This is a genomic window from Pseudidiomarina halophila (assembly GCF_003987215.1).
In the GTDB taxonomy this organism is placed as follows: domain Bacteria; phylum Pseudomonadota; class Gammaproteobacteria; order Enterobacterales; family Alteromonadaceae; genus Pseudidiomarina; species Pseudidiomarina halophila.
The window spans coordinates 114,756-172,126 of sequence record NZ_PIPW01000003.1; the positions used below are offsets into that span (position 1 = coordinate 114,756).

53 protein-coding genes (2 of these 53 cut by a window edge) are annotated in these 57,371 nt (G+C 52.5%); 32 read left to right on the forward strand and 21 right to left on the reverse strand.

Annotation, left to right across the window (positions count from 1 at the left end; genetic code table 11):
* Positions 1 to 1,174: the 3' portion of a histidine ammonia-lyase gene (gene hutH, locus CWI69_RS09660; RefSeq protein ID WP_126764007.1), read on the forward strand. It extends 362 nt beyond the left edge of the window; 1,174 of the gene's 1,536 nt are visible here — the last part of the coding sequence; the start codon falls outside the window, past its left edge; it ends in the stop codon at positions 1,172 to 1,174.
* Here hutH and CWI69_RS09665 read toward each other — a convergent pair.
* Genes CWI69_RS09665 through CWI69_RS09680 form a run of 4 tightly spaced genes read right to left on the reverse strand, consistent with a single transcriptional unit; the run spans position 1,171 to position 3,640 of the window.
* Entirely contained in the window at positions 1,171 to 1,422 is a 252-nt protein-coding gene (locus CWI69_RS09665) for a TraR/DksA family transcriptional regulator (protein ID WP_126764008.1), read from the reverse strand. The genes hutH and CWI69_RS09665 overlap by 4 nt on opposite strands.
* A gap of 12 nt (positions 1,423 to 1,434) precedes the next feature.
* Positions 1,435 to 2,337, reverse strand: a complete 903-nt coding sequence (locus tag CWI69_RS09670; RefSeq protein WP_126764009.1) for a bifunctional GNAT family N-acetyltransferase/hotdog fold thioesterase — start codon at positions 2,335 to 2,337, stop codon at positions 1,435 to 1,437.
* A gap of 3 nt (positions 2,338 to 2,340) precedes the next feature.
* Positions 2,341 to 2,787 carry a D-aminoacyl-tRNA deacylase gene (gene dtd / locus CWI69_RS09675; protein ID WP_126764010.1) on the reverse strand — a complete coding sequence of 149 codons (447 nt, stop codon included), beginning with the start codon at positions 2,785 to 2,787 and terminating at the stop codon, positions 2,341 to 2,343.
* A complete protein-coding gene (locus CWI69_RS09680; RefSeq protein WP_126764011.1) occupies positions 2,747 to 3,640 on the reverse strand; it encodes a virulence factor BrkB family protein in 894 nt (297 codons plus the stop codon). Before CWI69_RS09680 ends, dtd begins: the two co-directional genes overlap by 41 nt.
* A gap of 121 nt (positions 3,641 to 3,761) precedes the next feature.
* On the opposite strand from CWI69_RS09680, the gene CWI69_RS09685 reads away from it, so the two are divergent.
* The 4 genes from CWI69_RS09685 to CWI69_RS09700 are packed head-to-tail and all read left to right on the forward strand — an operon-like array spanning position 3,762 to position 6,149.
* Complete coding sequence (locus tag CWI69_RS09685; RefSeq protein WP_126764012.1) at positions 3,762 to 4,478, forward strand: SDR family NAD(P)-dependent oxidoreductase; 717 nt, start codon at positions 3,762 to 3,764, stop codon at positions 4,476 to 4,478.
* A gap of 11 nt (positions 4,479 to 4,489) precedes the next feature.
* On the forward strand, positions 4,490 to 5,134 hold the full coding sequence (locus CWI69_RS09690; protein ID WP_126764013.1) for a DUF2959 domain-containing protein: 645 nt from the start codon (positions 4,490 to 4,492) through the stop codon (positions 5,132 to 5,134).
* On the forward strand, positions 5,131 to 5,643 hold the full coding sequence (locus CWI69_RS09695; protein WP_126764014.1) for an NADPH-dependent FMN reductase: 513 nt from the start codon (positions 5,131 to 5,133) through the stop codon (positions 5,641 to 5,643). The genes CWI69_RS09690 and CWI69_RS09695 overlap by 4 nt, the downstream gene beginning before the upstream one ends.
* Positions 5,644 to 5,651: 8 nt before the next feature.
* On the forward strand, positions 5,652 to 6,149 hold the full coding sequence (locus CWI69_RS09700; protein WP_126764246.1) for an MgtC/SapB family protein: 498 nt from the start codon (positions 5,652 to 5,654) through the stop codon (positions 6,147 to 6,149).
* Here the strand turns inward: CWI69_RS09700 and CWI69_RS09705 are convergent.
* On the reverse strand, positions 6,146 to 6,769 hold the full coding sequence (locus tag CWI69_RS09705; RefSeq protein WP_126764015.1) for a TetR family transcriptional regulator: 624 nt from the start codon (positions 6,767 to 6,769) through the stop codon (positions 6,146 to 6,148). The two genes, CWI69_RS09700 and CWI69_RS09705, sit on opposite strands and share 4 nt — an antisense overlap.
* Before the next feature lie 194 nt (positions 6,770 to 6,963).
* Here CWI69_RS09705 and CWI69_RS09710 point away from each other — a divergent pair, with 194 nt between their 5' ends.
* Genes CWI69_RS09710 through CWI69_RS09720 form a run of 3 tightly spaced genes read left to right on the forward strand, consistent with a single transcriptional unit; the run spans position 6,964 to position 9,496 of the window.
* On the forward strand, positions 6,964 to 7,260 hold the full coding sequence (locus tag CWI69_RS09710) for a DUF3081 family protein (RefSeq protein WP_126764016.1): 297 nt from the start codon (positions 6,964 to 6,966) through the stop codon (positions 7,258 to 7,260).
* Positions 7,257 to 7,928 (forward strand): PAQR family membrane homeostasis protein TrhA, encoded by a 672-nt coding sequence (trhA, locus tag CWI69_RS09715; RefSeq protein ID WP_126764017.1) that lies wholly within the window; start codon positions 7,257 to 7,259, stop codon positions 7,926 to 7,928. Before CWI69_RS09710 ends, trhA begins: the two co-directional genes overlap by 4 nt.
* A 2-nt stretch (positions 7,929 to 7,930) precedes the next feature.
* Positions 7,931 to 9,496 (forward strand): sensor domain-containing diguanylate cyclase, encoded by a 1,566-nt coding sequence (locus CWI69_RS09720; protein WP_126764018.1) that lies wholly within the window; start codon positions 7,931 to 7,933, stop codon positions 9,494 to 9,496.
* Here CWI69_RS09720 and typA read toward each other — a convergent pair.
* On the reverse strand, positions 9,493 to 11,337 hold the full coding sequence (typA, locus tag CWI69_RS09725; protein WP_126764019.1) for a translational GTPase TypA: 1,845 nt from the start codon (positions 11,335 to 11,337) through the stop codon (positions 9,493 to 9,495). The genes CWI69_RS09720 and typA overlap by 4 nt on opposite strands.
* A gap of 104 nt (positions 11,338 to 11,441) precedes the next feature.
* Complete coding sequence (locus CWI69_RS09730) at positions 11,442 to 14,147, reverse strand: bifunctional diguanylate cyclase/phosphodiesterase (RefSeq protein ID WP_126764020.1); 2,706 nt, start codon at positions 14,145 to 14,147, stop codon at positions 11,442 to 11,444.
* 151 nt (positions 14,148 to 14,298) lie between these two features.
* Between CWI69_RS09730 and CWI69_RS09735 the strand changes: the two genes are divergently transcribed.
* From CWI69_RS09735 to CWI69_RS09775, 9 genes are all read left to right on the forward strand, one after another.
* Entirely contained in the window at positions 14,299 to 15,270 is a 972-nt protein-coding gene (locus CWI69_RS09735; protein ID WP_126764021.1) for an efflux RND transporter periplasmic adaptor subunit, read from the forward strand.
* Positions 15,260 to 18,385 (forward strand): efflux RND transporter permease subunit, encoded by a 3,126-nt coding sequence (locus CWI69_RS09740; protein WP_126764022.1) that lies wholly within the window; start codon positions 15,260 to 15,262, stop codon positions 18,383 to 18,385. The genes CWI69_RS09735 and CWI69_RS09740 overlap by 11 nt, the downstream gene beginning before the upstream one ends.
* 339 nt (positions 18,386 to 18,724) lie before the next feature.
* Positions 18,725 to 20,137, forward strand: a complete 1,413-nt coding sequence (gene glnA / locus CWI69_RS09745) for a glutamate--ammonia ligase (RefSeq protein WP_198678938.1) — start codon at positions 18,725 to 18,727, stop codon at positions 20,135 to 20,137.
* A gap of 44 nt (positions 20,138 to 20,181) precedes the next feature.
* A complete protein-coding gene (locus tag CWI69_RS09750; protein WP_126764023.1) occupies positions 20,182 to 20,763 on the forward strand; it encodes a DUF4124 domain-containing protein in 582 nt (193 codons plus the stop codon).
* Entirely contained in the window at positions 20,750 to 21,862 is a 1,113-nt protein-coding gene (gene glnL, locus CWI69_RS09755; RefSeq protein ID WP_241971086.1) for a nitrogen regulation protein NR(II), read from the forward strand. The genes CWI69_RS09750 and glnL overlap by 14 nt, the downstream gene beginning before the upstream one ends.
* Positions 21,852 to 23,258 (forward strand): nitrogen regulation protein NR(I), encoded by a 1,407-nt coding sequence (gene ntrC, locus CWI69_RS09760; protein WP_126764024.1) that lies wholly within the window; start codon positions 21,852 to 21,854, stop codon positions 23,256 to 23,258. The genes glnL and ntrC overlap by 11 nt, the downstream gene beginning before the upstream one ends.
* Before the next feature lie 75 nt (positions 23,259 to 23,333).
* A complete protein-coding gene (locus tag CWI69_RS09765; protein WP_126764025.1) occupies positions 23,334 to 24,011 on the forward strand; it encodes a response regulator transcription factor in 678 nt (225 codons plus the stop codon).
* 18 nt (positions 24,012 to 24,029) lie between these two features.
* Positions 24,030 to 25,379 (forward strand): sensor histidine kinase, encoded by a 1,350-nt coding sequence (locus CWI69_RS09770; RefSeq protein ID WP_126764026.1) that lies wholly within the window; start codon positions 24,030 to 24,032, stop codon positions 25,377 to 25,379.
* Between the two features lie 2 nt (positions 25,380 to 25,381).
* Entirely contained in the window at positions 25,382 to 26,401 is a 1,020-nt protein-coding gene (locus CWI69_RS09775) for an alpha/beta fold hydrolase (protein WP_126764027.1), read from the forward strand.
* Here CWI69_RS09775 and fieF read toward each other — a convergent pair.
* Positions 26,337 to 27,248, reverse strand: a complete 912-nt coding sequence (gene fieF, locus CWI69_RS09780; protein WP_126764028.1) for a cation efflux pump FieF — start codon at positions 27,246 to 27,248, stop codon at positions 26,337 to 26,339. The genes CWI69_RS09775 and fieF overlap by 65 nt on opposite strands.
* Positions 27,249 to 27,409: 161 nt before the next feature.
* Here fieF and CWI69_RS09785 point away from each other — a divergent pair, with 161 nt between their 5' ends.
* Positions 27,410 to 27,874, forward strand: coding sequence for a tRNA (cytidine(34)-2'-O)-methyltransferase (locus CWI69_RS09785; protein ID WP_126764029.1), 465 nt, complete (start codon positions 27,410 to 27,412; stop codon positions 27,872 to 27,874).
* 71 nt (positions 27,875 to 27,945) lie between these two features.
* On the opposite strand, the gene CWI69_RS09790 is transcribed toward CWI69_RS09785, so the two are convergent.
* Entirely contained in the window at positions 27,946 to 29,358 is a 1,413-nt protein-coding gene (locus CWI69_RS09790; RefSeq protein ID WP_126764030.1) for a type 2 periplasmic-binding domain-containing protein, read from the reverse strand.
* A 152-nt stretch (positions 29,359 to 29,510) separates the two neighbouring features.
* Here CWI69_RS09790 and CWI69_RS09795 point away from each other — a divergent pair, with 152 nt between their 5' ends.
* Positions 29,511 to 31,208 carry a type 1 glutamine amidotransferase family protein gene (locus CWI69_RS09795; RefSeq protein ID WP_126764031.1) on the forward strand — a complete coding sequence of 566 codons (1,698 nt, stop codon included), beginning with the start codon at positions 29,511 to 29,513 and terminating at the stop codon, positions 31,206 to 31,208.
* Positions 31,209 to 31,241: 33 nt separating this feature from the next.
* Here the strand turns inward: CWI69_RS09795 and pyrE are convergent, their stop codons facing one another.
* Positions 31,242 to 31,886, reverse strand: a complete 645-nt coding sequence (gene pyrE, locus CWI69_RS09800) for an orotate phosphoribosyltransferase (RefSeq protein ID WP_126764032.1) — start codon at positions 31,884 to 31,886, stop codon at positions 31,242 to 31,244.
* Positions 31,887 to 31,947: 61 nt separating this feature from the next.
* A complete protein-coding gene (rph, locus tag CWI69_RS09805) occupies positions 31,948 to 32,661 on the reverse strand; it encodes a ribonuclease PH (protein WP_126764033.1) in 714 nt (237 codons plus the stop codon).
* Between the two features lie 130 nt (positions 32,662 to 32,791).
* Between rph and CWI69_RS09810 the strand changes: the two genes are divergently transcribed.
* The 4 genes from CWI69_RS09810 (at position 32,792) to CWI69_RS09825 (ending at position 35,571) form a co-directional block, all read left to right on the forward strand.
* Positions 32,792 to 33,655, forward strand: coding sequence for a YicC/YloC family endoribonuclease (locus CWI69_RS09810; protein WP_126764034.1), 864 nt, complete (start codon positions 32,792 to 32,794; stop codon positions 33,653 to 33,655).
* A 120-nt stretch (positions 33,656 to 33,775) separates the two neighbouring features.
* Complete coding sequence (locus CWI69_RS09815; protein ID WP_126764035.1) at positions 33,776 to 34,072, forward strand: hypothetical protein; 297 nt, start codon at positions 33,776 to 33,778, stop codon at positions 34,070 to 34,072.
* Positions 34,073 to 34,100: 28 nt separating this feature from the next.
* Positions 34,101 to 34,679, forward strand: coding sequence for an SOS response-associated peptidase (locus CWI69_RS09820; RefSeq protein ID WP_126764036.1), 579 nt, complete (start codon positions 34,101 to 34,103; stop codon positions 34,677 to 34,679).
* 133 nt (positions 34,680 to 34,812) lie between these two features.
* Positions 34,813 to 35,571 carry a nuclease-related domain-containing protein gene (locus tag CWI69_RS09825; RefSeq protein ID WP_126764037.1) on the forward strand — a complete coding sequence of 253 codons (759 nt, stop codon included), beginning with the start codon at positions 34,813 to 34,815 and terminating at the stop codon, positions 35,569 to 35,571.
* 25 nt (positions 35,572 to 35,596) lie between these two features.
* On the opposite strand, the gene CWI69_RS09830 is transcribed toward CWI69_RS09825, so the two are convergent.
* From CWI69_RS09830 to CWI69_RS12340, 3 genes are all read right to left on the reverse strand, one after another.
* Positions 35,597 to 36,436: a putative RNA methyltransferase gene (locus tag CWI69_RS09830; RefSeq protein WP_126764038.1), complete on the reverse strand. Its 840-nt coding sequence runs from the start codon at positions 36,434 to 36,436 to the stop codon at positions 35,597 to 35,599.
* A gap of 61 nt (positions 36,437 to 36,497) precedes the next feature.
* Positions 36,498 to 37,331: a sodium:calcium antiporter gene (locus CWI69_RS09835; protein ID WP_241971087.1), complete on the reverse strand. Its 834-nt coding sequence runs from the start codon at positions 37,329 to 37,331 to the stop codon at positions 36,498 to 36,500.
* The gene (locus CWI69_RS12340; protein ID WP_241971088.1) at positions 37,303 to 37,527 is read right to left on the reverse strand and encodes a hypothetical protein; all 225 of its coding nucleotides are present in this window, start codon (positions 37,525 to 37,527) and stop codon (positions 37,303 to 37,305) included. Before CWI69_RS12340 ends, CWI69_RS09835 begins: the two co-directional genes overlap by 29 nt.
* 210 nt (positions 37,528 to 37,737) lie before the next feature.
* Here CWI69_RS12340 and CWI69_RS09840 point away from each other — a divergent pair, with 210 nt between their 5' ends.
* From CWI69_RS09840 to CWI69_RS09855, 4 genes are all read left to right on the forward strand, one after another.
* Positions 37,738 to 39,606 (forward strand): DUF885 domain-containing protein, encoded by a 1,869-nt coding sequence (locus tag CWI69_RS09840; protein WP_126764039.1) that lies wholly within the window; start codon positions 37,738 to 37,740, stop codon positions 39,604 to 39,606.
* Positions 39,607 to 39,761: 155 nt separating this feature from the next.
* Entirely contained in the window at positions 39,762 to 41,903 is a 2,142-nt protein-coding gene (locus CWI69_RS09845; protein ID WP_241971099.1) for a TonB-dependent siderophore receptor, read from the forward strand.
* A 17-nt stretch (positions 41,904 to 41,920) separates the two neighbouring features.
* Positions 41,921 to 43,048, forward strand: coding sequence for a PepSY-associated TM helix domain-containing protein (locus CWI69_RS09850; protein WP_241971089.1), 1,128 nt, complete (start codon positions 41,921 to 41,923; stop codon positions 43,046 to 43,048).
* A gap of 91 nt (positions 43,049 to 43,139) precedes the next feature.
* Positions 43,140 to 43,511, forward strand: a complete 372-nt coding sequence (locus CWI69_RS09855; protein ID WP_126764252.1) for a VOC family protein — start codon at positions 43,140 to 43,142, stop codon at positions 43,509 to 43,511.
* A gap of 59 nt (positions 43,512 to 43,570) precedes the next feature.
* On the opposite strand, the gene ppiC is transcribed toward CWI69_RS09855, so the two are convergent.
* On the reverse strand, positions 43,571 to 43,849 hold the full coding sequence (gene ppiC, locus CWI69_RS09860) for a peptidylprolyl isomerase PpiC (RefSeq protein ID WP_126764041.1): 279 nt from the start codon (positions 43,847 to 43,849) through the stop codon (positions 43,571 to 43,573).
* 56 nt (positions 43,850 to 43,905) lie between these two features.
* The gene (locus tag CWI69_RS09865; RefSeq protein WP_126764042.1) at positions 43,906 to 45,558 is read right to left on the reverse strand and encodes a class I SAM-dependent methyltransferase; all 1,653 of its coding nucleotides are present in this window, start codon (positions 45,556 to 45,558) and stop codon (positions 43,906 to 43,908) included.
* A 115-nt stretch (positions 45,559 to 45,673) separates the two neighbouring features.
* Between CWI69_RS09865 and CWI69_RS09870 the strand changes: the two genes are divergently transcribed.
* Positions 45,674 to 46,129, forward strand: coding sequence for a cupin domain-containing protein (locus tag CWI69_RS09870; RefSeq protein WP_126764043.1), 456 nt, complete (start codon positions 45,674 to 45,676; stop codon positions 46,127 to 46,129).
* 16 nt (positions 46,130 to 46,145) lie between these two features.
* Here the strand turns inward: CWI69_RS09870 and CWI69_RS12260 are convergent, their stop codons facing one another.
* Positions 46,146 to 46,322, reverse strand: a complete 177-nt coding sequence (locus CWI69_RS12260; RefSeq protein ID WP_157984267.1) for a hypothetical protein — start codon at positions 46,320 to 46,322, stop codon at positions 46,146 to 46,148.
* 87 nt (positions 46,323 to 46,409) lie between these two features.
* Here CWI69_RS12260 and CWI69_RS09875 point away from each other — a divergent pair, with 87 nt between their 5' ends.
* Together CWI69_RS09875 and CWI69_RS09880 are read left to right on the forward strand one after the other, a co-directional pair.
* Positions 46,410 to 46,628: a DUF1653 domain-containing protein gene (locus CWI69_RS09875; protein WP_377094668.1), complete on the forward strand. Its 219-nt coding sequence runs from the start codon at positions 46,410 to 46,412 to the stop codon at positions 46,626 to 46,628.
* The gene (locus CWI69_RS09880) at positions 46,628 to 47,047 is read left to right on the forward strand and encodes a nuclear transport factor 2 family protein (RefSeq protein ID WP_126764044.1); all 420 of its coding nucleotides are present in this window, start codon (positions 46,628 to 46,630) and stop codon (positions 47,045 to 47,047) included. Before CWI69_RS09875 ends, CWI69_RS09880 begins: the two co-directional genes overlap by 1 nt.
* A gap of 27 nt (positions 47,048 to 47,074) precedes the next feature.
* Here the strand turns inward: CWI69_RS09880 and CWI69_RS09885 are convergent, their stop codons facing one another.
* The gene (locus CWI69_RS09885) at positions 47,075 to 47,947 is read right to left on the reverse strand and encodes a LysR family transcriptional regulator (protein ID WP_126764045.1); all 873 of its coding nucleotides are present in this window, start codon (positions 47,945 to 47,947) and stop codon (positions 47,075 to 47,077) included.
* Positions 47,948 to 48,059: 112 nt separating this feature from the next.
* On the opposite strand from CWI69_RS09885, the gene CWI69_RS09890 reads away from it, so the two are divergent.
* Positions 48,060 to 48,521, forward strand: coding sequence for a DoxX family protein (locus CWI69_RS09890; RefSeq protein ID WP_126764046.1), 462 nt, complete (start codon positions 48,060 to 48,062; stop codon positions 48,519 to 48,521).
* 10 nt (positions 48,522 to 48,531) lie between these two features.
* Positions 48,532 to 49,335 (forward strand): DODA-type extradiol aromatic ring-opening family dioxygenase, encoded by an 804-nt coding sequence (locus tag CWI69_RS09895; RefSeq protein ID WP_126764047.1) that lies wholly within the window; start codon positions 48,532 to 48,534, stop codon positions 49,333 to 49,335.
* Here CWI69_RS09895 and CWI69_RS09900 read toward each other — a convergent pair.
* The 3 genes from CWI69_RS09900 to CWI69_RS09910 all read right to left on the reverse strand — a co-directional run.
* On the reverse strand, positions 49,332 to 49,562 hold the full coding sequence (locus CWI69_RS09900) for a helix-turn-helix domain-containing protein (RefSeq protein WP_126764048.1): 231 nt from the start codon (positions 49,560 to 49,562) through the stop codon (positions 49,332 to 49,334). The two genes, CWI69_RS09895 and CWI69_RS09900, sit on opposite strands and share 4 nt — an antisense overlap.
* 128 nt (positions 49,563 to 49,690) lie before the next feature.
* Complete coding sequence (locus tag CWI69_RS09905; RefSeq protein WP_126764049.1) at positions 49,691 to 53,875, reverse strand: hypothetical protein; 4,185 nt, start codon at positions 53,873 to 53,875, stop codon at positions 49,691 to 49,693.
* On the reverse strand, positions 53,865 to 57,371 hold the 3' portion of the coding sequence (locus tag CWI69_RS09910) for a DUF4381 domain-containing protein (protein ID WP_126764050.1). Its footprint extends 957 nt past the window's final position; only the last 3,507 of its 4,464 coding nucleotides appear in the window; the start codon falls outside the window, past its right edge; it ends in the stop codon at positions 53,865 to 53,867. The genes CWI69_RS09905 and CWI69_RS09910 overlap by 11 nt, the downstream gene beginning before the upstream one ends.

Here is a 57,371-nt window from a genome sequence, read left to right on the forward strand (position 1 = left end):
CGCCTTAACTACCTTGTTAAACGAGCAAATGTACCCTTGCGTACCGAGCAAAGGTTCCGTGGGTGCCTCCGGTGACCTGGCACCGTTGGCACACATGGTACTGCCGCTGATCGGTGAAGGACACGTGCGTTATAAGGGCGAGATCTATCCAGCCGCTGAAGGTTTGGCGAAAATTGGCATGCAGCCATTGGCGCTGGCGCCTAAAGAAGGTCTGGCACTGCTGAACGGAACGCAAGCCTCGACTGCGCTGGCCTTACATGGCTTGTTCCAGGTCGAGCGGGTGTTCCACAGCGCTATCGTTGCAGGGGCCATGGCGGTTGAAGCGGCCATGGGCTCGCGCGCTCCGTTTGATGCGCGTATTCATGAAGCCCGTGGTCAGCCGGGCCAAATCGCGGTAGCAGCAAGCTTCCGGCAGTTGCTGACGGACAGCTCGGAAATTGGCGAACACCACGAGAATTGCGAAAAGGTGCAAGACCCCTATTCATTGCGTTGCCAACCTCAGGTGATGGGTGCTATCTACGACCAGCTGCAGCACGTCGGCAGCATTCTAACCCGCGAGGCGAATGGAGTGACCGATAATCCACTGGTGTTCCCTGACAATGGAGACATCATTTCGGGCGGTAACTTCCATGCTGAACCGGTGGCGATTGCAGCAGATATCCTGGCCATCGCGGCAAGTGAAATCGGTGCGCTGTCGGAACGTCGCAGTGCGTTGCTGATTGATCACCATTTGAGTAATTTACCACCGTTCCTGGTCAACGACGGCGGCGTCAATTCAGGCTTTATGCTGGCGCAGGTCACCGCTGCAGCCTTAGCATCAGAGAACAAAACCCTGGCGCATCCGGCTTCAGTCGATAGTTTGCCAACCTCAGCCAACCAGGAAGATCATGTGTCCATGGCAACTTTTGCGGCTCGCCGCTTAACAGATATCGCGCAGAACGTGCGTGACATCGTCGCCATTGAGTTACTCGAAGCGGCGCAGGGCATCGACTTCCGTCGCCCCTTGCACGGCTCTGCGGCGATTGAGCAAGCCCATGGACTGGTACGTGAAAAAGTCGCTTATTACGATCAGGACCGGTTTTTTGCTCCGGACATCGAAGCTGCGGCGCGATTGGTTTACAGCGGTAAGCTAGGTGAGTTGATTACTGCGGGCGCAGTGCTCGAGGACGTTTAAGCGTCCTCGTCGTCTTCATCTTGCAAGGCCTGACAATCGACACATAGCGCGACGTCAGGTTTTGCCGCAAGGCGGGCGGCGGAGATTTCGTCGCCGCACTCAATGCAATAGCCATATTCACCACTGCGCATGCGTTGCAAAGCGGCGTTAGCGGCATCGGCAGCGCGAGTATCCGGCTGCTCAGCTGCAATAGTCTCAAGCTTACTGCGGATGCGTAACAACTGCTGGGCGGATAATGATTCACTCATGTTTACGTCCTTCTAATCTTTTTTTGCCAATACCACAAACTGCCCGATAAATTCCGCTACTGGTTTATTGCCGTCAAACACCTGGGATTTCAGGTTCACCCGCGCGTTCACACCACGTTGCAAACTCGAAAGATCGCCGTTCATATCCAGCACCTTTGCAATAGCCCGCGGTTCGCGCGTGATCGGTTTGTGGTAATGAATATTGCCGTCAGCGAGAACCACAGCACCTTCCAGCTTGCGTTCGCGCAATTGTAAATGCAGCAACCCCCAGCACGTCAAGGTGGCAAGCGAATAAATACTGCCGGCGAACATGGTCCCGTGAACGTTGATGTTGCGCGATAGCAGCGCGTGCGTTTCAAATTCGCGACCGGTGTACTGGCTGATACGGATCCCCATGGTTTCAGAGATCGGAATATCTTCATGCCAAGTGGCCTGTAATTCCTGACACCAGTCGGGGCGGTAGATAATCCGGTTGTGCTCGGTCAGTAGCTTGCGCAACTGATGTTCGGCGGTTGGATTTGCCACTGTATCGGCTTCTTCCACCAGTTGGTAACCACACTTTTGGTAAAAGCCCAGGGTGTTGTCGCGCGAATTAATCACAATATGCTTGGCACCTTCATGGCGGGCCAGTTGCTCCAGCGCGTGGACGATAGCGACACCATGACCTTCACCGCGATGCTCTGGCGCTGACGCCATAAAACGGATCTGGCCTTCGTCAGGGCTGTTAAAATGCAAGCGGCCGATGGCTACCGCGGTACCGGCGTCGTTCACCACCATGCGGTGCAAACCCACCTGATCGTATTCATCCTGTTCAGAGCCACGCGGACGCTGGAACGGCTCGCGCAACACCCGGTAGCGCAAGTCAAAGTAAGTTTGCCAGTCGCGCTCGCTGGTGGGCGTGATCACCTGATACATAGGCTAGTTCTTCTCCGTATCCAGTAACAAGGTGACCGGACCATCATTGGTTAAGGAAACCTGCATGTCCGCGCCAAATTCACCGGTCGCGACCGAAATACCTAAATAATTAAGATGTTCGACAAACACCCGGTAAAGGGGCTCCGCGTGGGCCGGCTGAGCGGCGGTGGAAAAGCTTGGCCGCCGGCCACTGTTAGTGTCCGCAGCTAAGGTAAACTGCGAGACGATTAAGGCCGCGCCGTTGATGTCGCTGAGACTCAGATTCATTTTATCGTCAGCATCGCTGAAAATCCGGTAGCCGGCGACCCGCGCCGCGAGCTTTTCGGCGTCTGCGGCAGTATCGGTGGGGGTGATGCCAAGCAAAATCAGTAAGCCCTGATCAATGCTGCCGACGGTTTTACCTTCAATATCAACTTGTGCTTTCGTCACCCGTTGTAGTAGCGCTTTCATCGGTATCCTCAAAAAATTCTTCAATGCTGGCGGTTAATTCGGCGCCAATCAAAACAATGGTCCAGGACAGGAAAATCCACAGTAACAGAATTGGGATGGCAGCCAAAGCGCCGTAGATGGCCTGGTAAGAAGGGAAAGCTGCGATATAGGCGGCAAATCCGGCTTTGCTTATTTCGAACAATACTGCGGCCAGCAAAGCTCCCCAAAAGGCATGGCGCACTTTTACAACCCGGTTCGGCAGCATTACATACATCAACATAAAGGCGATGGTTGAGGTAACAACCGGCACCAGACTCAGCAGTATCGTGCGAAAACCGGAGATATAGCCTTCAGCAAAAGTAGCTAAGGACACCACATAAGAGCTCACTGCGATACCCGAACCCATTAGCAGTGGACCTAAGGTCAGAATCATCCAGTACACAGCTAAAGCCACTGCCCAGCGGCGCCGTCGGGTATTGCGCCAAATCCGGTTCATGGTGGCATCAATCGTAGAGATAAGATTGATCGCGACCACAATCACAAAAACCACACCGATCGCGGTCATTTCGGAGACGTTACCCACAAAATCGTTCAAATAACGGGTGATCTCCTCGCCGGAGGTTGGCAGTAAATTAGCAAAGAGTACGTCTTCCAGTTCGCCACGCATGGTCTGAAACATGGGAAACGCGGAGAAGATAGAGAACATCACCACTAACAAAGGCACCAATGCCAGCATGCTGACAAAGGTCAGGTGCCCGGCGATGATGGTGACTTTGTCATCGATGCAACGTTTAACGAAGTATTTTACGAACGCCACCGCGCAGCCCGCGCGAACGCGCCAGACCGAAGGTGTTGAATCTGATTCCTGACTCATCAAAGTCCTCAATTTGCTTTAAGTTGCTACTACTATAATCCCAAACCGCGTGTCTTGCGTAAAGTTAGGCAAGCTATTTATGTTTTTGCGTTCATTCAGAACGACGGTGTAAGGGGTGAAAATGAGCAGTGAAAAACAGCCACATATACTGATCATCGGTGCTTCAGGTGGTCTGGGTAAAGCGTTAGTCGAGCATTATCTAAGCGCCGGGTGGCAGGTGACCGCCTGGAGCCGTAACCAGCTGTCACTGAAGCACGATGCGCTTAGTTGCCTGCAAGTGCAAGGTTATGCTCCGGAGCAGGTGGCGGACGCAGTGAAACAACTGGACCAACTAAGCGGCGTAGTGAGCACTCTGGGAATGCTGCACAACGATAGCTTTATGCCGGAAAAACAGCTGGACGCGGTAAATGCGGCGCAGCTGGAAGCTTCGTTTCAGGTCAATGCCATTTTGCCAATACTGTTGTTGCAGCAGCTGTTACCGCGTTTACCCCGCAAAGAATCCGCATTCTTTGTACAACTGAGTGCCAAAGTGGGCAGTATCACAGATAATTATCTGGGCGGATGGTACAGCTACCGGGCCAGCAAAGCGGCACTTAATATGTTGCTGAAGACGGCGGCAATTGAACTTCGCCGCAGCCATAAACAGTTGGTGATTGCGGCGATTCATCCGGGGACAACCGATACTGAATTATCCAGGCCATTCCAGGAGCGCTTGCCAGCGGATAAGCTTTACAGCCCGGGCCAGTCGGCTTCGCGCATCGCTGCGGTGATTGAAGAATTAGCTACGGAGGATAGCGGCAAGCTGCTACACTGGGATGGAACCGAACTACCCTATTAGGAGGATCCGCGATGCGATGGTTAGCAACGGCGGCTATGGTGTTAGCTGTGGCTGGATGTCAGAGCGCCTATTACGGTGCGATGGAAAAGGTCGGCGTACATAAACGCGATATTCTGGTTGACCGGGTGGATGATGCCCGCGATGCGCAGGCCGACGCTCAGCAAGAATTCAAATCTGCACTGCAGCGCCTCGACGAAATGTTACAGCTCGACGGCGGTGAGCTTGAAGCCCAATACAACAAACTCAATGACGATTACCAGGCCAGCAAAGAAGCTGCTGAACGGGTTTATGATCGCATTGATGCCATCGATTCTGTTGCTCAGGACCTCTTTGATGAATGGGAAGATGAGCTAGACGAATACAGCAACGACAGCTTGCGCCGGCAAAGTGAACGCTCACTACGCGACACCGAGCGACGTTATGCAAATTTATTGCAGAGTATGCAACGCGCAGCTGCAACCATGGATCCGGTATTGGACAAGCTGCAGGATAATGTGTTGTATTTAAAACACAATTTAAATGCCGCAGCGGTCGATGCGATTCGTGGCGAGTACCGCAGCTTACAAGCTGATGTCGCTGAGTTAGTGGCCGAAATGGAAACCGCTATCGCAGAATCCGATGCCTTTATTGAAGCTATGCAGGAGGGACGAGAATGAGTTTATTGATTATTGCTGGAAGTAGCCGCAAGGCCTCGATTAACCGAGCCTTGCAACAACGTTTAGCAGAAGTTGCTGAAGCCAATGGCGAGCAATATTATTGCTACCCACCAGAGGAACTCGATGCACCAATTTATAACGGTGATTACGAGGAAGAAAACGGTGTGCCCAGCAATATTCAAAAACTGGCGACGGCAGTCAAAGAAGCCACTAAAATAATCGTGGTGACACCCGAGTACAATTCGTCGATTCCGCCATTGCTGAAAAACGCCATCGATTGGAGCTCGCGTCTCGAGACAAATCCATGGGCGGGTAAGACCGTGTTGCTTGCCGGCGCCTCACCAGGCCAATTTGGTGCGGTTCGCTCAATGACTGATTTACGTGGGGTGTTCTGTAACCTGGATGCCTGGGTCGCACCGGCAATTGCCAGTATCGCGAAAACCGACGCGGATAAAATCGCGGAACTTGATGCCGATTTCCTCAGTACCTTTATGAGTCAGGGAGACTAACCTTGCAACTGGACTGGACAGCGTTATTAGACATTGCGCCATACGATTGGGAAGCCATAGGTACGGCGCTTTTCTGCGGAACTCTGGTCGGGCTTGAGCGGCAAATGCGCGGCAAGCCGGTCGGCATTCGCACCTCATCGCTGATCACGCTGGGCACCTATTTATTTCTGGTCGGGGCGAGCTCTATCACTACTGAAGCAACGGATCCGTCGCGTATTATCGGACAAGTCATTACCGGCATCGGCTTTTTAGGTGCTGGGGTCATGTTGGCGCGCGATGGCATTGTGGTAGGCGTCACTTCGGCGGCGACCATTTGGGTATTGGCCTCGGTCGGAGTCGCCATAGGTTTGGGTCATCTGGACGTGGCGATGAAGTTATCGGTGGTTGTGGTGGGCGTACTCTTTGGCGTCGATATAGTGGAAGACTATTTTCAATCACTGACCCGCGGCGTGCATCGCAAATACAAAGGCTGGAAGCGAAGCATGCGCAACGAGAAGCAGGGTTAAGCACCCTGCTTAGTAATGCCACGCAAGTAATTGTCCAGGCCACTGCGGGCCGCTGTCATCAGGTCGAAGTAGTCGGTATCCAGTAACCAGTTGTAAAACAACCCGTCAATCAAACCAAACATACTGATGATGGTGAGCCGCGGATCGACATCTTTCGCCACCGACCCTTGCTCTTGCGCCAGTTCGATCAACTTCACGCACTCGTCGATACACTCATTGCGACCACTCAGATGGCGCATATGAATAGGTAGCGTATCTTCAATGTATTCGCATTTATGACAGAGAATATTCACCAAAGCCTGCATGTGCGGATCGTTCTGCACCTGGTACACGATATGTAGACAACGTTCCCGCAATTGATGCAAAGGTTCATTTTCATGGGCTTTGCGTAGCTCGTCACGCATCTCGTCGACCGGCAAACTCACCCGCTCCATCAGCGCATAAATGAGATCCAGTTTGTTCTCAAAATGATGATAGATAGCGCCACGCGTTACGCCGGCCGCCTCCGCGACCTGCATCATCGAAGTATTAGATACTCCGCGTATGCTGAACAAACGCTCCGCCGCATCAAGCAACTCATTCCGAGTCGTTAACGCATCCGCTTTTGTACGTCGAACCACAATCCACCTCAACCTAGACAACTTGCCGACATTATACCCGAACTTAATCAAACATTCATGTATGTATGTAAAAGAAGGGGCTGCCCTTACAATGTAAGGGCAGCCCCTGCTGTTGTTTGGGATTGGCGGTTGTAATTCGGGGGCAAAGGACGCACATTATGGTTATACTGTTAAAAAACACTAGGAGTACGCTTATGAAAAACGAGGTAGATCAAAGACTCGTACTTGATGCTTATGAGAAAATTCACGAGCACGGAAAAGCCGAGCAGGGCAAACATACTCTCGAAGGTATTACGGCCTATACAGATCATGACGGTTATACGGTGTTTCTTGAGGGACATAACGTACAAATGCGGTTAGAGTTCCATAACAAATATCACTTTGACTATAACAACAGCCGGGACTTCGATATGTTCATGCGCAAGCTGGAACAAATCAGTCGCGATTATCATAAGCCGGGTCGCGAGGATCCAGAGGAAGATCACCATTGAGCAGTAAGCCGTTAAGTAAAGAAAAAGCTTACAGTATTGCCGAAGAAGTCGCTCATGCGATTACTCATGGTATAGGCGCAGTAGCGAGCATCATTGGCTTAGTGGTTATGGTGCTCTGGTCTGCGAGTTACGGTGACACCTGGCATGTAGTCAGTGCCAGTATTTATGGCGCCAGCCTGATCATACTGTATACGGCATCAACGCTCTATCACGCCTTCCCATGGCCGCGGGTAAAGTCGTTTTTCCAGCATATGGACCACGCGGCCATCTATTTCCTTATCGCCGGAACCTACACACCTTTTGCGTTGGTGAATCTGCGCGGACCCTGGGGTTGGACCCTGCTGGGTGTCGCATGGGGTATTGCTTTGATAGGTGTGGTACTCGAACTTACCCAGAAAAAACGCCGCAAATGGCTGTCGTTAAGTCTTTATTTAGGTTTAGGCTGGATGGCGGTTTTGGCTATAAAACCCATGATAGATAATGTCGATGTGGGCGGACTAATGCTCCTTGTTGGTGGAGGCCTGGCCTACAGTTTCGGAGTCATCTTCTACGTCTGGAAATCGTTAAAATACCACCACGCCATCTGGCATTTATTCGTACTTGCCGGCAGTGTTTTACATTTCTTCTCGATCTTCTATTACGTGTTGCCGCAGCCGGACATCTTCTAATTATGCTGGTGCCAGTAAACCTTAAGCTACGCTGGTTTGGAATTTATGCAGGTTTTGGCCTGCTGCTTTCCGTCATCATCACTACCATATTAACGCAGGCAGCCACCCGGCAAATTGAGCAACAAGTTGGCAGCAGCCTCGCTCACGTCGCCGAGCAAATGACCCATCAACTTGAGCAAGGCATGTTCGAGCGTTTGCGCGACATGCAGACTGCCGCAGAACTGATCGAAGTACCGGAAAATGCGCGCCAGGAACAACGTCTGGAGCGTCTGATTCAAGCACTTTATTCGAGCTACGAGAATTACGCCTGGCTGGGGATCACCTCAGCCGAGGGTGAAGTTCTGATGAGTTCGAACAACGTCCTCGAAGGCGCTGACGTCAGCGCCCGCCCATGGTTCCAAGGTGCCATGCAACAGCCTTATTATATCGGTGATGTGCATGGCGCATTGCTGCTGGAAAGTATTCTCAACCCGGACGGTGATGAGCCGTTGCGCTTTGTCGACGTTGCGGTGCCGCTTAAGCGACCCGACGGCAGCATTTGGGGCGTGTTTGGCAGCCATCTGGACTGGGAATGGGTGCGCGAGCTTGAGCGGGTGGCAAGGCGGGGGCTGCTGGACCTGCCAAACGCTGAAATCATCATCGTCAATTCCGAGAAGCAAGTTTTGCTTGGCCCAACCCCGCCCAATAACGGCCAGTTACAGTTGCAACTCAGCGACCAGGTAATAGAACGCGGTTACGGCGTACAGCCCTGGCCTGACGGTGACGATTACATGGTGGGTTTTTCCCGCACCCGCGAGCGACAAAACTACCATGGCCCGGAGTGGCAGGTGTGGGTGCGCGAGCCGGTTGCCGAGGCCTTTCGGCCGGTTCGTGAGCTGCGCTGGCAAGCGGCGTGGATTGGTCTGCTCGTCGCGCTGTGCTTTGCTGGCATTGGCTGGGTGAGCGCAGGACGTATTGCCCGACCATTTGCCGACTTAAGCGCGCAACTGGAAGAGGAAGTCGCTGAACGTACCGAAGAGTTGCGCCAGACCAACGAGAAGCTGCAGCGTCTGGCAACCACGGATCCACTGACCGGGCTGCTAAACCGCAGGGCGTTAATCAAACAGGCCAGACAACTGCGCAAACGAGCAGATCGTCACGGACAGGACATTACTGTGGTGATGATCGATCTCGATAACTTCAAAAAGGTCAACGATAGTTACGGGCACGGCGTCGGTGATAAGGTTCTGAAGAAACTGGGTGCTCTTGCGAAACGGCTGGTTCGTGATGTCGATATTGCCGCCCGAACTGGTGGTGAAGAGTTCACTCTGGTGTTAGATGGCAGTAATGAGAAAAATGCTAAGGCAGTGACCGAGCGTTTAGCTGAACAGTTACGCGAGACCACTTTCAGTGCTGATGATGAGAACTTCAATGTCACCCTCAGTGCGGGTGTAGCAAGTTGGCCGGCCAACGAGGAATTTGAAAAGGTAATGGATCAGGCGGACGAGTTACTCTATCGGGCGAAAGAAAAAGGCCGCGACTGTGTGGTCGCGGCCTTTGAAACTCCATCGAGCAACAAAGAAGATTAAGCTTCTTTGCTACGTCCGGCACGCTTACGGTCGTTTTCAGTCAGCAAACGCTTACGGATACGAATCGATTTTGGCGTGATCTCGACCAACTCATCGTCATCGATAAACTCAAGCGCTTGCTCAAGGGTCAGACGAATCGGTGGTGACAAGGTTAACGCATCATCAGTACCTGAGGCACGGACGTTGGTCAATTGCTTACCTTTCAGACAGTTAACCGTCAGATCGTTGCCACGGTTGTGAACACCGATAATTTGACCTTCGTACACTTCATCACCGTGTGATGCCATCAACTTGCCGCGCTCTTGTAAGTTAAACAAGGCGTAGGTCAATGCTTTACCGGTCGCATTAGAAATCAACACACCGTTCATGCGCTGGCCAATCTTGCCACCTTTGTGCGGACCATAGTGGTCAAAGGTTTTGTACATCAGGCCTGAGCCTGAAGTCAGCGTCATAAACTCAGTCTGGAAGCCAATCAAACCACGGCTTGGCACCATAAAGTCGATGCGCACGCGGCCCTTGCCGTCTGGAGTCATGTTGGACATCTCAGCTTTACGGATGCCAAGTTTCTCCATCACTGAACCCTGATGAATTTCTTCAATATCAACGGTCAGGTTTTCGAACGGTTCAAGGGTGACACCGTCTTCAACTTTGATGATAACTTCCGGACGTGATACCGCCAGCTCGAAGCCTTCACGACGCATGTTTTCGATCAAAATACCTAAGTGCAATTCGCCCCGGCCCGAGACGCGGAAACGGTCCGGGTTATCGGTTTCTTCGACACGTAAGGCAACGTTATGCATCAACTCTTGTTGCAAGCGCTCAAGAATCTGACGTGAGGTTACGAATTTACCTTCTTTACCAGCAAAAGGTGAAGTGTTGACCTGGAAGGTCATGGTGACCGTAGGCTCGTCAACGGTCAGCGGAGGCAGTGCCTCGGCGTGGCCAGCTGCACAGATAGTGTCAGAGATTTTCAACTCGCCCAGACCAGTAAAGGCAACGATGTCACCGGCGCTGGCGCCTTCAGTTTCGATACGATCCAAACCAAGGTAGCCGAACACTTTACCTACTTTACCGTTACGCTTTGAGCCGTCGGCGCCAACGATGGTGACTTGCTGGTTCACCTTCAGGGTGCCGCGTTTAATCCGGCCGATACCGATAATGCCCAGGTAGCTGGAATAGTCGAGCTGCGAAACCTGCATCTGCAACGGACCGTCACGGTCAGCGTCAGGCGCGGCAACGCGGTCGATAATGGTTTGAAACAATGGCGTCATGTCTTCGCTTGGATCAGCTGGATCCAGCGTGGCAAAACCGTTCAACGCAGACGCGTAAACAATTGGGAAGTCCAACTGCTCGTCGGTCGCGCCAAGGTTATCGAACAAGTCGAAAACCTGATCAACGGCCCAGTCAGGGCGTGCGCCAGGACGGTCGATTTTGTTGATAACAACAATTGGCTTCAGGCCGTGTGAGAACGCTTTCTGGGTTACAAAACGCGTTTGCGGCATCGGGCCGTCGACAGCGTCGACCAACAATAAGACCGAGTCGGCCATCGACAGTACACGCTCAACCTCACCACCAAAGTCGGCGTGTCCCGGGGTATCAAGAATATTGATGCGGTATTCTTTGTAATCGATTGCGGTGTTTTTCGCCAAAATGGTGATGCCACGTTCTTTTTCAAGATCGTTGCTATCCATGATGCGCTCTTGAACGTCGCCACGGCTCTCGAAAGTGCCGGATTGGTGCAACAATTTATCGACCAAAGTTGTTTTACCATGGTCAACGTGAGCGATGATCGCGATGTTGCGTAACTTACTGATTTCTGTGCTATTTAAAAACTTACTCATGAAGTAGATCTCAATGACAGGCCCAAGCCTGTTGATTGGGGGGTGAAAAATGGCGTGGATTATACAGCTTTTTTGTACAAATAGCAGGCGAAATATTGGTCAGCTTAACTATTTAGCAGTTTAAGTACGTCTGCGAGGGGCATCGGCCGGGCAAAATAGAAGCCTTGTAAGCGCTGCACGCCAAGCTGGCTAAAGATTTCGCACTGTTCTGCGGTTTCGACACCTTCGACCACAACTGTTTTACCTAGATAGTCACAAAGTTCGATAATACCTCGCACTACCGCTTGTAATTCGGGGTCTTCGTTGAGCCCGGCAGTGAATGCCCGGTCAATTTTAATGACATCGGCAGGCAAGCGATTCAGGTAAGATAAACTCGAAAAACCGGTACCAAAATCATCTATCGCCACGCTACACCCTAAATCCTGCAATGCTTGTAATGAGGCGACGGTGGCTTTGCCCTCACCGACGAAAACGCCCTCGGTGAGTTCCAGAGTCAGGTTGCTGGCATTGATTTGATGGTGTGCTAAACGTGCCTGAATGAGCGAGGCAAAGTCATACCGCTGGAGCTGCTGTGCTGACACGTTTACGCCAATTTGCAGTTGTTGCAGCACTGGGTGTTGGTAAATATCGCGTAAGACCAGCTCCAATACCTGCTCACCCAGCGGAATAATTTGTCCGGTGTTCTCAGCAATTGGAATAAACTCTGCTGGTGAGATGAACTCACCATCCTCACGCCATCTGACCAGACTTTCCAATGCCACGATCTCGCGTGTTTTGGTGTCATAAATAGGTTGGTAAAAAACCTCCAGCTCCCCTTTGTCGAGGGCAAGTTGTAGCGCATTTCGCAGCTGTACCTGACGCTGGTAATCGAGCGCCATTTGCTCAACGAAATGACGCACTAAGTTGCCGCCCAATTGCTTGGCCTGATTCATAGCAATTTCGGCGTGCTGTAGCATATCGGTGGCAAAGCGGTCGCTGCCATTACTGCTGACTGAGCCGACACTTGCGGTCAGGTGTACTTCCAGATTATTGATAAGGAAGGGCTTGCGAATGACCTGCAACAGTTCCTCAGCTAGTGGCGCTAATTCAATTGCTTTGGAGCTTTCAAAATAGATGACAAATTCATCGCCGCTGAAGCGTGCCAGTTGTGCGTTGTTCGGTGCTATTGCGCGAATGCGCGCCGCAGTTTCAGCCAATACGTCGTCGCCCAGGCGCTGACCGAGACTGTCGTTGATAGGCTTAAAGCCATCGAGGTTGAGAAATAAAATCGCGCGGAAACGGTCATCCGCGCGTCGGTCACAAGCTTGCAGAAAGCTGTTGAACACATCGCGACGCAACAGACCGGTAATGTCATCATGCCGCGCCAGAAAACGCAGTTCATCCTGTTTCTCACTCAGTTTCTGCGCGTTATCTTCAGCCAGGACGTAAATAAAAATGAAGGCAAACGTCAGCCATAATATAAGTTGGTTGACCACAGCATCAACGCGCAACTCTGAATAGTCGCGCAGAACACTGAAAAACGTGGCCTCTCCCGGCCCATTCAGAGTCGCCTGCGCCGAGACGTAGTGTGGGTGGCGATTTTTCAGCTCACTTTCAGTGAGCATCTCATTGCTGTCGCCTCCTACCGGCAATAACATCTTAGATGACAGTTGCAAATAAGCCTGAATGTTGTTGTACGGAATCAGATATTTAGTATCAACGACCTTAGTCATATCCAGCAACATGACCAACAGGACGAATTCGCCCTGAGGGTTCCTGGTGGGGATAGAGAACATAAATGTTGGATGGTCAGTGTCGAGTGAGGCGCGGCTGATAACCATGCCAATACCCACATCTGAAGCTTTCAGCCAGTCATATAAACCTTGTGATGAGAGAAAGCCCTGCTCTAAAAATGCCGTGCCAAAACCGGTAGTTGCAATCGGATTCAGCTGTTCGTCATAAATCACAAAACCGCGGACGATATCGTAATCTCGCTCGTAGGTTGCCAGATCGAACTGCAGTAAACTTTGAAAATTCTGGCTATCGTCGATATTGGTCAAACGCTCCTGAATACTCTGCGCAAGCTTGCGGTGTTGCACCAGAGTGTCATCGATCATACTGGCAATCATGGTGATTTTGGTGCGGGCATCGTTGCTGGCGGTGGTAAGGTTGTTTAAGGTCATTGAATACCAGACACCGAATCCGATGGCAGCAATGGCCATCAGGGTAACCAGAGTTCGCTTGGGAATAGTCTTCAATGTTGGTGCCTGGTTTACCAGCTTAAATAAGATTGCATAGGCGACGGTGCCAAACAAAAGCAGTATTGAAACCAGTGTTAGCGCGGGGAAGTTTGCCCGCGTTGGATCGAAGTTGGGTAATATTGGCAGACCCCAGACACTGACTTGCAGGAAAACAAAAATGACCAGATTACAAGCGATGCCGATCGGCCAAAGCACGTGACCCACTGCAGTCGTGGGCGGAAATAAAAACAGCAATGCTGTTCCCATTAAGATAGGAAATACAATTTCCAGTGGTAAGGCAACGAGATGGCCAATACTGGAGTAGGCGTGCAACCAAAGGATAAACAGCAGTTCGACCAGCAACACAGCGCCGATAACCCGGGCCAGCCGTTCTTTTTGGCAGCATAGCGCGAGCCATCCTGAGCCAATCAGGAAGGTGGTGGCGAACAACGTGGCAGGCATCAAGGCCATCAACAGGTGGTCTTGATAAAAGCTGAACTCGATAGCGCCGACGAGGCTGGTGAGGATAAAAAAGCTCGCGATGGCGATAACGAATTTAGTGGCTGCTGACGAACTAAACCGAGTAAACATAAGCTTTTAAAATAGATGTTGAACAGCAAAATTAGCATAGGAAATAGTAGTTGGGAATGACTATTGTTCAACAATCAGGAAACCAACTGGATTTGTAGTTTAGAATAATCTAAAATACGTTCAGCAAACGAATCAGGTTGAGGACGTTACTATGAATACATTACTACGCGCTTGGCTGCTCCCCGTGCTTGTTATGGCATCCCTCGCTACAGGTATCGCGCCGGCGTATGCGACGCAAACCGCCACAGCACAGCAACAGCAGCTGGCAGACTATTTGCAGTTACAGGGCGTGGTGGAAGCAACCAACGCGGCGACGGTTTCCGCTCAGATTTCTGGTCGCATCGAACGGGTGCTGGTGGAAGTTGGAGATAGGGTGCCGGCAGGCGCCACCATAGTGACTATCACTTCGGTTGATCAGTACCAGGCGCTGAGTCAGGCGGAGTCGCAGCTGGCAGCTGCTAACGCAAGCTTGCTGGCGGCACAACAAGAATACCAGCGGGTAGCGCAACTGGTTGCGCAGGGACTCTTGCCAATTGCTGAACAAGACCGTGTCAAAGCCAATCTGGATAATGCCCAGGCGCAGCAAAATAATGCCGAAGCGGCAGTGGCGCGGGCACAGGAGCAACTTTCCTATACCGAAGTAAAAGCACCCTATGGTGGAATCGTCAGCGAACGTCTGGTTGAGCCGGGCGAACTGGTGCAGCCTGGTACGCCGCTGATGAGCGGCTTCGATCCGGCTCAGCTGCGCATTCACATTGATATTCCGGCGACTTATGCAAGTGCCGCGGGAGAATTCAAATGGGCGCGGGTTGCGGGTGTTGAGCCAACACAGATGCTGGTATTCCCCACGGCGCATCAGCAGTCAGGTACGCAGCGCATCCGCTTGAGTTTGCCAGAAGCAACCGGCTTTTTACCGGGGCAGTGGCAAAGGGTACAAATCAAAGTGGCTGAGCATCAAGGCATAGTGGTGCCAGCTGCGGCGCTTTACCGGCAGGGCGAAATGAATCTGGTGAAACTGGCCGACGGCAGCTGGCGCGCCGTGCGTGTCGGCGGTCAATATGGTGAGCTGGTGGAAATTGTCGCGGGCTTAACGGCCGGCGAGGCGGTGCAGTATGGCAACTAAAATGGGCATCGCGGGGCGCCTCGCGGCATGGGGTGAGCGTTCGCAGATCACGCCCCTGCTCGCGCTATTTGGCCTGTTATTAGGTTTAATGGCGGCATTTATCACGCCGCGCGAAGAAGAGCCGCAAATCGATGTAACTATGGCAGATGTCATGGTGGCCTTCCCCGGTGCCCGGGCCGAGCAGGTTGAACAGCAACTGGCGACGCCTCTGGAACAGCACTTTGCGCGCATGCAGGGCATTGAACATATCTACTCGGTCTCCCAGGCGGGACAAGCTTTGGTGACGGTGCAATTTGAAGTCGGCGTGCCGCGTGATAAAGCGCTGGTGGAGTTATTTGACACCTTAGCGTCCTGGCAACAGCAACATCCGCAAACCAGTCAGCCGCTGGTGCGCGCCCGCGGTATTGACGATGTTCCTATTCTGGGCCTGACCTTAACTTCGGCGGAACTGGATTTGAAGTCTGTCGCTGATACGCTGCAGGCGCCGCTACAGAATGTCAGTGGTGTGCGTGATGTTGAGGTAATTGGTGCCGAACCAGAACAGTTAAGCGTTACGCTCGACAGCACCGCGCTGGCGAAGGTTGGGCTGGATATTAGTCGGGTGGCACAGGCGCTGATGCGACAAAACGTGAGTGCGCAGGCCGGTTACCGGTTGGCTCAGGGCGAGCAGATCCCGGTGCAGGCTGGCGGCTTTATTGCCAGTGCCCAGGAATTACGCGAGCTGATTGTCGCTGTCGTTGACGGGCGACCGGTGCGTTTGACGCAGGTCGCGGAAGTAAGCGAGGGCGCCAACCGGCCCTCCCGTTATGTCTGGTCGCGCGCAAAAAACGGCGAAGCTGAAGCTGCGGTAACCCTCACGGTAACCAAGAAAGCCGGCGAAAATGCCGTGGACGTGGCCGCGCGTGTACTGGCGCGCCTGGATACCTTGCAGGAACAATGGCTGCCACCTGCGCTCAACGTTGAGGTGACGCGTAACTACGGCGAAACTGCTGACAACAAAGCTTCGAAACTGATCCAGAAACTTATTTTTGCGACCATTTCGGTGGTGGCGCTGGTGCTGTTTGCGTTAGGTAAACGCGAGGCAGTAGTGGTGGGTAGCGCGGTGGTGTTGACCCTGGCCACCACATTGTTTGCCTCCTGGGCCTGGGGCTTTACCCTGAACCGGGTGTCGCTGTTTGCGCTGATCTTTTCGATCGGGATTTTAGTCGATGATGCCATCGTTGTGGTGGAAAATATTCACCGTCATCTGGCGCTGGGCAAGTCACTGAAAGAGGCGATACCACCGGCTGTGGACGAAGTCGGTGGACCAACAATCCTGGCAACCTTTACGGTGATCGCCGCGTTGCTGCCGATGGCTTTTGTCAGCGGCTTGATGGGGCCTTACATGAGCCCCATCCCGATAAATGCATCGATGGGAATGGTGCTGTCACTGGTCATTGCGCTGACCGTGACACCATGGCTGGCGCGTCATGTCATGCGCGATAGCAGTAACGACGCACACGGTCATGGCGAGGGCAAGAAAGAGGCCCGGCTGCTGGGATTCTTCACCAAAATCATGCAGCCCTTACTGGAAAGCCGTAAAAAACGCTACTTTATGGGCTTTGGCCTGATTGCCCTGATTGTTGCGGTGATGGGCCTTACAGTGGTGCAGGCGGTGGTGATGAAGATGCTGCCGTTTGACGACAAAAGTGAAATCAAGCTGGTGCTGGATATGCCGGAAGGCTCGAGTCTGGAACAAACCAACGCGGTTTTGCTGCAGCTGGCGCAAAAACTCGATGAAGTTCCGGAAGTCACTAGTACGCAGATTTATGCGGGTACGGCCTCGCCGATTGGTTTTAATGGTCTGGTGCGGCAGTACTATCTACGTAACGCTGCGCATCAGGGTGATATTCAGGTCACGCTGGCAGCAAAAGAAGATCGTGATCGTGCCAGTCACGAGATCGCGCTGGCGATCCGACCCTTGTTGACGCCCATTGCGGACGCCGCGGGTGCGCGTTTGAAGTTGGTAGAAGTGCCGCCCGGGCCACCGGTGCTGGCACCTATTGTCGCCGAGGTGTACGGGCCATCCGCGGCTGACCGTGAAGCCGCAGCAGTGCGGGTGCAGAATGCACTTACGACAACGGCTGGGGTAGTCGATGTGGATACCACGCTGGTCGCTACCGGTACCGAGGAGATCTGGCAGGTGAATTATGCCCGCGCAACGCAGCTGGGAGTTAATCCGGAGCAGGCGTTGCAGGTACTGCAAACTGCGCTGCATGGGTTGCCGGTGACTTACGTGGCTCTGCCTGATCAATTACAGCCGGTGCCGGTTCAGTTATATTTACCTGCCGCCTGGCAGGGACAGCTGGCGCAACTAAGCGGCCTCACAGTCACCAGCGAGCAGGGTGCCAACGTGCCGTTAAGTGCCTTTATGGAGCGGGTCGAAGTGCCGCTGCAACAACCTCGCTTTCATAAAGATTTGCGGCCGGTCGTATATGTGACCGCCGATATGGCCGGCGAGCTGGATTCGCCCCTGTATGGGCTGTTCGCTGCCGCTGGCAAGCTCGATTTACCGCAAAGCTATATCACCCAGCCCACCGAATGGGATGAGGCCGCCGTGAAATGGGACGGCGAATGGCAAATCACTTACGAGACGTTCCGTGATATGGGCTTAGCCTATGCGGTTGGCTTATTGCTGATTTACTTGCTGGTGGTCGGGCACTTCGGTAGTTACGGCACGCCGCTGGTTATTATGGCGCCGATTCCGCTTACCCTGATTGGCATTATGCCGGGACACGCGCTGCTTGGTGCGCAGTTCACCGCAACCTCGATGATCGGCATGATTGCACTGGCGGGCATCATTGTGCGCAACTCGATACTGCTGGTCGACTTTGTGCGCGAAGCTGTGGCAGCCGGCAAACCGCTTAATGATGCGGTGATTCAGGCCGCTGCGGTGCGCAGCCAGCCGATTGTGTTAACTGCACTTGCGGCGATGATGGGGGCCTTCTTTATTCTGGATGACCCTATTTTCAATGGCCTGGCCGTGAGCTTAATCTTCGGTATTGCGGTATCGACCCTGCTTACCCTTATCGTGATCCCACTGCTGTACGCGTCATTAGTGAAGCGCCGCAGCTAAACTCGTTCTTGCCCCGCTGCCCCGTGCTAAGTCGCCAACTTATCCACAAGGGGCAGCCCCTGCTTTATCCACACTATCCACAGGGGGCTGCCCCTTCTAAGTGCACTATCATGGTGCGGGAATATGCACTATAATGGTGCAAAAGTTGGTCAAAGCGGCGGTTTTGATGGAGCAGGCAAGCGCATTGCGGTGCAACGAAAGCGCAAGTGACTGAAAAATAAGATTAATTGTGATCTTGGCACGCTGCTTGCAATCCTTAAGCCAACAGCAATTAGCGAATAGCCAACAACGCTCTTCGTAAATAAATACCAACAGACATTCGCGATTCCGGAGGAACACATGTCGACACCACAAGACGTAATGAAGTTTATTGAAGAAAACGAAGTAAAATTCGTAGATATGCGCTTTACCGATACCAAAGGTAAAGAGCAGCACGTCACCATCCCGGTGTCGCAGATCGACGAGGACTTTTTCCAGGACGGTAAAATGTTCGATGGTTCTTCGATTGGTGGTTGGAAAGGTATTAACGAATCCGACATGGTGCTGATGCCAGACTGCGACTCTATCGTGCTCGACCCGTTCACTGACGAAATGACCATGAACGTCGTGTGTGACATTCTTGAGCCAGACACCATGCAAGGCTATGACCGTGACCCGCGTTCAATCGCGCGTCGTGCAGAAGCTTACCTGCAAAGCGCGGGTGTGGCAGACACTGCATTCTTTGGTCCAGAGCCAGAGTTTTTCCTGTTCAACGATGTGCGTTTCCATACGGATATGAGCGGCTCGTTCTACAAAATCGAAGCCGAAGAAGCCAAGTGGAACTCAGGTAAAGAATACCCTGATGGTAACTTAGCGCACCGTCCAAGTGTTAAAGGCGGTTACTTCCCGGTGCCACCAGTGGATTCCTCGCACGATGTGCGTAACACCATGAGCATGGTGATGGAAGACATGGGCCTGGTCGTTGAAGCGCACCACCACGAAGTGGCAACAGCCGGTCAGAACGAGGTTGCTACCCGTTTCAATACCCTGACTAAAAAAGCTGACGAAATTCAAATTTACAAGTACGTGGTGCACAACGTTGCGCATTCGTACGGTATGACAGCGACCTTCATGCCAAAACCTATTGTCGGTGACAACGGTTCAGGTATGCACGTACATATGTCACTGGCGAAAGATGGCAAAAACCTGTTCGCGGGCGACAAATACGGTGGCCTGAGTGAAACTGCGTTGTATTACATCGGCGGTATCATCAAGCATGCCCGCGCAATTAACGCCTTCGCCAACCCGGCAACCAACTCGTACAAACGTTTGGTGCCAGGCTTTGAAGCACCGGTTATGCTGGCTTACTCTGCGCGTAACCGGTCAGCGTCGATTCGTATTCCATTGGTGTCAAACGCCAAAGGCCGTCGTATCGAAGTACGCTTCCCGGATCCAGCCGCAAACCCTTACCTGTGCTTCAGTGCCTTGTTAATGGCCGGCCTGGACGGTATCAAAAACAAGATCCATCCTGGCGACGCTATGGATAAAGACTTGTATGACTTACCAGCGGAAGAAGCGAAAGAAATTCCAACCGTATGTCACTCGCTTGAGATGGCACTGGAAGCGCTGGATAAAGACCGCGACTTCCTGAAACAAGGTGGTGTGATGACCGACAGCATGATTGATGCGTACATTGCGCTCAAACAGCAGGAAGTCATGAAGCTGAAAATGACCACCCACCCAATTGAATTTGATTTGTACTACAGTGTCTAAACACCTGGTTGTTTAGTGCACGACAAAATATAGGAGGCAATGCGATGCAACCGTTACTACGCAATGTATTTTTCGTACTGGCCATCGTGAGCCTCCTTTTTGTTGGGGCCAACAGCGAAGCTCAGGTTTATCGGAAAGTTTTAGAAGACGGCACGGTGGTCTATACCGATCAAAAGCAGGAAGGTGCCGAACGTATTAACATCAATACCGTGACCAGCGATTTTGCGCCGGTCACCCGGACGGAGCCTGAGCTGACGCCACAAGAAGCGGCCGAGGCGAATGAAGAAGTCTCTGCCGACGTCGAAATTGTGCGTCCTACCCACGAAGAAACGATACGTGACAATCTGGGCCGTCTGAACGTGGTCTGGGCTGAAAGCGTCCGCAATGTGCGGGGGCGGGTAAGCTTTGAATTGTACGTCGATGGGCAGATGTCCTATCAGGGAACGGCGAGAAGCGTTTCACTGGAAGGTCTTAATCGTGGCGAACACCGTTTACACGTGCGCATGTACAGTGAACAAGGGGCAGAGTTAGCCCGCTCGGACACCACCGTGATCTACATGCATCAGGCATCTATTCTGAATCCAGCACTCAATAACACGCAAGGTGGGACGAGTGGCCAAAACTGATTGCACCAATTTGGTGCAACCGGATTGGGATCAGCTGCTCACCGGCATTGTGCAGCTCGATGAACACCTGCATATTTGCTACATGAATGCCGCCGCAGAAACTGTGCTCGATGGCAGTCGCAAACGGCTTCTTGGTACCCCGTTGTTCAGCTTATTCAGTTACAGCTCGTTAGAACCTGAAGTCCTAAGACAAGCCTTACGTGATCAGCAAAGTGTTTCTGACAGTGATGTCACCTGGATCTTCCACGACGGACAGCGCGTTACTATTGAGTTCGTGGCCCAGCCATTAGCGGCTAAATCCGGCGCAGCACAGATGTTGCTCGAGTTACGTCAGGTGGATCAGATCCGGCGCATCAATCAGGAAAATTCGCAGCAACAGCAACTGCAGGCAGCGCATAGCATCGTCCGCGGGCTGGCCCATGAAATTAAAAATCCATTGGGTGGCTTACGTGGAGCAGCGCAACTGCTGGCCGGCGAACTTGCCGATAAGCAGCTGCACGACTACACCGATTTGATTATCAGTCAGGCTGATCGCTTGCGTAACCTGGTTGACCGCATGCTCGGCTCACACGAGTTGCCTGATCGCGCAGCTACCAACGTGCATGAAGTGATCGAGCGGGTGATTGCGGTCGCACAGTTAAGCGCAGCACCGAAGATTAAGTTTGAGCGCGACTACGATCCCAGCCTGCCTGAGTTGACCATGGCCGCAGATGGCATCGAGCAGGCGCTGTTGAACGTCGTGATGAATGCCAGCGAAGCCATTGTGGATGCAGGGCTGGCGGACCAAGGTGAGATTATCGTGCGCACCCGCGTGTTGCACCAGCAAACCTTGTACGGACAACGCTACCGCCGCTGCGCGGTCATTGAAGTACAGGACAATGGCCCGGGCGTACCGGAACAGCTGAAAGAAACGCTGTTCTACCCGATGGTCAGTGGTCGCGCCGGCGGCACTGGGTTGGGCCTGGCGATTACCCAAAACGTGGTGCACCAGCATGCGGGAAAAATCGAAGTGCTCTCAGAGGCAGGCTGCACCCGCTTTTTGATTTATTTACCTTACATTGAGACGCGGCACACGAATGGAGCGGACCATGCAAAGTAAAGAACCGGTATGGCTACTGGATGATGACAGCTCAATTCGCTGGGTCCTCGAGCGGGCGTTGCAACGCGCCGAAATCGCCAGTCGTAGCTTCGCCGATGCCGCCAGTTTGTATAAAGCCTTAGAGCAGAACCAGCCGCAGGTCTTGCTAACGGATATCCGCATGCCGGGCGATGACGGCCTGGCGGTGCTGGATTATGTCCAGAACCATTATCCGGATTTACGGGTGGTGGTAATGACCGCCCATTCTGATCTTGATTCGGCAGTCAGTGCGTTTCAGGGCGGCGCATTTGAATACCTCGCCAAGCCCTTCGATCTCGATGAAGTGCTGCGCACCCTGCAGCGCGCCATGCAAACCCCGCAGCAAAAGTTATCCACAGAAGGGGCAGCCCCTGCTGGATTAGTAGGGGCTGCCCCTGCTATGCAGGACGTGTTCCGGGCGATTGGGCGGTTGTCGCAATCGAGCGCCACGGTGCTGCTGACCGGCGCTTCAGGTACCGGTAAAGAACTTGTCGCACGGGCACTGCACGAGCACAGCCCACGCAAAGGTAAGCCTTTTATTGCACTAAATATGGCAGCGATCCCGGGCGACTTAATTGAATCCGAGCTTTTTGGCCACGAAAAAGGTGCTTTTACCGGTGCTAGCCAACGGCGACGCGGACGTTTTGAGCAGGCGGACGGCGGCACCTTGTTCCTGGATGAAATTGGCGATATGCCACTGGCGGTGCAAACCCGCTTGTTACGCGTGTTGGCCGAAGGCCAGTTCTATCCGGTCGGCAGTTACGAACCGGTACGGGTGAATGTGCGGATCATTGCCGCTACGCACCAGCAGCTCGAGCAGCGTGTGAAAGAACGAACCTTCCGGGAAGATTTGTACCACCGGCTGAACGTGATCCGCTTGCAGTTGCCGACCCTGGCCGAGCGGCGCAGCGATATTCCGCAGCTGGCCCAGCACTTTTTACAAAAAGCCGCGAAAGAGCTTAATGCTGAACCTAAACAGCTGACCACTGCCGCAGAAGCACGATTGCAAGACGCGGACTGGCCGGGCAATGTGCGGCAGTTGGAAAATACCTGTCGCTGGCTGACGGTCATGGCGCCCGGGCGCTGGGTTGACGTGGCGGATCTGCCCGAAGGAATTAGCAGCGCACCGGCAATTAACGCCGGCGTATCTGAGACCAAAGAAAATGACTGGCAGGCAGGTATTCGTGCCTACTTAAAACAACGTCTGAGTGAGAATCAAAACGACCTGTTGCCGGAGCTGATGACGGCAATCGAACGCATCGCAATTGAACTGGCTCTGGAGAGCACCGATGGCCATAAACAGCAGGCTGCAGAAAAGTTAGGCTGGGGCCGGAACACCCTTACCCGCAAGTTGAAAGAGTTGGTAAAAGAAACGTAAATACACTATCTATTTAGGTACGTCTTTACATAATGCTTAGTCTGTAAAGCTAACTATAACAACACAGGGAAACTTATGAGCAAATTACTACTTGTTGATGACGATGCTGAACTAAGCAGTATGTTGGAGCAGATCCTCACCAAGGAAGGTTTTCAGTTAACGCTTGCGGCAGACGGGGAAACCGGTTTGGAGCGCGCGTTGAGTGGATCTTATGACCTCATCTTGCTCGATGTTATGTTACCTGGAATCGACGGTTTTCAATTGCTGCAACGACTGCGCCAACAAGCTCGGAATACACCTGTACTGATGTTAACCGCACGCGGCGACGATGACGATCGGGTGGCGGGTCTTGAACTAGGCGCCGATGATTATTTGCCTAAGCCCTTTTACCCCAAAGAACTGATTGCGCGCGTTAAGGCCTTGCTGCGCCGCACGCCAGCCACCAGTGTCCGTCAGGAAGCCACTGAGTTTGCCGGATTTGTAGTAGATCCTGCGAATAACAAAGCGACCTGCGAAGGCGTTGAGCTTGAGTTAACTCCGACGGAATTCGATATTTTGCGCACCCTGGTACGTGGTGCCGGTGAAGTGATAAGTAAAGACCAACTGTCGATTGCTGCACTTGGCCGCTCGTTAGCGCCATTCGATCGTAGCCTCGATGTTCACATCAGTAACATCCGCAAGAAATTACCAACCGATCCTGAGCGTATTCAAACTGTGCGCGGCCGTGGTTATCGCATCCTCCAGTTCGCTTAACCAAAAGGCTGCCCCTGCATGCGCTGGTACCACTCGCTTTCACTGCGACTGCTGTTACTGTTCTGGGTGTTGCTATTTACAGTAGCAAGCAGCGGTTATGTGCTGGCGCTATGGTTCAGCAAACCGATTGAGCCTGAGCCAGTGCCTGCTGCCGTGCAGGCTTCACTGGCACCTCTGCTCTCTGACGTTGAAACATTCCGCTCATTGACCCCTGGCCGCTTGTTGGCCGGGGATTATCGTGTGGCCGCGAGTCTGGCCCCAAGCGGGCAGGAACGACTGCAGCTGGATCGCGGCTTAGCAATGAATCATCGCACTATTCTGATGCGGCAGCTCGAAGCCGAGCGTCCCGAGCAGTTTCCCCTGGGGAATCGGATGCTGCTGGGACCTTTCGAGCAGCAAGACTACCGTATTCTGTTGACGCGACCGATAACTCCCGGCGAACGCGAAGAACAAGTACTGACCGAGAAACAAACCCAGCGCGTGCAAACCTTAGCTTTGATGGTCGGTAGTTTAGGTATTGCGATATTGCTGGGTGCCTGGCTGGTGATGCCATTACGGCGGTTAACTCTGGCCATGCGGGAAATCGCCAAAGGCAGTGAAAAACTCGATCTAAAACGCCTTCCTAAACGCAATGACGAGCTCGGTGAACTGGCACGGGCGCTGGAAACCACAGCCCATGATCTTGCTGTGTCCCGTGACGCCCAGCGGCGCTTACTCTCAGATGTTTCCCATGAACTGCGCTCACCGCTGGCGCGGATGCAGGTAGCGCTAATGCTCAGTCACGATAACGACAACCATGAAGAGCAGGAAAACCACATGGCGCAGTTGGGGCGAGATCTGGAGCGGTTAAGCACTATCATTGAACGGATTTTGTCGTTGTCGCGGCTGGAAAACGGTTTAGTAAAATTACAGAGAGAAAAGGTAGATACCCGCGCCCTGGTCGAGGTATTGAGTAAAGATCTGCGCTATGTTGATGCGACTGAGGGCAGTCGCCTGCATATCGATACCGACAGCGACTGGCCAGTCACCGAAAGCGACCCGGAGCTGTTGCGCCTGGTGATTGAGAATCTGGTACGTAATGCCTTGCAGTATACTGATGACAGAATTGAAATCAGTTGTCAGACAAGCGCGAATGATTACACTATGGTGATTCGTGATCACGGTTCCGGCGTACCAGAAGATCAGTTAAGCCAATTGTTTACGCCATTTTATCGCGCCGATCCATCGCGTAATCATAAGGCCGGAGTGGGCCTGGGTATGGCGTTAAGTTTGCGCGCCGCCGCAGTATTAGGTGGTACGGTAACCGCCCGCAATCATCCCGATGGTGGATTGGAGGTGTCAGTCAATCTGCCGTTAACAGGAGCATAGTAGTGTACGACGATAACTCCCCAGACTGGCAAGCGTTCTACAACGATACGGTTATGCCCTACTGGCATGCCCACGCCGAACGTTTGTACATGCAGCGGCCGCACAACGTCAAGCTCTGCTATTACCTCATACGCCCACCGGGAGCCAGAGCACTGGTACTCGTCAGCCCCGGACGGATTGAAGGTGCTATCAAATACCCCGAACTGGTGTGGGAACTTGGCCAGCAAGGCTATGCTGTGGCCATTCTTGACCATCGCGGCCAGGGCTTCTCTGACCGGTTAACATCGAATCCGCATAATGGCCACGTCCATCACTTCGACGATTTCGTCGACGACTTCGCCGGTTTTGCCCGCAGCGCTGAACAACACATGAGCGAACATTACCGCACCGAGCTGCCGATCTATCTGGTAGCCCATTCGATGGGCGGCGCCATAGCGGCACTTTATCTGTCGCGTTACCCACATAAAGTAAAATCCGCAGTGCTCTCATCGCCGATGTTTGGCATTCAGACCGGTTGGATTCCGCATTGGCTGGCGGTGGTGGTCACCCGCACCGGGGCTGCACTGAATCAGCTGCTTAATCCGGGAAAAGCCTGGTACTTTCCGGGCACTGGCGATTATGCCGAAACGCCATTTAAGGACAATGAGTTGTCCCATAGCCTGGCGCGTTATCAGACCTTCCGTCGGCATTACCGGCAACATCCTGAAGTGCAACTGGGCGGACCTACTTTTCGTTGGATAGCCGAAGCATTAAGTGCAGCACGACGAGCGATTGGCGAAGCCGGAGACATTCACATTCCGGTACTGGTGGTGCAGGCGGGTGGTGATAGGGTGGTCGACGGGCAAGCGCAGCGCGAATTTGTCTGCGCTTTATCGCACCCCCACAGTGAGTTGATGGTAGTGCCAGATGCCCGGCATGAAATTTTTATCGAAACCAATACCTACCGCAAGCCTGTGGTTAATCGGATGTTGGCTTGGTTTCGCGGCGATCGGGCACCACAGAAAGCGGATCCATGTGAATAATCACGTCGGTTTCCGGAAACAAATCGCGCAGTTCCTGTTCGGCCCCGTCGGCAATTGCATGCGCGGCCCGCAGCGACAGGTGGTCGTCAAGCTCGATATGACACTGAATGAAACGCATCTGACCTGAGGCCCGGGTCCGCAGATCATGCCAGCCGTGAATGCCTTCGGTAGCTTTGAGCACCGCCACGATTTTTTCTTTATCAGGCTCTGGCAGTTCCCGATCCATTAAGCCCTGAAACGCCTCCCAGCCAATTCGTATGGCGCCGTAGGCCAGATAAATCGCAATCAGAATAGCGAACAGACTATCGGCCCAGTACCAACCGTAAGCACTTAACGCCAGCGCCACGATAACGGCACTATTGAGCAGTAAATCCGACTGAAAGTGCAGGTGGTCAGCAGCAATAGCTTTGGATTGGGTATGCCTGATTGCAACCCGTTGCAATAACACCAATGCCAGCGTCAGCGCGATGGCAAAAATCGATACGTAAATACCCAATGCCGGTTTGGCAACAGCTTCGCCCTGATACCATTGCTGCGCACTATGCACCAGCAACAGCATGGCGGAGCCGGTGATCAGCGCCGACTGCACCAAAGCCGCCAGCGACTCTGCTTTACCATGACCAAAGCGGTGCTCGTGGTCAGCCGGTTGCAGGGCATAGCGCACCGAGAAAAAGGTAAACAGCGAGGCCAGACTATCAAGCATAGAGTCAGTGGCTGAGGCCAGCATGCTCGAGGCGTCAGTGCTGATCCAGGCCCAAAGCTTGACCACGATCAGAGTCAGCGCCACACTCACCGAAGCGCGGGTGGCAAGCTTTACCCAAAAGGCATAATCGCGAACAGGCTTCATAGGGGATAATGTTCCTTATTTTGATCCATCAGCGGCTGATATTTTTTGTTAGATCGATTCACAAAAACGTCCCTCTACGCCTTTAAATTCAACTATCGCATATATAATACAATACAATAGCCAACAAAGTGGGGCTAACAAAATTTGGAGATACAGGATCAATGTTTAATATTGCGTTATTTAACCCTGTCATGGCTGCTAACGCCGGTAATGTGATCAGGCTTTGTGCCAACAATGGTTGTACGTTGCACCTAATTGAGCCGCTCGGCTTTGATTTGGAAGAAAAAAAGCTACGTCGCGCAGGGTTGGATTATCACGATTTAAGCCGTGTCGAACGCTATCCTGATTTCGAGGCGTTCAAAGAAGCCATGGGTGAGTGTAAAATCTATGCTATCACTACCAAGGGTACACGTGGCTATGCTGAAGTGCAGTACCAGCCGGGGGATGTGTTGCTGTTTGGCTCTGAAACCAGTGGCCTGGCGCCTGAGGTCATGGAACAAATCAATCCTGAAATGAGATTACGAATCCCTATGATGCCCAATAATCGTTCACTAAACTTGTCCAATACTGTTGCTTTGGTCAGCTATGAGGCATGGCGACAGTGTGAATTCAAAAACGGAAAATAAAATCGGCGACGCCACAGAGAAATGAATAAATGAGTAAAAATAGCGCCGCATCAAGGACTAAATTTGGCAGGTTACCAGGCGGTGCCTTGCACCTTGGCTTTGCTCTCATCCGGAATACTCAAATGCAGATAAGCCCGCTTGATCATTTCGTCAGTGTAGATGTCTTTTATGGTACCGGTTTTGACCATCTCGCGGAACTTGGCATCGAACCAGTCGCGCAAGCGGTAGCCGTGTGGTGTGTTCTGAAACGCCACATGAATCGGCAGAGCGTCCCGTAATTTGATCATGCTGTAAGGGGAGTTGGTCCAGTCCGGCACATTTTCCGGATAGCCGACCACAGCGCCCACGCGACCCATGTCGAGCATGGCGAAACAATCAAGATGGCTATCGGCGGAATAATAGTTCAGCTCAGCGCTCAGCAATTGCTCATATTCATAACCGGCAACATGACAAATCGGCCGTTCCATGGTTCCCGCCTGCACCTGTTGCATGTCTTGTTCCGAAGCAGCGAACACATACAACGGACTATCAAAATCAATGTGGTTACGCGAGACAATCGTGTTGTCCGGGGTTTGATCCGTCAGCGCACCGACCAGGGCGTCAAAGCGACTGTCATCGAGTCCGCGATAGGCACGGCTAAAAGTGTTGGCGTGAAAATCGAGATGGGTGGCGACCGGCGCAAAAATCCGCCCCATAACATTCCAGTAGGCACCGGAGCCATCGGCGTTGGTGTACTCCGGCCATAAACCGGCAGAGAACCGAACACTACCGAAATCAGGTGAGTTCTCAAAACCCAGCGTGGTGCGAAGATGGGCATTGTTTAAGGCGATGATTTCGAGCACACGACCACTGCTGAGCATGTCTTCAAGAATCGCCTCAATTTTGGGAATTAAAAAGGCGTACTTCTTATGCAGGAAGTGATAGCCGGTATTGCGTTTGTAGGGCACGAAAATAGTGTATTCGTCGACTGCTTCTAACTGCTCGGCTTCAAAGTCATTTAATAAAATAGCATCGACACGATCGTTGGTATAAAGCAGTTCGAGCTGAGTAAAGTTGACCGCTTGAATACTGGGCATATCAATGGCAAGGTCTTCGAGCACCTCTTCGACGGACTGGGTACCGCCGATATAGGCAAAGCTGTCGATGGTGGAAAACCCGCACAGCCCGCACTCGCGGCGGTCGGCAACCATCACCACTTCGGAATCAAACAGCGGGAAATCAACGCGGAGCAAATTGGTGTATTCGTCGTGCAGCCGTGGCACCCGGCCGAGTTCGCCAGCGATGCGGCCTTTGTTGGCTTCGGTCAGACTGCGGTTGCGCGGCATGTCTTCAAAGCGCAGTTCAATGCCTAGTCTGGCGTAAGCCTCGGTAAACAGCTGTACCACGAAGTTAGCTATAGGCGAGGGCTCCACTTTGCGGAACACCAATTCCTCCGGTAGCTGTTCTTCGTCATCTTGCGCCCAGCCAGCGGTACTGAGAAACATACAGCTTATGATCAGAATGACGGCGGTGGCAGAACGAAAATAATGCAACTTTAAGGCCTCTGTGAGGGTCTACTGAATTACGCGAAAGTATAGCACCTCAGTTGCTTAAGAAAAGCTGTTACAATAAACGCAAGTCAGTTAGGAGTAAGTACATGCGGAAGTCCATTTTGATCACATGCCTGGCAGCAATTGCAGGGGTGAGTGCGAGTTTAGGTTCGGTCACTGCATCGGCGGCAATGGCCGATGAGCAATCAGAAAAGTCTGATTTTTTCCCGTTTATTGCCATAGGGCAGCCCCTTGAAGTCTGTTCCAGCATGGCATGGCAACGTTGCGGCGATACCGACTGGATCGACCGCGACGCAATGCGCTCAGATCGCTACGTAAACCTCACTAGCAATTACGTTGAGCCGCTGCTGGATGATAAAAACTGGAATCCGATGCGTCGCGACGTTCGTGACGACTTGCGCGAAGCTTTAGATCTGTTGCACAACCGTATGAACCAGGACGTTATTTCGGAACGCGTATTTCTGGAAGAGTTTACCCGTCGCGCAACGCGTTACATGTACGACCAATTATCGGAACGCGAATGGAACATGATCATCGATTACCTGGAAATGCGGGTACCTGATGATGTCAGTTATGGCGTCAATCTGGCAGAGACCAAAGATGATGTACAGCCTGAGCTATTGCGTCATGTAGTGACGCAAGCTGCAAAAGTCGCCGACGACGATACGCCCCATGTATTGATACTGACAGCGGGTCAGCGCGACAGTCTGGATAAGGTGAACTACTACCTGCAAAGTTTCGCCGCGGCTGGCGCTGATGCCTCGTGGTTACCACTGGATGCCGCGGTTTTGGCTGCCCGTGAAGAAGATGCCTGTGCCGAATTGGACAAATTCCGGGCGAGCGAAATGGGCGCTTACCGGCGCGGTAAAGTGCACGCTGATCTGCATGCCCGCCAGCTGGCGTTCTGTGAAGCCGGTGATGCACTGGCGCCACTGCGTACCGCTGATGCGATTTTTATCGCTGATGGCTCGCCGGATCTTTTGCGGCCCCTGTTTGTCACCCAGTTGAATGAACCTAACGTATTTGCTGTTGCCATCGCTGAGCGCGTTGCAGAAGAACAATTGGTGGTCGCGGCGGCCGGTACAGCGGTCAACGTGCTGACCAGCAAAGCAATGTTAACCGGCGGTACCAGCCGCGAAGCGTTAAAAGACGGGGTGCATTCGTCGCGCAGTCCAGGTTTAGGCTGTCATAAAGACGACATGTGTCCGCGTGGCCTGAATGAGCACAGTGCAACCTATCATCCCCTTGGTGGCGCCGGCTTATTCCGCTGGGCAACCCTTGATGCCGAGGTCGGCGAAGAAGGGCGTCACGGCCGTCTGTTGCGCGTTGCAGCGACCAATCGTGTGCCTATGGCCGTAGGTATTGATGCGGCGACCGCATTGATGGTGAATTTGAAATCGGGCGACTTTAAAGTGGTTGGCGAACGGGGCGTATTCTTCGCCCTCGGTGCGCAGCAGAATGAGCGCGCCGTAGCAGCCAGCTTCCATTACCTGATGGCAGGATCAACTGGCACCTTCGCTGGTGATGAGATCACCAACGTGAGCCTGGCGGACAGTTCTCAGGTCGTGCAGGAGAACCCCACCACCAACTTCCTCGATGGACGTGGTATGTATGACGCGCTGCGCTTGTTATGTAACGACCGCAACAGCGTTGAAGTGAAGCAGGAGCAGTTTACCCTGACGCTGATTGGCGGCGAAGGTGTTACCACCGCCAAAGCGGGTGCGGAGTGTCAGGTAGTGGATGCACGTATCGGCTTACAATACGTACCGTCGGAAGCGTTTTAATCCGCGCTGACGCGTCTTAGGAAAAGTATGGCGTCAGGCGACGCCATACTTAGTACGATAAGCAGTAACAGCCTCGAGGTGCTCGGCCAGCTCGGGGCTTTTTTCTAAATAGCGAATGACATCGTTGAGTTTAACGATGCTGATAACTTTGGTATTAAAGTCCCGCTCAACTTCCTGAATAGCACTGAGCTCGCCCTGACCTTTTTCCTGCCGGTCAAGGGCTATCAAGACCCCGGCCAGCTCGGCGTTATTGGCTTTGACGATGTCCATGGATTCACGAATGGCAGTGCCGGCGGTGATGACATCATCCACCAGCATGATCTTACCCTTAAGCTCTGAACCCACCAGGTTGCCACCTTCGCCGTGCGCTTTCTTTTCTTTGCGGTTGAAGCAGTAGGGAACGTCTTTCTGATAAGTGTCGTACAGCGCAATGGCGGCCGCTGTAGCAATCGGAATACCTTTGTACGCGGGGCCAAACAGCACATCGTAGTCGACCTCGCTGTCTTGCAGTGCGGCTGCGTAGAAACGTCCTAGCCGCGCCAGATCAGCGCCTTTATTGAACAAGCCGGCATTAAAGAAATACGGGCTGGTACGCCCGGATTTCAGGGTAAATTCACCGAATTTTAAGACGCCACGGGTGATGGCGAATGAGATGAAGTCTTTTTGATATTGTTTCATATTAAAAACCGCATGCGTTATTCGTTGTTCGTTACTCGTTGTTCGTGAAAACAACAGCCCTTTAAGCTAGTGCTTGTTTTTGCAGGTCCATGAGTTCGCGGATGGCGTGACGCGCGAGCTCAAGCATTTCATTCATTTCATCGAACGAGAAAGGCTCGGCTTCGGCGGTGCCCTGCAGTTCGATCAGCTTACCCGCTTCGGTCATGACCACGTTCATGTCGGTATCGGCTTTTGAGTCTTCCGGATAGTCCAGATCGGCAACCGGATGGCCGTTGTACATGCCGACAGAAACTGCAGCGACCAAGCCTTTGAGCGGATTGGTTTTGACCATGCCCTGATTACGCATCCAGTTCAGTGCATCAACCAGCGCCACACAAGCACCCGTGATGGATGCGGTGCGCGTACCGCCGTCGGCCTGCAGCACGTCGCAGTCGATGGTGATGCTGTTCTCGCCAAGCACGGTCAGATCCACACAGGAGCGCAGCGAACGGCCAATCAGGCGCTGAATTTCAACGGTACGACCGCCCTGCTTGCCACGCGACGCTTCGCGATCCATGCGGGTATGGGTCGAGCGCGGCAACATGCCGTATTCCGCCGTTACCCAACCCTGGCCTTTACCTTTAAGGAACCGTGGCACACCTTTCACCACACTTGCGGTGCACAACACTTTGGTGTCGCCGAACTCAATCAACACTGAACCTTCAGCGTGACGGGTGTAGTTGCGGGTAATGGTCACCGGACGAATTTGCTGGGCAGTACGACCACTTGGACGCATGGGCTGGCTCCTTTACTGGAAATAAGCTGTAAGTAATTTGGGCGGCGATTATAGCAGAGTTGACGGTGAAATTCCGCGTGTCAGAAAACAATGTTAAACTGTCTGCAACTTTAGCTAAGAGATATCTACTATGATTCAAAGCATGACCGGATACGCGCGCCACGAACTGAAAGCCGAATGGGGTACAGCGACGTGGGAACTGCGTTCAGTGAATCAACGTTTTTTAGAAACCTATTTCCGTTTGCCGGAGCAGTTTCGTTCGATGGAAAACATGCTGCGCGAGAAACTGCGCAAGCAACTGCAGCGCGGCAAAGTGGAGTGCAACCTGCGTCTCAACATCGAACAAAAAGTTGAAGGCGGCTTGCAGTTGAACGAAGAGTTAGCGAAAAGCGTGATCTCCAGTGCCAACTGGATCTCCAACCAAAGCTCGTCGTCGTATCTGAACCCGCTCGACGTGTTGCGGTGGCCAGGCGTGGTCGCCCAGAGCGAAGACGATATGGATGCGATTCAGGCCGACGTAATGGCTGCGTTTGATACCGCCGTTGCTGAATTTATCGACAACCGTGCAAGCGAAGGTAAGGCGCTGGAGCGGCTGATTGAAGAGCGTTTAGAAGGCGTAGCCGAGCAAGCTGCGTTCGTGCGCAAGCGCATGCCAGAAGTCCTGGAATGGCAACGTGAGCGCTTACTCACGCGGCTGGAAGAAGCCAAGGTCGAACTCGACCCGCAGCGGCTGGAAAGCGAAATGGTGATGCTGGCGCAAAAAACCGACGTCGCAGAAGAGCTGGACCGCCTCGATACCCACGTCGTCGAAACCCGCAAAATACTGCGCAAAGGTGGAGCCTGTGGCCGTCGCCTCGACTTCATGATGCAAGAATTCAACCGCGAAGCGAACACCCTCGGCTCCAAGTCCATCAACACCGACATCACCTCCGCCGCCGTCGAACTCAAAGTGCTGATTGAGCAGATGCGCGAGCAGATCCAGAATATTGAGTAACATCCCGGGTGCCACAGGTAGCCCGTAGTTCTACTACGGGTCCAACCCGCCGCTTACTCCTAAGTTCCCAAATTGTAATCTGCGGAAAAATCGGGATTACTAACCCAAGGAGCCACACCGATGCGCAAAACTGACAAAAAGCTAGAGCGTGATATCGTCCGCGAGCTGACCGCTGTTTGCGAAGCGGCGAAACCCACCTGCAGCGGTTTTGAATGGCTCACTCACACCGTCGACTATACGAGGTTCCCTGAAAGTTTGCGGGTGACGTTGGTTTTTAATGAAACGGTGAACGAAAAAACCATGCTTGCCGAATTCAAAGCGCTGATTCCTAAAGTGCAGTTTGCGCTTGAGCCTATTGTCGACGGCGAGTTACCCGCGGCACAAATCGAGGCCCGCCGCGAACACCGCATAAATTAATTTTGACGCCGGCCTACAAGGAGCAGCTATGTGCGGCAGATTAGATATCCGTGATCATCAGCTCATGAAGTTTGTCAGCGAGCAGCTGGGGCTCAACTTCACAACGCAAACCAATCGTGATCTGCGGCCGACGCAGCAGGTGGAGATCGTGAGATATGACCAAGAGCTGCAGCAGCTCAGCTCAACTTGGGGGATTCAGCCCCAGTGGGCGAAGCGGCCCTTAATTAATGCGCAGGCGGAAACCGTTGCCACCAAGCCCACTTTCAAAGCGGCCTTTAAGCTACATCGCTGCGTCGTTCCCTGCAGTGGCTGGTACGAGTGGAAAGCCGAAGCGGGACAGTCGAAAAAAACCAAGTACCTTTTTACTCACCCGGATGAGCAGCCGTTTTACATGGCCGGTCTTTATTTCCCAATGACCGATGGCGAGAACCGACTGGTGACCTTAACCACCGCGCCAACGCCGCAGTGCCTTGAGTATCACCATCGTATGCCGTTGCTGGTGCGCCCGAATGAGGTAAATTATTGGCTGACCAGCAATGCTGAGGCGCTCGACCCGCTTTTGCAGGCGCCTGAAGATATTCCGCTGAGTATCCATAAGGCGTCGTGAAGTTCGAGGTTCTGCCTGTAAGCCTGTGCAACGCCAAAATGTAACTTCAAAAAAATAAACAATTTAATTACTATTTTATTCATTCAGATTTACATGTAATGTTAAGGCTCCTCGGAAGCTTAAGAAGCCACCAATGAAGAAATCTCCACTAAAAGCGAAGCCTTTACGCAATCCCGGCGAATCGCTTGAAAAACAGCTTATGAATATCGTTTTAGACGATATTCTTTTCTACTTATTGATAGCCATGGTCGCCCTCGCGCTGGCCGTAACTGAATGGAGTCGTTGGTATTTTGACAGTCCGCCCAATCCAATACTCGTATCCCTACTTGCCGGTGTCGTCATACTGGTAGCAGCCTGGAAAATGGTGCGTGGGGTACGCAAAACCAAGCCCATTAAGTTGGGTATTGAGGGCGAGAAAGCGGTGGGGCAATTTCTGGAACGGCTTCGCGTACAAGGTGCTCAGGTATTTCACGACATCGAGGGAGAGAACTTCAACCTTGATCACGTGGTGATTCACCGTTCAGGTATCTACGTCATTGAGACCAAAACGATGTCAAAACCAGATAAGGGCAAAGCAGAATTGGAATTCGACGGTGTTCAAATCAAGCATCGTGGCAAACCGATCAAAGGCGACCCGGTGACACAAGTAAACGCGGCCAGTTATTGGCTGGGTGAGCTGCTCAGTGAGTCAACCGGTCGTAAACTGCCGGTTCGCGGTGTGGTGGTCTATCCGGGCTGGTACATCCATAGCCCCGATACCCGACGAACCAAGGTGTGGGTATTAAATCCCAAAGCATTGCCGACGTTTATCGAAAACCAACCCAAGCAAATCGAGCCAGAAGACGTCCACCTTTTCGCTTATCATCTGAGCCGATTTATACGCACTCTATGAGTTGGCTACATTATGCAAGTGATTTTCACCGCGCAGTAAACTCACGCACCCACACATCGACCGTCACGGTCAGTTCAGTCAGTGCCTCAGCGCGGGCACGACCTTCATTGCTGGCGCGATAAAGGTGTGGCGTCATGGTCAACAGGTTATGAATCGCAGCCTGGGTGGGCAGGGTTACCGAAAAGGTGACACGCTGCTCAGACTTGAGCTGCCAGTCATCAAGAGAGATCGGTAATTGATGTGGTTTGGCTTTCACCTCGGAATAAATAACCTGTTTGAGTTCGCTTAGATGATCCGGCGCGGGATCCACCATCAGCAATCGGCCGCCAGGTTTGAGTACGCGCTGAAACTCGCCGCTAACCGGAAAGCCAAACACGCATAGAAGCGCATCAATGCTCTTAGCAGCGATAGGAATCTGGCTATTGGAGGCCACCATCCAGGTGGCGCGCTTATCTTGTTTCGCCGCCGCAAGCACGGCCCATTTGGAGATATCAAGCGCGGCAACCTCAAGCTCACAATCCGAGCGCTCAGCCGCATCCAACAGATGCCGTAAGTAGTAGCCCTCGCCACAACCGGCATCCAACACGGCGCCCGGATTACCCCGCAACACCGTCGCCGCAAGTTCATCGGCCAATGGCTGATAAAACCCGCCAGTAAGAAAATCCGCCCGGGCCTGCACCATAGCTTTGCTGTCACCCGGATCTTTCGAACGTTTGTTCTGCACCGGCAGCAGGTTCACGTAACCCTGCTTCGCAACATCAAAGCTGTGTCCGTTGGTGCAGCGCCAGGTTTTATCCGCGAGGTTCAGCGGCTCCCCATCGAGTGGGCAGCACAGGTGTATGAAGGGGCGTATTAATGAATTCATCGTCATGCAGCTATTGTATGGCAGTTTGCCTGAAAGGTCAGGTGTTTATCCAGCGCCAAACCTACACCAGCAACAACGCCACGCCAGCCACATAAAGCACGATAAGCAACACACTCTCCAGGCCAATACCTGCCGGGCCTTTGCGCTGCCGACGGATAAGTCCCATCATCAATACCGCCGACATGAGCAGGGTCAGACTGACCCAGAAAACGGTGTCGTCGCTCATGGCGTGGTAGATCGAGCCATCGCGGTAGGCGACGTCGGAGGCTGCGGTAAACAGGGTGTCATAGGCGTTGCCACCGATAATGCCGCCAACGGCCAGGGTCAGAGCGCCGCGACGCACTGCGGCTACCGAGGTGACCAGTTCAGGAATAGAGGTGCTGACGGCGGTTAATAGCACGCCCACCAGAGTATGTGTCGCGCCGGTTCGGGCAGCAATAACCGTCGCACTCGGTTCCAGCATATAGCCGGCCAAACCCAGAATAACGAAGAGCACGAGAAACTCGACCCAGAGGCGACCCAACGAAGGCATGAGGTTAACATCGTCGGGTTGATCTTCGCGAGTTTCGCTGGTGTGGGTCGGAGTCCACATGGGTGCGTGGTGGGCGCGCTGCACCAGATGAATTCCCATCGCATAGGCAATAAACATCAGCGGAGTCACAGGATGGACTCCCCATAGGGTGACATCCGGTAACAGCGGTGCCATTAAAATAATTGAGAGCAGAGCGATGAGCAGCCCATTCTGCATCATGTTTGGTTCGGATGCAGCAGCATGTTCAAGGTTGGCGCGACGATAGGTCAGATCAGCTATTGCCAGAAAAAAGGTCTGTACTGCAATGCCGCCGAGGGCATTACTCACGGCTAGCTCAGCGTGACCATTCCACGCCGCGGTCACCGACAGTACCGAACCGCCAATTGATGTAGTTGCGCCAAGCAATACGGCGCCCGCGGCTGCTTTCCCCGATGCCCGTGCGATCAGCAAGCTGGTCAACAATACGGGTAAGCCGGGTGCCGGCAACCGCAATCACCAGAGCGAGAATGGCAAATAGGATTAAACCTTGCAGTAACGTCCAGTTCTCAGGGTTCAACAACGACCCTTTTCTCCTTCACAGCGACTGATGACTGGATTATAGCCAGCTGAATCAACGGATCAAAGTCAGCATGGAGTCGTTGCGGTCACTTGCCCCTCCGATTGCCCTTTCGGTCGCCAGCGCGTTGACATCCCGCGCCACAAGGGTTATCAAGGCTAGATAACTCTAGATAACTCTAGATAACTCTAGATAACGACAGGAAAGAGAACTATGTTTGAATATAAACGCATCGCGCTAGCAGTCTCGCTAGTGTTAATGACGAGCGCATGCTCAGAAGCCCCAAAAGAAGACGCCACTACTGCCGCAGAAACCACGCAAACTGCAGCTGCTGAAGCAAGCACTCAGCAAGACACACAGCAAACAGAGTCGGAAAAAGCCAATGAGCTGTTTGAAGACATTTTCATGCAAAGTGTTATGCGCAGCCCGATGTTTCAGTCGTACCTTGGCATCGAAGAAGATCAGGACAAGTGGGACGATATCTCTGAAGAGCGCGCTCAGGAAGATTTAGCCCTGCAAAAAGAAAACCTCGCCAAGGTCATGGCCATTGACGAATCTAAGCTCAATGAACAGACCCGCATCAGCTGGATGTTGATGAAACAGCAGCTTGAACACGACATCGAAGACTTCAAATGGCGTCATCACAACTACCCTGTGAACCAGATGTTCGGCATGCACTCAAGCGTTGCTTCGTTGCTTATCAACCAGCACGGTATCGACGAAGTAGACGATGCAGAAGACTACATCGCCCGTCTGAATGGTTTACCAGGTTTGTTTGACCAGTTAGCAGAGAACCTGCGCCTGCGCGCTGAAAAAGGCATAATTGCACCGAAGTTTGTCTACCCTTATGTGATTAGCGACAGTAAGAACATCATTACCGGTGCGCCTTTTGATGATGGCGAAGCCAGCGCATTGTGGGCAGATTTCACCAAAAAAGTGGCTGAGCTTGATATTGATGAGAGCCAGTACAATGAACTGATGAGCGCGGCTGAGCAGGCGATGTTGCAATCGGTCAAGCCAGCATTTGAAAACCTGATTGCTGTGGTCGAAGATCTTGAAGAGCAAGCGACCACCAAAGATGGTGCCTGGAAATTGCCTAATGGTGAAGCTTTCTACAATAACGCACTGAAGCGCACAACGACGACTGACTTAACAGCCGATGAAATCCACGAGATTGGCCTGAGCGAAGTCGAGCGGATCCACGACGAAATGCGCGTGATCATGGAAAAAGTAGGCTTCGAAGGCACCTTGCAGGAATTCTTCGTGCACATGCGTAACAACGAAGACTTTATCTACCCGTCGACGCCAGAAGGTCGCAAGCGCTATATGGATGAGGCCACTGCTTTCATCGACAGCATGCGCGGTCGTCTTGACGAGCTGTTCCTGACCAAGCCTGAAGCCGACATGATCGTCAAAGCGGTGGAACCTTTCCGTGAAAAATCTGCCGGTAAAGCTTTCTATCAGCAACCGTCAATGGATGGTACCCGCCCAGGTATTTACTACGCGAACCTGTATGACATGGCGGCCATGCCGACCTATCAGATGGAAGCGCTGGCTTACCATGAAGGTATTCCAGGTCACCACATGCAGATCGCCATTCAGCAAGAGCTGGAAGGTATTCCATCATTCCGTAAATTCGGCCGTTATACCGCTTACTCTGAAGGTTGGGGTCTGTACACCGAGTTTCTGCCAAAAGAGTACGGTTTTTATGAAGACCCTTACTCAGACTTCGGCCGCTTAGCTATGGAACTATGGCGCGCAGTACGTCTGGTCGTCGATACCGGTATCCATGACAAGAAATGGACCCGTGAAGAAGGTATCGATTTCTACGTGACGAACACGCCAAACGCGAAATCCGATGCAGTGAAAATGGTTGAGCGTCATATCGTTATGCCAGGCCAGGCGACTGCCTATAAAATTGGTATGAACAAGATCCTTGAGCTGCGTGAGAAAGCGAAAGCTGAGCTGGGCGACAAGTTCGATATTCGTGAATTCCACGATGTCGTACTCCGCAATGGTCCGGTACCGCTGAATATTCTTGAGCAGTTCGTTAACGATTACATTGCTGAAAAGAAAAGCTAATCGCCTGATCTGAACCGAAAACAGAAGCCGCACAGCGTTTCACAACCTGTGCGGCTTTTTTTTGCTCTTTATGGTATTGCGAACCATTCGCATTTGCATTAAGATCCCCCGCATTATTTATTTAGAACAATGCCGATGAGGATCTTGTTGTGAAAATGCTGTCTCGTGTTGCTGTAGCCGTTAGTCTCGCCCTCACCCCCCAAGCGTTCGCAGTGGAAATGCAAACCATCGAAGCTATGGAGCGTCTGGAAATTCGTGGCGAACAGCAAAGTGGCTATTTATCGAAGGAACAACAGTCTGCTTCAAGACTGGAACTTAGCATCAAAGAAACCCCGCAATCTGTGACCGTCATCACTGCGGAGAAAATGAAAGATTTTGCGCTTAACGATCTTAACAGTGCACTGGAAAATTCAGCCACCATTAACGTTGAGCAAGTAGAAAGCGACCGCACTTACTTCACCTCTCGCGGTTTTGCCGTCAATAACTTCCAAATCGACGGCCTGGGGCTGCCCCTGATCAACGACAACACCCACGGTCGCGTCGATGCAGCTTTATATGAGCGGATTGAAATTGTCCATGGCGCCAATGGTGTGATGACTGGTATCGGTAGTCCTTCAGCGACGGTCAACCTGGTACGCAAGCGTCCGAAGAGCGAAACTCAGGGTTACGTAAGCGCAACTGCAGGTTCATGGAGCAGCTTCCGTTTAGAAGGTGACTACTCAGTCGTAGTAAACGATGCGTTCCGCGTGCGCGCCGTGGTTGTTGCCGATGATCGCGAATCTTACCTTGACCGCTACGCCAACAAGAGCCAGGTATTTTATGCGGTGGCTGACTATGCACCAACCAACAACACCCTGATCACCTTCGGTCATAGTGAGACCAACAGCGAAACCGACGGTAACCTGTGGGGCGCATTGACCCTTTATTATGGCGATGGCACACCAACTAATTTCGACCGTAGCACCAACATTGCTGCGGACTGGTCTGAGTGGAACGTTAAAGAAAGCCGCAGTTTCATCGATCTTGAAACTGCCCTGAACGACCACTGGAGCCTGCGCGTTGCTTACAACCGCGTGCGTACCGATGAAGACAGCCATTTGTTCTACACCTATCTGGCTGACCCAGCTGCTGGTCTAGATCCGGAAACGGGTCTGGGTCTGATCGGCTACGCCAGTGAGTACGACCTGGATGATAAACAAGATACGATTGATGCCTACGTCAACGGCAACTTCAGCGCCTTTGGTCAGGAGCACCAGGTGGTTGTAGGTGCCAGCTACGCACGTCTGGACTACATCGACACAAGCTTGTATGACTTCCACACCGGCAATGGTTTCCCGGCGCTACCAGCGTTAGAAGACTGGAACGGTAATACACCGTTCCCGGAATTCACTGATGGTTTGACCGGTAGTACTATCGACAATACCCAACGGGCAGTTTACGCTCAGGCACGCTTCTCGCTGACCGATGATCTCAAAGTCCTTGCCGGCGGTCGTTACAATAATTTTGAAACCCAAGGCTTTGGCTACGGCGTGGATAACTCGCGCGACGAAAGTAAATTCGTACCTTACTTTGGTTTAACCTACGCCCTGACTGATGCGGTAACGGCCTATGGTTCTTACACCGAAACCTTCATGGCCCAGAATTTACGCGACGAAAACTTCGAACGCTTGCCAGCATTAACCGGCAAAAGCAGCGAAGTCGGTTTTAAAGCTGATTTATTCGATGGTGGCGCATTGTTGTCTGCAGCGTACTTCAATGTACAGCAGGAGAACTTAGGTGTCGGCGCAGGCGAGTCTGTGAACCCTGAAACAGGTGTGCCAGAGCCGGTTTACCGTGCAGTTGATGGTATCGAAAGTAAAGGTTTCGAGGTGGAGCTTGCTGGTGAAATCCTCCCTGGTTTACAAGGCAACGTAGCTGTTACCTCGTTTCAAATTGACGGCGACCAACTGGTTGAAGATTACACCCCGGAAAACTTATTCCGCAGTTCACTGACCTACCGCCCGGCGGCGATGGACAAGTTGAAACTGGGTGCGACTTACATCTGGCAGGACAAAATCTCTCGCGTACAAGGTACCGTGGGGCCGTCTTATGCCAACGCCGGTGAAACCATTGTTACCACTCAGGACGCCTATGGCCGCTTGAACCTGATGGCCAGCTATCAGGTGAATGACGCGGTGTTAGTAAGTGTGAACGTTAACAATGCTACCGATGAAAAGTACCTGAACAGCTTGTTGTGGGCACAAGGGTATTACGGTGCTGAGCGTAACTTCTCGGCGAACTTGACCTACGCATTTTAAGGACAAATCATACCGCTATGAGCATGCGTAAATCACTGCACAAGTGGCATGGCTGGATGGGGATCATTTTTATGATCCCCTTTCTGCTTATTTGCCTGACCGGAAGTATTCTGGTTTTCAAAAAAGAAATCGACAGCGTACTACTGCCGGAAGTTGCGACCCTTGCACCTTCTACAGCGCCACGCTTGCCCCTTGATACGTTAAAAGATCGGGTCAATGAACAGCTGCCAAATTATGAAATTGGTAGCTGGGAAATTTTCCCGGCCGGTCACGACGAAGCTGATCGCGTGTTCATGATTAAAGAAGGCACGGATATCTGGCATAAGGTTCATTTGAACCCTTACACCGGGGAGCTGCAAAGCCAGCCCACTGAACCCAGTCATTATCTGACCGACTGGCTGGTGGAGCTGCATTACACCCTGTTATTAAATGACCTGGAATGGCTTGATTTCAGTTTCGCCACTGAACATTTAGGTCTACTCATAGGTTTTACGCTAGGTCTGTTTTTACTGTTTATGGGCATATCGGGTCTGATTATTTACCGCCGTTTCTGGGCGCGTTTTTTCACCCTGCGCTGGAACCAGCGTATGTTGGTCGTGTTCAGCGATCTGCATAAAATGGCCGGCACTTTTGCTTCGCCAGTGTTGCTGGTGCTGGGTATCACCGGCGTCTATTACAACGGACTGATTTTCTACGAAGAGTGGACCGAGCATGGTGGCGGTCAGGAGCATCACATCATGACCGAGCGCTTGTACAGCGACCAGGTCAATATCGACGAGCTGGTGGCCGACAGTCGCGAACGCATTGATGGCTTCAAACCAACATTCTTGCTGTTTCCATTTGAGCCAGCGTTGCCATTTACCGTATTTGGCCGTGCGCCAACGGATAATCCGCTGTTGAGCAATTACGGTAGCGTTTCCAATTATGATGCCTTCAGCGGTGAGTACCTCAGCACTTACAACCTGAATGAGCAGGGCGTGGGGATGAAAACCCTGGATTCCTTCCGCCGCCTGCACTTCGGCACCTGGGGCGGTCTGCCGGTGAAGATTTTGTATAGTTTCGTCGGTGTACTACCCTTACTGTTAGCCATCACCGGCACCTATATCTGGTTGCAGCGCCGCAATAAGCGGGCAAGGCGACGCTGAGGTTAGAAAACAGGCACACTTTGTAAGTCACGTGCTAATCTTAATGTCAGCTAATTGTTATTTCCGCCATTTTGGCGAGTGGAGCTTAACCATGAACTTAGGTGCATTTTCAGTAAGTCTGGCAGTAAAAGACATAAACGCGTCGGTCGAGTTTTATAAAAAGCTTGGCTTCGAGCCGCTCGTTGATTTGACAGCGCAGGGCTGGGCCATAGTGAAGAACGGCGACCATGTGATCGGCCTGTTCCAGGGCATGATTGACGAGACTATTCTCACCTTTAACCCGGGCTGGGATCAGTCGGGGCAGAACGCCTCCGAGTTCACCGATATCCGTGAACTCGAACGGCAACTGAAAGCCGCTGATATTGAGGTTTTTAACGCGAACTTAGATGGCCCTGACAGCCGCGGCAGTTTGATGATCCGCGACCCTGATGGCAATGCGATTTTGTTGGACCAGCATCGGTGAGGGGGGCTTAACTAATCGTTGGGGAATGTCGCTTTTTTCATGTTCGGCACATCGCAAGCTCACCCGCGCGACAACACCTTAATCAAGTGCCACCCGAACTTGGTCTTCACGGGGCCGTGAACTTCCAAAGTGGGTTTGCCGAACACAACTTTATCGAAAGCGGGTACCATTTGCCCGCGGCGGAATTCGCCGAGATCGCCGCCTTTCTTGCCTGAGGGGCAGAGTGAGTGCTTACGTGCGAGGTCGCCGAATTTTTTGCCAGCGGCGAGCTGCTTTTTTAAGTCAGTGGCTTCGGCTTCGGTCTTTACCAAAATGTGCAGGGCGTGGGCGCGTGCCATGAATGCCTCTCCTGTGTTGTGTCTGTCATGTCGTGTACAAAAGTAATGCTCAAAGGCTACCAATCTTCCAACTGCTGCAAGTGTTTGATGCGATCGCGTTGCAGGGCGAGTGCTTCGAACACGTCCGAGTAACTTTGATTGCGAGGCGACAGATTAGGTAAGGCGAAGTTGGCCTGAGTGAAGAACTCATTTTTGTAGTCCTCCCAGCCTTGCTGCCACCAATGCACAATAAACTCGCGTGATTGTAAGAGCTTGTGATTGGTGGGTAGTTTATCCGATTTTGCTGCATTGATGGCAGTTTTGGTCGGCAACAGGTTCCACAAATCATTGTTTGGCCAGCGGGCGAACGGGAAAGCATGATCAACGGCGTAGGCACGGTGCCTGATGGCGCTGCCGGACCAGCAACAGTGCACCTGATCTTCGGTCAGCAATGCTTCGACACGCTTGCGTACGCGGTTGGTGGTGCGCTCGGGGTTTTCCCATCTCAGCGCGTTAAGGTAGTCGACCTGCGAAAATGAGCGTTGCAGATTAAGTGAGTAGCTCGCCATCAGATGGCTCCACTCGTTAACGAGAGCCGGTTCAATCCAGACGCTGAAACGCGATAACGCGTCCCAGATACTGCGCGGGACGTAGAAGATACCCAGTGACTTCAGGAAATCATAATCTAGCACGAGAGGCTCGCTGGGCTTGCGCGTGCGTCGCAATTCGACCTGAAAGACTTCGGTTTCGGTACCCGGCAAGGTGATGTATTTGGCGGGCATGTTCTTAATGGTCGCGGCGATATCTTTCAGGGTACGGTAGACGTTGTTGCTGGTGACAGGGTCGAAATAACAGGCGCCAATGTAAAAATCGTTAGCGGTGAAAGACTTTAAGGTCAGCCAGCCATCTTCTTTAACGAAACCAAGACCCTTGCTACTGCTGCTTTGTTGTATTTCGTATTGATCGACTAACGGCTTATAAAGTTTCAACCAATAAAGCGCGACCAGGCCCATAGGCAGAGTCACAGTAGTTTCGGTTTGTTCCAGTACCGCACCGGGGTGTCCTTCGGCGATGCGCAATAAGGTACGCAGCAACGCAACTTTGTAGGTTGATGCCTTACTATCGTTGATCACGATATTACGAATCAGCGGAAATGCGCCGGTGCCGTCATCTGGCAAGGTGAGCAATACGGTTTGCCGTGATGAGGCATCATCGCGGTTGGCGAGCAGTTTGTAGGTCAGTCCCTGCTGCTGGGCGAATTGCGCGAGCTCATCTGCATGCTCATCCGGGCTATCGCTACCAGGCAGCGAGACGACCATTTTGCCGTTGGGCTTGAGTAGCGAGCTAAGTTTGCGGAAACTGCGTTGCCGCGCGGACGATGGTACGTCCATCCATGCAGCGCCAAGCAAAACCAGATCGAATTTGGTTTGCAGTTTGTGTACATGGGTGAGTTCGGGCAGGCTGTCGTCCATCCAATGGATTGGTTGTCCCGCGCCATAGTGTTGAGCTTGCTCGCGAATGCCGGCGTCAGATTCCACAGCGATGACGCTTAAACCTTTGCTGGCCAAAAAGCGCGCGTCGCGGCCTGAGCCTGCGCCCACATCAAGGGCCATGCCTTCGCTCGGAATAAGCTCAAGCCAGTCGCGATGCACCTGTTCAAATTCAAGGCTGTCGCACTGCTCGGTAAGTTGTTCCGCATTGAGGCTGTAGTAGGTAATGTTGTCGTCCATCCCTCGACGTTTTCTCTTCTTTTTCAAACAAATGTTGTATGAATAAGCCCCACTATAATTGCTTTTTTGTACAATGGCATCTTTCAGTCAGGGCATTTTGGGTGAGGAGCCAACAATGTTATTAAAAAAATCTGCAATCGATGCTATGCCGGGTGAGAACAAAACGCATTTTCTCAATGCCAATGCGCAGCGTTTGAACAAGTCGTTGGGCGACGCTACGGGCATGAAGTCGATGGGGATTCATTTGATTACGGTGGAGCCAGGGCGTGATTCGACCGAGCACCATTTTCATCATTTTGAAGAAGAAGCGATTTACGTGCTGTCGGGCACTGGGGTTGTGACGGTCGGCGAGGAGCAGTTCGACATCGGCGCCGGTGATTTTATTGGCTGCCCGATTGACCATGTGCCGCACTCCATGCAGGCCACGGGTTCCGAGCCGCTGCAGTGTTTGGTGGTGGGCAATCGTTTGAATGCTGATGTCAGTGATTATCCGCGTCAGGCGAAGCGTTTGTACCGGTATCCAAGCGGTTGGGATCTGGTGGATACTGCCGATGTGACCAATGTGAAGTGATACAAATAGACGCCACTCAGCGCTCGCCTAACACATCCGCAACAAACTCATCCGCAGTCGAATAGCTGCGCGGACCGTCGTTGCCGCGGCTGCCGTCTGCGCGGCATAAGGTCTCGGCAAGTCGATCAGTACGGCGGCGTGGTTTGGCTGGCGCAACCAGCGAGAAAGGTAGTAAAAACGATGAGGGCGGCAAAGATCCATTTAGTCATGCGTTAAGTCCATGTGTTGTGCGAGAATGCTTTCACTATACTGGCTAAATACTTTCAATGGAACGACTTCAATGATCAACGTAAAACCTGGAATCTATCGACACTATAAAGGCTCTGAGTACGAGGTTATCGGCACTGTGCAGCATTCGGAAACGGAAGAATTGCTAGTGCTTTATCGCCCTCTGTACGGTGAGCGTAAGTTGTGGGTGCGTCCGCTGGATATGTTTTTTGAGTCGGTGGAGGTTGATGGCGACGAAGTGCCCCGGTTTGAGTATTTGAGGGACGAATAATGCGACATTTTCTGGCTTTGACGTTTCTGCTTTCCACCTCGCTCGCAGCGGTGCAGGCGGCTGAAGTTGACCGCGCCGCGCTGGTCGGGGACTTCGTTGCCGCCTTCAACGCGCAGGACTCAGCCGCGATGGCACGCCTGGTTACGGACGAAGTGCAGTGGTTATCGGTGAAGGGCGATTCCGTAGCCGTAGAAACCGCAGGACGTGATGCTCTGGTTGCCGCCATGGATAGCTATTTCTCTTCTTGCGCTTCCTGTCGCAGCAAGTTACTTGAGGTGCAGGTGTTAGGCTCGCGGGTGTCGGTAATTGAGCAGGCTTCATGGCAGGTGGACGACGAACTGCGCTCGCAGTCGAGCATCGCTGTGTATGAGTTTGCTGAAGACCGCATTGCGCGGGTGTATTATTTTGCCAGTGAGTAACCAGGCAAAAAAAAGCTTCCCAAGGGGCTAAAAGTTGTCCCAGTAGGGGGGAGTACCGAAGTAACCGTCGATAAAGTCGAGGAAGCTGCGAACTTTGCTGGCGAGAAATTGACGGTGAGCAAACACGGCGTATAAGGCTATCGGTTCGGGTTCATAGGCTCGCAATATGGGCTGGAGGCGACCCTCGCGTAAGGCGTCCCAGGCGATAAAGGTGGGTTGCAGCGCAATACCTGCACCGGCGCATGCCGCCTCGACCAGGATGTCACCATTGTTGCTAAGTAATACTTTTCGGGCGGTGGGTACCACGGCATCATTCATATAGCTGTAGTGTAAATACCGGTGTTCGCGCAGTGCATTCATGTCAGCGGGTGTGCCAGCGCGTTCTAAATAACCAGGTGCGGCGCAATATAGTAAGCGCACCGGCGCAAGCCGCTTGGCAATAAGCGACGACGAATCCAGCTTACCAATTCGCAGAGCAATATCAAAACCCTCCTCTATAATGTCGACCTTGCGATCGTTCAGTTGCAGATCGACCACGACTTGAGGATAAGCTTCCTGAAAGGCACATACCAAAGGAGCTAAATGACGAATTGCAAACGACACTGGCGCACTGATACGTAACACGCCACGCGCACTATGCTGTAGTCCGGAAAGTTGCAGTTCTAAATCATCAATGTCGGCAAGCACCTGCTGTGCCCGTTGGTAATAGGCCGTCCCCGCTTCGGTCAGGTGCTGGCGCCGAGTTGTTCGATTCAGCAATCGCACACCCAAATGCTCCTCTAACTGGCTGAGCGACTTACTGACGAGCTGAGGTGAAAGCCCAAGCTTTTCAGCTGCCTGTACAAATGACCCTTCGTTGACGACCGTTACGAAAACCTTCATTGCCTGAAGTCTATCCATTTGTCTTAACCTATATTATCCACGCCTGGTTGTTAATAAAGCAAAAAACAGGCCATTAATCTACCTAAGTAAGAGTAGTAAAGTATCACCATCAACTTATAGGAGGCATTTTATGAACACGTCAAAATTACATTCAGTATTTAAATCCAACGCTGGTATCGGTGCACTTTTACTGCGCGTACCTGTGGGCATCATTCTTTCCGCTCACGGCGCACAAAAATTATTTGCCTGGTTTGGTGGCTATGGCCTTGAGGGCACAGGTCAATGGATGGCCAGTATTGGTCTAGAGCCTGGTTTCTTAATGGCGTTACTTGCTGGTACTGCTGAATTCTTCGGCGGTTTGGCCCTGATTTTGGGTTTGCTCACTCGTCCGGCTGCGCTGATATCAGCGTTCACCATGGTGGTCGCTATTTTTAGCGTACACGTCGGTAATGGTTTGTTTATGGCCAACGATGGTTATGAATTTGCGCTAAGCTTATTAGCCGCAACTGCTGCGTTAACCGCATTTGGTGGTGGCCGTTTTGCACTGGATAATGCGATTGCCAATAAGCTGGCCAGTACTGATCGCAGCTAAGGACAAAATTATGGCACAACATCAAGTTTTGTTCGTGTCGCATGGCGGGGGACCATTACCCCTGCTTGGCGACACCCAGCATCAAGAGCTGGTGGAGCAGCTTCAGGGAATTGTACCGCGGGTGCAAAAACCGCAGGCGATACTCGTTATTAGTGCACATTGGGAAGCTGCAACGCCGACGGTGACGACGGCGAAACATCCGGGATTGCTGTATGATTATTTTGGTTTTCCGCCGGAGTCGTACAAGATCCAATACCCTGCGCAAGGGCACCCGGAGTTCGCACATCACGTACTTGAAACCCTGGCTGAACACAACATTCCGGCAGCGTCTGATGACCAGCGTCGCCTGGATCATGGTGTGTTTGTGCCACTTAAGCTTATGTACCCCGAAGCCGACATTCCGGTTGTACAGGTGTCACTGAAGCATAACCTTGATCCGCAGCAGCATATAGAATTGGGCAAAGCACTTGCGGCTATCACGCATGAAAATTTGTTGATTCTTGGGTCGGGCTTCTCGTTCCATAACATGAGAGCCTTTTTTTCAACCCAGAATGCTGAAACCGAAAGGCGTAATCTGGCTTTTGAAAATTGGTTGAAAGATACGCTAATGCGTACCGATATTGACGAGCAAGATCGGGAGCATCTTTTGCGGGACTGGGAATCAGCTCCTGAAGGTCGCTTTTGCCACCCGCGCGAAGAACATTTGCTACCGCTTTTGGTCTGCTACGGCGCTACACAAAGGCCCGCCGATTTTTACAGCATGGCGCGGGCACTCGGTCGCACCGCTGGGTTGTTTTTCTGGTCTGCTGGTTAATCTTCCCAAAGAGCGCTTTCTTTCTTTTGTAGCAGCAATAGCTGGAGATCCAGTGCCTGCGTAATTCGCAGCAAGGTATCGATTCGGCCATCGCCCGAACTCTCGAAGTTCGAGATGACCGCCTGGGTGGTCTGCGCCTTCTCGGCTAACTCCGTCTGCGACCAGCCCAAAGCCTTGCGCGCAGCCCGCACCGCACCACCAATGTCTTCCGAATGATTGAGTCTCATAAGCTTTTATATCGATAACCGTATATTCAAATATACACAAAACAATATAAAACGCAAAGAAGGGGCTGCCCCTTCTGCGGTAGGCGGGAAAAGAGAAGGGGGGCTGCCCCTTCTGTGAACGTTGGTGGTTAAGAAACTTTTTTGCCAGCGAACCGGCGCTTAAGTAAGCGAATCAGCCAGTCACCTTTCTGGGCTTTATTCAGCTCCGCGAGTTCGGCTGTGGCGCGGTCCATACTGATGACGTTATCCAGCATGGCTTTATAGATTGCGTTGGATTTCTTACGACGTTTAATCGCATCGCCGGAATCAAGAAAAGCTTCGATGGCACTTAAAATTTTGTAACGCCAACCTGAGTCGATCGAACCCTGCTCCAGAGCTTTCTCCATTTCAGCCAGTTGGCGCTTCAGCTGCTGTTCAATGATGGTCAGGTCGGCCTGAATACTTTCCTGCTGACAGATTTGGCGCTCACGGGCAATGGCAACAGTTTCGGTGACATACTCTTTATCAAGCACGCCATACTCCTGCCATGTTGCCAAAGCGCGTGCGGCAATCTGCACATCGTTGCTATTACGAGAGTTACGCAGGGTGAGGGCATAGCCGTGAACTTTGTCCCAGGCTTGCCAGCGATACACAAAATCCAGACCGGTGCCTTTGATATTTTGCACCCCAATCACTCGCGCACGCAGTCCCGTCGCGGTCGTATTAATCAGAGTTTGCACCGTCTCATTACCCGTCGAGTAATAGTTTTCCACCACCACCCAGCGCTGCTTGAAGCAGGCAAAAATCCAACTGAGTACTTCGTCCAGTGCGTCGGTTGAGATTAATTTGCCGGCGGCTTCCAGATTTCGCCAATGACAATATTCACCGTACATGTCCGCTGACATCTGTGCTATCTCGTCAATCAGTGCTCTTGCATTATCAGCATCGGCAGCCAGGCGTTCAAACGCTGCCTGGAGCTGCGCTTCGCTTTGCCAGGTGTCCCCGGAAGAAATTAAATCCTCGACCATGTCATCAGCAAGGTTAATGCCCTTTAATGCCGCGGCAACGCGCTTTTTAATTGGCTCCAACGAGGTAGCGATGCGGAAACGCTGGCACAGTCCGCTAAGTTTTTGCTCGAGATCCTGCTGCTGCTCGCCTTCCTTAAACTGTGCGACAAAATTCTGCCAGGCCTCGTGAATATAGGTTTGCAGGCCGTCGAGGTTATTACCGATAAAATAATAGCGGTCGGCCTGAATATCCGTCACCAGCATCTCGGCGAATACCCGCGAGCGGGCGACACGGTCAGCGCGGTTATTTACCACAATGCCGGTCCACACTTCCGGGCTGGCGTCTAAATTATGCCTGGCAAAGCCGGTGCGCTCCCAGTTCCCCAGTGCACCGAGACGTTCATTCGCAGACATACCGTTAACGAACTCAATATGGCGGCCTTGTACGGGCACCGGCGGATAGAGTTTCAGTACCCCTAAATCGGCGATTACATTGTCCGCCATGGCTTTCACCGCAACGTCGTTACGTACGCCCAGACGCTCTGCCATGGTCCGCACCAGCGCGATGTTATTGGGGTGCTCCGCATAGGGGAAACGCTCCAGTACGTCATTGGTGATAAGACCGGACTGCAACCAGCCAATTGCCGTCAGGTTTGCTTGTTTGCGGTGGGCTTCGTCTTGCAGTACCGGAAGCATCGACTCTTCAGTGGTGTAAACATCGCCGTTTTTAGCGATGAAGTTCTGCATCACAATTGGAATCTCAATGCCTGCCGGGCCCTGAATATCTTCGTGGTCGGGGTAGCAGTTGGTGATGGTCGAGATGTCGTCACGCATCCACTGACTTTGCAAAATCTCGATATAGCGGGGCGTTAAGCCCATACATTCCCACAGGAAAACATCAGTACCGAGCTTGGCCGCAAATTTAGTTAAGAATACCTGCTCCCAGATGGTCGCCTTGTCGTACGGGCGGAACAGAAACAGTTCTTTCATCGGGCGATTGGCATTGCCGTACAGGAACATGGCTTCGCAGCCGGTGGTTTTCGATAGCACACTTAAGCCAAGGTCATTAAAGACCGCCGCTTTCAAACGTTCAGTGCCTGATTTGCCGCGTGTGCCCCAGCCCCCGATAACCAGCGGTAAGCGCTTGCGATGACGGCGTAAATCAACAAGCTGGCGAATGTGATTCGCCAGAAAGCCAACGAAAAATACTGAAGTAAAAGCCAGCAGCTGGGTGATGGTGTTTTGATAAACGGAATAAAAATAATTATAGACGTCGTTCATCGATGGCAGAGTGAAAGGCAGTGCCACTGAAGGAAAGAAACGGCTCACTCGCGGCTCAATCGGGTACTTACCGCCTTTTGGATCTGCATAGCCGCGAATAGATAGTTTAAAGCCGAGTTTAGAAACTTTTTTCAGGTAAGCATTGGCATCAAAGCTATCACCTTCCTGCCAGTTACGCAGGCGCGAAAGTCTGGCAAATTGCATTTGGATGGTCCAGCGCGCTTTAAAGCGTGCCAGCAACGAGCTCGGCGGCATTACCTCGGTAATCCCCTCGCTGCTGTAAATGCGCATGGGCTCAGTGGGCCAACCCTGATCAAGGCAGGAGATCAGCTGATCCACCAGCGGCAGATAATTACGTTCGCCGCCTTCTTCGTTAATATAAATAGGCTCGCCCGGAACCTTGGTGATGCTCTGCTCAGCAACGACACGGCTGTTAAACTGCTCAAGCCCATAATAGACCCGACCTTTAATATGGTTGTGGTTTTGTCGTTTGTCGGTCGCCGGTTTGCGCCATTCATGAATGATGCGCCATAAACGTGGCCGGAATCGAAAGCCGGACCAGAGATCAGCTTTACTGCCGCGGAAGCGGACATTAAAACCAAAGCGCTTCGCTGCCATAAAGCCTAGCTGTCGGTACCATGCCTCCGTTCGTTCGGTTTCAGTAACCGTCAGCTTCAGTCGCTCTTCCATCGGCAGCTGCATTAAATCCTGGCGCTGCTCGGTGTTGAATAACGGCGCACTGGTATAGAAGAAAATGGCCTCACGGCACTCTGCCGCCCAGCGCCGGACACGCGTTTCCTGATGATGATGATTCAGCCACGTCAGCTGAGTATCTATCTGCTCCAGACAGGATTCATCAATGGTTAATTGTGGTGCGTACTTTTGCATCAGCTGCGGCAAGAGGTGCAAGACGGTGCGCAGCAAAAACACATCAGCGTCACTTTTCAATAGTGCGATGAGGTTATCAAAAATGGTATTGAGCTGCTCTTGTGACCAGTCGTGGTGTAGCAAAGTTAGCAGGAACTCTGCTTTCACTTTGCTGGATGGATCGCCTTGCAACAAGCGAAGACCTAAACGTAAGGCAAAACCGCTTTCTACGTGCCTGGTGGACTCCGCAAAGCGTTGGCGTACATACTCGGACGACTCGCTTCGCACTGCAGTTAATGCATGCCGCAATGCTGGTACCTTAGCTGGCAGGAAGCGCAACAGCGATTCCACCATGCGACCTTTCAGGAAAATGTCGGCATCACGCTCAACGGTAAATACGTGCTTGAAGATCGTCAGATATTGCTGCGGCTGAGTAACAGCGATCAGCATCATCATCTCGGCCCGCATCCAGATGTGCATATCATCGTCGAGACAGACCCGGTAAACGTAACGGATGGTGGTATCGGGAACTGCATCCCGAATCGCCTCTGGCATATTTTGCAGGACGCGACGCAAGCCCCGACACGCAGTGATACGAATATTGGCCTGCGGCTGATAACTCAAGCTTTCGGTCAGCGTATCCGGTAAAGCCATAATCTGCCAATGGCGGCTTAACTCTTCGTCATCCTCAAGTTGTTCGAGCATGACCCGCGATAGTTCACAAATACGACCAAGCAGGAAAATAATAAACTTCTCCTGCTCGGAGGTCTTTTTCTCGAAGAACTCACTAAGCGCCGCGTCATCGAACCATTCCAGCTTATTTTTTGCGATTTTGCTGATAATGCGGGATGGATAGCCCAAAAACTTGGCCGCGGATACCATGTGCTCAGTGCGTTCAGTGTCTGATGCTGCATGTAAGTAGTTGTAATTAAACTCGGCTTGTCGTGTGCGCAGGCGCTCAATCCGGTTAAAGCGATCGGCTAGTTCATTCTTAAGATAAAGAAAGAGCTGCAAGGCTTCGGTATTTACGTTTTTGACGTTGTTTCCCTGCTGCGCGGCAGCGGTCCACTTTTGCAGACCACGCTCGCATTCGCGCAGGGATTTGGCATAAATTTTCTGCCAAAGGTTATCCAGTCCTGAACGCAACAACGAGCGTGTCGATGCTGAATTAGTTCTCATCGGCAGGTTCCCTGTGGTCGTTGAGGGTAATGTCATTAGTGTCGATCATTTCCAGCGAATGACGCTGGCGTAGTGATGAAAAGATGCGGTTCTGCGGCGCAAAATCGTCGTAGCCCTGGCCGTCGGTATGATTCCAGCTGATACCAAAAAACGCGCCTGTGGAGTTGCGAATAATGTCATGGCGCACATCGAAGCTGAACTGCCATAAGTTGCCGTTTGACTGCCACAGTTCATAATCCAGATTTAGCCCAACCTGAGTCGAAGACAGACCGCGCACCCGGTTGTCATCTTCCAGGTAACGTGTGTAACGTAAATCAAAACCAAAACGCCAGGGTTTCCAGTACTGCCGCCAGCCACTTTCTACTGACCAGTGATCAAGCAATTGATTCTGGCCAAATTCATTTAAGGTAAGCTCTGCTTCAACATGCACACGCGAATCCAGCCAGGGCTGGTAGAAGAAGCGATCACGCAGCGTTACTCCGTACCGATGATCCAATTTATACTGGGTCAGAATGTCGTCATCGATTGCTGTGGCAGGGAGTTGCTGTTCCGATAATTCACGCCCAAAAACCTGCAGTTCAACATCGTTACGGGCACGGTTGTTCCAGAAGTATTTCCAGCGTCCTGATAGTGACGCATAGGCGGACCAGGCTCCTTCGACGCCGCTATCGCGCGCACTTGCCTGATAGTAAATATTCAGATTAGCTTCCGCATCAAAATACTTGTTAGCTAACCAGTAGGCCTGATTGTCGCTGATCAGAGTATGCAGCCCAGTGCCGTTGTGCGCCCGCCATTGCACTGAGCTGTTCCAGTAAGCATCGAGGTCTTCAAGCTTACGCAGGTAGTTCCAGCGGGCGTCGATAAACTTTTCTTGCTCATCGCGAATGTCTTCATCAAAGTTGTTACGGGCGCGGTAGCCTAAATCAAATCCCCAGGTGCCGTCATCCTGCTCATCGAGCGCATAACGGGTATCAGCATAGACTCCGTGCTGAGCATCAACGGGCCAAATTGTCGGTGGCTTTTCCGCAGCGCGCGAGATGGCAACTTGCTCCGTGGTGACAGCTTCAGCCCCGCTGGGTAATGACTGTGGCTGCCAGATGAAGAAACGATAATAACTGTGTTCGCTGTCGCCGCGATGGGCAACTTTGTAGAAGGTGTCTTCGGCAAACCACTGGTAGCTCTGACTGGCATTATCGTCGCGGCCTTCGTAGTGGTCGATACGGATCAGACTCTTAGCCGGAATAAACAGCTCGATGTTCTGTTGCTGGCTGGCACGGAACGTCTTTATCTGCGTTGGCGGGGTCACGGGGTTACCATTTTGGTCGACCAGTCGATACAGAACTAACGCCGGGGAAGGCTCTGTGAACGCCAGCCCGATCAGGTGACGCCCTGCAGCGAGTTCAAGACTTACCGACTGTTGCTGACCGTTAAGCTCCAGTGTGCGTTGCCCGGTTGGCGCGTCGATACTGACACTTACCGGCATGGCAGGTGCGGTAATCTCTTCAATTTTACGGATCTGTAACTCAAGCTTCATGGCATCACGCAGCTCAACAGCTATTTCTGCTTTCTCGTCATCTGCTAAGCGGCGCTCGCCGGGCTTAACGTCTGTCAGCATAAGTGCGCGGCGCAGTTGGAGCCAGGGGGAGCTGGGTTGCCAGCGGGCGGTTTCCAGAAAAGCGATACCATCACTGGCACTGACGGTGTCCAGTCGTTGCCAGCCATAACCTGAGGTGAGTTGGTCTAACAAGTAATGTTGCTCATCGGTTAACACCGTACCCAGGGTCTCAGCTTTAATGCGCTTGAGTTCGCTGGCATCAACCGGCCCCTGTTGGTGCTCAAGTAACAACTCAGCAAGTCGCAGAGTTAAATCCGGTGTGGCTGCCGGTGGGCGACTATGCTGGCTAACTGCACTTGAATCATCAGTGAGCTCGCTATGCAAAAAAGGTTCGGCGGTTTCGATAACAATTCCGGCGTCAAAACCTTTAGTCTGCACAGTTATAGAATTTGGTTGTCCGGCATCGAGCTCAAGTGTGTAGCTCTGCGGCAGGCCGACATACCTGCCGTCATGTTGTGACCAGCTCAGGCTGTCACTGCTGCGATCCTGACGAATGACTAACGGATAGGTTTTTTGATTAACGGTTACCGTGACTTCCCGGACCGGCTCAGTGCCAGTGGGCAGGTCTTTCAATACCGGATACAGGGTCAGCTTAAGTCGTGGTGAATTGCTGATCCGGGTGCTTACCGGTGCTGAATCCTGCAGATAAAAGGTCGATAAATACTGATTCAGATCCTGATTATAAATCAGCGCCTGCCGTGTCATTCCATCGAGTTCTACAGGGCGTTTAACCCAGCTGTAAGCGCCCCCTAATGCTGCGTTCTCATAAATAACCCGAGGCCAGGCAACCTGGGTTGGCCCCGGTAATTGCAGGAACCACTCCTGAAACAGGGCGAACTGATCGGATTCCCAGGCGGCGCGCAGTGCTTCGGCGTCAACACCGGTAACCGCACCACTTTGATTCAGCAGCCAGAACAGCTGTGCCGCTTCATGGTAGCGATTCTGGTGGGCCCAGCTTCGGGCTATTTCCACCAGCGCCTGCTCATCATTGCGCTGCAACATCCGCCACGCCCAGTAGCCCTCGACGTCAAACCAACGTTCCTGTTCGATAAAGTAGTGTAACAACACTGCTTCGGCTTCACGTTGCAACGCTGATTCAGGACTGACGGCAAAATCAACCAACAGCTGGCGCGCGGTAAAGTTGTAGCCAAGTTCCATGATGTGGGTGTAAACATCTTCAATTGTGTTCAACTGCGCGGGGAAAGTCGCTGCCAGTGACGCTTTGATAGCAGCGAATTCGGCCATACCCAAACCTTTTTTCTGGGTCAGGTACTCACTGGCGTAACGCTGGGCGAATTGGTTTGCGCGCGCGTTCAGGCGAGGTCGCCATTGCTCCATAACTTCATGTTTCAGAGCATTTTCCGCGAGCGGTTCAGCCTCACCGGACAAGAGTGCCTCTAACAGCAACGCATGTTCAGCGGGGGACAGGTCCAGCCAGGTCGTTTCAGTGGGTGGTTCGCGCCGTTCGACCTGATAATCCAGTCGTAACCATGCTTCGTGTTCACCTGTGTTTTGCACAGTGATCGAGCTGTAAGGCTTATGGAAAGGTAGCACCAACTCAGTCACTCTGTGGCTGGGTTGCTCAGTGTTTGTCGCGCTAGCTAATTGGGAAGCATTATCGAGTTGCCAGCGCTCGTTGACTGCAAACTCGGGTAGATAGCGGATCTGTTGTTGCTCACCGCCGCTTGAACGAATAGTAAGAGAGGCTGGCTGGTTCGGCCATTTTAACATCACCCGCACCGGTGCCTGTTGCGTCTGCTTCGGCAATTCAAAAATTGCCGACCGGGTCGCTGGCAGCTGATAAAAATAATCAACCTCGCGCGTTGCTTCCCGGGGAATGGGCAGGAACGTCTCCTGATCCTCGCGCATATTGCCGGTCAG

Excerpts from the sequence above, each read along its gene's own strand:
- CWI69_RS09785 (WP_126764029.1), top strand. The coding sequence starts at position 27,410 with ATGTTTAATATTGCGTTATTTAACCCTGTCATGGCTGCTAACGCCGGT.
- CWI69_RS09900 (WP_126764048.1), bottom strand. The coding sequence starts at position 49,562 with ATGAGACTCAATCATTCGGAAGACATTGGTGGTGCGGTGCGGGCTGCG.
- CWI69_RS09830 (WP_126764038.1), bottom strand. The coding sequence starts at position 36,436 with ATGAATTCATTAATACGCCCCTTCATACACCTGTGCTGCCCACTCGAT.
- CWI69_RS09670 (WP_126764009.1), bottom strand. The coding sequence starts at position 2,337 with ATGTATCAGGTGATCACGCCCACCAGCGAGCGCGACTGGCAAACTTAC.
- CWI69_RS09720 (WP_126764018.1), top strand. The coding sequence starts at position 7,931 with ATGCTGGTGCCAGTAAACCTTAAGCTACGCTGGTTTGGAATTTATGCA.
- CWI69_RS09840 (WP_126764039.1), top strand. The coding sequence starts at position 37,738 with ATGTTTGAATATAAACGCATCGCGCTAGCAGTCTCGCTAGTGTTAATG.
- CWI69_RS09680 (WP_126764011.1), bottom strand. The coding sequence starts at position 3,640 with ATGAGTCAGGAATCAGATTCAACACCTTCGGTCTGGCGCGTTCGCGCG.
- CWI69_RS09865 (WP_126764042.1), bottom strand. The coding sequence starts at position 45,558 with ATGGACGACAACATTACCTACTACAGCCTCAATGCGGAACAACTTACC.
- CWI69_RS09825 (WP_126764037.1), top strand. The coding sequence starts at position 34,813 with ATGAAGAAATCTCCACTAAAAGCGAAGCCTTTACGCAATCCCGGCGAA.
- CWI69_RS09880 (WP_126764044.1), top strand. The coding sequence starts at position 46,628 with ATGCGACATTTTCTGGCTTTGACGTTTCTGCTTTCCACCTCGCTCGCA.
- CWI69_RS09770 (WP_126764026.1), top strand. The coding sequence starts at position 24,030 with ATGCGCTGGTACCACTCGCTTTCACTGCGACTGCTGTTACTGTTCTGG.
- ppiC (WP_126764041.1), bottom strand. The coding sequence starts at position 43,849 with ATGGCACGCGCCCACGCCCTGCACATTTTGGTAAAGACCGAAGCCGAA.
- pyrE (WP_126764032.1), bottom strand. The coding sequence starts at position 31,886 with ATGAAACAATATCAAAAAGACTTCATCTCATTCGCCATCACCCGTGGC.
- CWI69_RS09845 (WP_241971099.1), top strand. The coding sequence starts at position 39,762 with ATGCTGTCTCGTGTTGCTGTAGCCGTTAGTCTCGCCCTCACCCCCCAA.
- CWI69_RS09685 (WP_126764012.1), top strand. The coding sequence starts at position 3,762 with ATGAGCAGTGAAAAACAGCCACATATACTGATCATCGGTGCTTCAGGT.
- fieF (WP_126764028.1), bottom strand. The coding sequence starts at position 27,248 with ATGAAGCCTGTTCGCGATTATGCCTTTTGGGTAAAGCTTGCCACCCGC.
- CWI69_RS09740 (WP_126764022.1), top strand. The coding sequence starts at position 15,260 with ATGGCAACTAAAATGGGCATCGCGGGGCGCCTCGCGGCATGGGGTGAG.
- CWI69_RS09875 (WP_377094668.1), top strand. The coding sequence starts at position 46,410 with ATGATCAACGTAAAACCTGGAATCTATCGACACTATAAAGGCTCTGAG.
- CWI69_RS09815 (WP_126764035.1), top strand. The coding sequence starts at position 33,776 with ATGCGCAAAACTGACAAAAAGCTAGAGCGTGATATCGTCCGCGAGCTG.
- CWI69_RS09870 (WP_126764043.1), top strand. The coding sequence starts at position 45,674 with ATGTTATTAAAAAAATCTGCAATCGATGCTATGCCGGGTGAGAACAAA.
- CWI69_RS09850 (WP_241971089.1), top strand. The coding sequence starts at position 41,921 with ATGAGCATGCGTAAATCACTGCACAAGTGGCATGGCTGGATGGGGATC.
- CWI69_RS09820 (WP_126764036.1), top strand. The coding sequence starts at position 34,101 with ATGTGCGGCAGATTAGATATCCGTGATCATCAGCTCATGAAGTTTGTC.
- CWI69_RS09665 (WP_126764008.1), bottom strand. The coding sequence starts at position 1,422 with ATGAGTGAATCATTATCCGCCCAGCAGTTGTTACGCATCCGCAGTAAG.
- CWI69_RS09730 (WP_126764020.1), bottom strand. The coding sequence starts at position 14,147 with ATGTTTACTCGGTTTAGTTCGTCAGCAGCCACTAAATTCGTTATCGCC.
- CWI69_RS09750 (WP_126764023.1), top strand. The coding sequence starts at position 20,182 with ATGCAACCGTTACTACGCAATGTATTTTTCGTACTGGCCATCGTGAGC.
- CWI69_RS09735 (WP_126764021.1), top strand. The coding sequence starts at position 14,299 with ATGAATACATTACTACGCGCTTGGCTGCTCCCCGTGCTTGTTATGGCA.
- CWI69_RS09890 (WP_126764046.1), top strand. The coding sequence starts at position 48,060 with ATGAACACGTCAAAATTACATTCAGTATTTAAATCCAACGCTGGTATC.
- CWI69_RS09895 (WP_126764047.1), top strand. The coding sequence starts at position 48,532 with ATGGCACAACATCAAGTTTTGTTCGTGTCGCATGGCGGGGGACCATTA.
- dtd (WP_126764010.1), bottom strand. The coding sequence starts at position 2,787 with ATGAAAGCGCTACTACAACGGGTGACGAAAGCACAAGTTGATATTGAA.
- CWI69_RS09885 (WP_126764045.1), bottom strand. The coding sequence starts at position 47,947 with ATGGATAGACTTCAGGCAATGAAGGTTTTCGTAACGGTCGTCAACGAA.
- CWI69_RS09855 (WP_126764252.1), top strand. The coding sequence starts at position 43,140 with ATGAACTTAGGTGCATTTTCAGTAAGTCTGGCAGTAAAAGACATAAAC.
- ntrC (WP_126764024.1), top strand. The coding sequence starts at position 21,852 with ATGCAAAGTAAAGAACCGGTATGGCTACTGGATGATGACAGCTCAATT.
- glnA (WP_198678938.1), top strand. The coding sequence starts at position 18,725 with ATGTCGACACCACAAGACGTAATGAAGTTTATTGAAGAAAACGAAGTA.
- CWI69_RS09795 (WP_126764031.1), top strand. The coding sequence starts at position 29,511 with ATGCGGAAGTCCATTTTGATCACATGCCTGGCAGCAATTGCAGGGGTG.
- CWI69_RS09790 (WP_126764030.1), bottom strand. The coding sequence starts at position 29,358 with ATGTTTCTCAGTACCGCTGGCTGGGCGCAAGATGACGAAGAACAGCTA.
- CWI69_RS09710 (WP_126764016.1), top strand. The coding sequence starts at position 6,964 with ATGAAAAACGAGGTAGATCAAAGACTCGTACTTGATGCTTATGAGAAA.
- CWI69_RS09695 (WP_126764014.1), top strand. The coding sequence starts at position 5,131 with ATGAGTTTATTGATTATTGCTGGAAGTAGCCGCAAGGCCTCGATTAAC.
- CWI69_RS09810 (WP_126764034.1), top strand. The coding sequence starts at position 32,792 with ATGATTCAAAGCATGACCGGATACGCGCGCCACGAACTGAAAGCCGAA.
- rph (WP_126764033.1), bottom strand. The coding sequence starts at position 32,661 with ATGCGTCCAAGTGGTCGTACTGCCCAGCAAATTCGTCCGGTGACCATT.
- CWI69_RS09765 (WP_126764025.1), top strand. The coding sequence starts at position 23,334 with ATGAGCAAATTACTACTTGTTGATGACGATGCTGAACTAAGCAGTATG.
- CWI69_RS09905 (WP_126764049.1), bottom strand. The coding sequence starts at position 53,875 with ATGAGAACTAATTCAGCATCGACACGCTCGTTGTTGCGTTCAGGACTG.
- CWI69_RS09690 (WP_126764013.1), top strand. The coding sequence starts at position 4,490 with ATGCGATGGTTAGCAACGGCGGCTATGGTGTTAGCTGTGGCTGGATGT.
- typA (WP_126764019.1), bottom strand. The coding sequence starts at position 11,337 with ATGAGTAAGTTTTTAAATAGCACAGAAATCAGTAAGTTACGCAACATC.